This is a genomic window from Coleofasciculus sp. A1-SPW-01 (assembly GCF_040217205.1).
GTDB lineage: Bacteria > Cyanobacteriota > Cyanobacteriia > Cyanobacteriales > Coleofasciculaceae > Coleofasciculus > Coleofasciculus chthonoplastes_A.
Genome location: NZ_JAVJNP010000109.1, coordinates 1 through 57,671 on the forward strand (window position 1 = coordinate 1; position 57,671 = coordinate 57,671).

The window sequence follows — 57,671 nt, forward strand, 5'->3', positions numbered from 1 at the left end:
TTGAGCGAGAGGTGGGGACAGGGCGGGTTTTGTAGAAAAGTTATGGGTGGGTCGGTTGAGTTTGTCCCTAAACCCGCCCCTACGTTAGATTTTTTCTCAATATCTAATTGATAGATTAAGCGGAAATCAGACCAGAAAACATATTTGAGTTCAAAGCGCGATCGCTACCGGAAGATATCCGGGTAAAATGGGAATGATAGAGAGCGTTTGAGCGAGAGGTGGGGACAGGGCGGGTTTTGTATAAAAGTTATGGGTGGGTCGGTTGAGTTTGTCCCTAAACCCGCCCCTACGTTAGATTTTTTCTCAATATCTAATTGATAGATTAACCGGAAATTCGACCAGAAAAACTATCTGATTTCAAAGCGCGATCGCACCCACAAGCTGTAGGGGCGGGTTTAGGAATTAAATGAACTAACCCACCTCAAACTCAACAACGAAACCCGCCCTAATCACAACCTAAATTTTTCGGTTAACCTCAAATTCAATAACAAAACCCACCTGATTTTAAACCGCGATCGCCACCGGAGGATATCCGGGTAAAATGGGAATGATAGAGAGCGTTTGAGCGAGAGGTGGGGACAGGGCGGGTTTTGTATAAAAGTTATGGGTGGGTCGGTTGAGTTTGTCCCTAAACCCGCCCCTACGTTAGATTTTTTACCCCGATATCCAATTGATAGATTAAGCGGAAATCAGACCAGAAAACCTATTTGATTGAAAAGCGCGATCGCACCCAAAAGCTGTAGGGGCGGGTTTAGGAATTAAATGAACTAACCCACCTCAAACTCAACAACGAAACCCGCCCTTTATTCAATGGCGCTTTTGAACTCAATTTGTTCAAGGGGTTGTAATTTAAGCAAAGATAGGCTCGCATCCCTTACGACAAACTACAAACTTTAAAAAATTCCTCACCTGAACATCGGTGGGTTAGGTTGGATACTTCATTGAATGGTTATTCGCCTCTATTAAATCCCGCCTAACCCACCCTACGACACTAATGTAAAAAATATCAATCTCTTGTAGGGGCGGGTTTAGGGACTCAATTGGGTGGCTTAACCATAAATGAACAACAAAACCCGCCCTTTATTCAATGGCGCTTTTGAACTATAGTCACGCCATCTCTGCGTAGCCCCAGAGGACGCTACAATACCCACTATCCCCACCAGCCTCGCCCGATTACTCGGCGTGAACAGTACATCATTGACCTTTATTGTTACTGTGAATTAGGGATGACACCCAGGGACTTTTATGCCAAATGGGATGTCACATATGAACAAATTTCTCATATTTGCGATCGCTCCCTGGGAACCGTACAATGTTGGTTTAACCGAGGTCAAGGACATCGCCCTCCTAAACCCGTTGATTTGCGCCATTTGGCAATTATGGATTTTTTGTTAGAGCATTTTGAAGAGATTCCGGAAAAACTTAGAACTATCCTTTGTTCTCCATAATCGGTGGGTATTTGTAGGGGCGCATAGACGTGCGCCCTTTATTGAATGACGCTTTTGAACCTAACCCACCCAACGCGACCAAGAAATTATGACTTTTTGCAATTCAGTATCAGACTATACTGTTTTTTTGAAGCATTTTCCGACAAAACTCAACCCTTAACTAAATTAAAGCCAAATCCCCCAAATCTTATCGTTTTGTTAAAGCGTGGCTTGTACTTCTGGTGGAGTTGGTTTATCGTAATCCAACAAGCTGATGGTGTCACAGCGGAGATACCCGCCGTTAAGGTAAAAGGCAGAAGGCTCCGAGACTCCAAGGCAGAAGGTAGAATAAAAAACGCTTGTATAGTAAGCTGTTGCACCTTTTTCCACTGGATACTGATTTCCGCTACGTTACACCAGATAGCTTTCCAACCTCTACACTGAAAAACGGGCGCAAGGATGGTGCCCCTACAACCCTCGTCGTTTTTGGGTCATTTTGAGATGAAAAGCAACCAACTGCCGAAAAAACAAGGTTTATACGATCCACAGTTTGAACACGATGCTTGCGGTGTCGGATTCGTCGTGCAGATGAAGGGGAATAAGTCCCACGATATCGTGGAACAAGGGCTAACGATTCTGGCAAACCTGGAACATCGCGGCGCGTGTGGTTGTGAACCGAACACTGGAGACGGTGCGGGGATTTTAATCCAAATCCCAGATCAGTTTATGCGGAAAGTCGCCGCCGCCGATAACATTACCCTACCGGAAGCGGGTGAATATGGAGTGGGGGCGATTTTTACCTCCCCTGATTCAATGATTCGCCAGCAGAGTCGCCAGATTTTTGAGAAAATTGCCACCGAAGAAGGGCAAAGAGTTCTGGGGTGGCGGGATGTTCCCGTGGATGACTCCCCCCTGGGAAGTATCGCTAAACTGGGTGAACCCTTTATGCAACAGGTGTTCCTCCAGCGTTCCCCCAACCTGGCTGATGATTTAGCCTTTGAACGGAAACTCTATGTGATCCTGAAACGGGCGGAAAAAGAAATTAGCCAGTCAGAGGTTGACCCCTGTTGGTATACAGCCAGCCTCTCCTGTCGGACGATTGTGTACAAAGGGATGCTGACGCCGATACAGGTGGGACAATATTATCCCGAACTCCATGATCCGGATCTCAAAAGCGCCCTAGCCTTAGTGCATTCCCGGTTTAGTACCAACACCTTCCCCAGTTGGGAACGCGCCCACCCCTATCGCTACATTGCTCATAACGGGGAAATTAATACGCTACGGGGTAATATTAACTGGATGCACGCCCGACAGTCACTGTTTAAGTCTGAGTTGTTTGGGGATGACTTAGAGAAAATTCAGCCCGTTATTGATTTAGAGGGGAGTGACTCGGCGATATTCGATAACTCCCTAGAAATGTTAGTCCTGTCTGGGCGTTCTTTACCCCATGCGGTAATGATGATGATTCCAGAACCCTGGACAAATCATGAGTCGATGAGTGCGGAGACAAAGGCATTCTATGAGTATCACTCTTGTCTGATGGAACCCTGGGATGGTCCTGCGTCTATCGCCTTTACCGATGGTACGACGATTGGGGCAGTTTTGGATCGGAATGGGTTGCGTCCATCGCGGTATTATGTGACCAAGGATGATCGGGTAATTATGGCATCGGAAGCCGGAGTGTTACCCGTGGAACCCGAAGACGTGGCATTTAAAGGGCGCTTGCAACCCGGGCGGATGTTCTTGGTGAATATGGAACAAGGGCGGATTATTGCTGATGAGGAATTGAAACAGGCAATTATTACCGAACATCCCTACCAAGAGTGGATTGACGAATACATGGTCGAACTGGCACAGTTAAAAGATGCGCCAGAAGTCCCCCAATCGGAACCCGACACCCTAATTCAACGACAAATCGCATTCGGCTATACCTTCGAGGAATTGCGGATGCTAATGGCACCGATGGCACAGAATGGGGTAGAAGCGGTGGGTTCCATGGGTTCAGATACACCATTGGCGGTGTTATCCGATCGCCCGAAGTTACTGTACAATTATTTCCAGCAACTGTTTGCCCAAGTCACCAATCCCCCGATTGATTCGATTCGGGAAGAAATTATCACCTCAGCGGAAACCACAATTGGTTCAGAACGCAACTTACTCGAACCCGAACCCCAGAGTTGTCATTTAATTGAACTGAAAACGCCGATTCTGACGAACGAGGAGTTGGCAAAGCTGAAATATGTGTCCGAAGGGGAGTTTAAATCGGTTACCCTTCCAATTCTATTTGACCCCAAGGCTGGGGTGAAGGGATTGGAAACAGCGCTGGATGAGATTTGTGGGAAAGCGGATAGTGCGATCGCAGAGGGGACGACTATAATTATTCTCAGCGATCGCGGCATTGATAAAGACCATGCACCGATTCCCGCTTTACTGGCGGTGGCGGGATTACATCACCACCTAATCCGCAAAAAGACACGTACCAAGGTGGGAATCGTCTTAGAATCCGGAGAACCTCGCGAAGTTCATCATCATGCGCTGCTTATCGGGTATGGTTGCGGTGGGATTAATCCCTATCTGATCTATGAAACCATTGACGATATGATCAGTCAGGGTTTGCTGGAAAATATTGATCGCAAAACAGCCCAGAAAAACTATATCAAAGCCGCCACCAAAGGGGTAATTAAAGTCGCCTCCAAGATTGGCATTTCCACCATCCAAAGCTATCGCGGTGCCCAAATCTTTGAAACCATTGGACTCAAACAAGCACTTGTTGATAAATACTTTACTTGGACAGCTACTCGGATTGAAGGGGCGGATTTAGACGTAATTGCCCAAGAAGCCATTATGCGTCATAGTTACGCTTTCCCTGACCGAGAAGTGAATGGACATACCCTAGATGCAGGCGGCGAATATCAGTGGCGCAAAGACGGGGAAGCCCACCTATTGAGTCCGCAAACCATCCACGCCCTGCAAAATGCTGTGCGTCAGGGTAGCTATGACCTGTATAAAGAATACGCTACCCTAATTAATGAGCAGACCAAGCAACATTTTACCCTACGCGGACTCCTACAATTCAAGAAACGCGACCCCATTCCCTTAGAGGAAGTGGAACCCGTGGAGGCGATTACCCGACGCTTCAAAACCGGGGCGATGAGTTATGGTTCTATCTCCAAAGAAGCGCACGAATCCCTAGCCATCGCCATGAACCGAATTGGCGGGAAATCCAATACTGGGGAAGGCGGAGAAGATCCCGAACGCTATACCTGGACAAATGAAAATGGCGATTCTAAGAACAGCGGGATAAAACAAGTCGCATCCGGGCGGTTTGGCGTCAACAGTTTGTATTTGTCTCAAGCCAAGGAACTCCAAATCAAGATGGCACAGGGGGCGAAACCGGGAGAAGGGGGACAGTTACCGGGGCGCAAGGTGTATCCTTGGATTGCTAAGGTCCGCAACTCGACGCCGGGAGTCGGCTTAATCTCACCCCCACCGCACCACGATATCTACTCAATTGAAGACTTAGCCGAGTTAATTCATGACTTGAAAAACGCCAACCGCAACGCCCGGATTAATGTGAAACTGGTGTCTGAGGTGGGTGTGGGAACTATCGCGGCGGGGGTGGCAAAAGCCCATGCGGATGTGGTGTTGATTTCTGGTTTTGATGGCGGAACCGGTGCATCGCCGCAAACCTCAATTAAACACGCCGGATTACCCTGGGAATTAGGGGTGGCGGAGACGCATCAAACTCTGGTATTGAATGATCTGCGATCGCGGATTGTGGTGGAAACCGATGGTCAAATGAAAACTGGGCGCGATGTGGTCATGGCGGCACTATTAGGGGCAGAGGAATTTGGCTTCTCTACGGCACCTCTCGTGACCCTGGGCTGCATTATGATGCGAGTTTGTCAAAAAAACACCTGTCCGGCGGGAATTGCCACTCAGAACCCGGTGCTGCGTCAGAGTTTCATCGGCAATCCGGATCATACGGTGAACTTCATGACCTTTGTCGCCCAAGAAGTGCGGGAAATCATGGCACAGTTGGGATTCCGTACCCTGAATGAAATGGTAGGGCGTGTGGATGTCTTGGAAGCGAAGCAGGCGGTGGATCATTGGAAGGCGAAGGGATTGGATTTATCCCAGATTCTCTATCAGCCGGATGTGGGACCTGAAATTGGGCGCTATTGTCAAATTCCTCAGGATCATGGGTTGGATAAGTCCCTGGATATGAGGGTTCTACTCGATTTATGCAAAGGTGCGATCGCCAAGGGTGAAAAAGTAACCGCTACCCTACCGATTCAGAATACCAATCGGGCGGTTGGCACAATTTTAGGCAATGAAATCACCAAGCGTCATTGGCAGGGGTTACCGGAGGATACCATCCATCTGCATTTCCAAGGAAGTGCGGGTCAAAGCTTTGGCGCATTTGTCCCCAAGGGTGTCACCTTAGAACTCGAAGGAGATGCCAATGACTACTTTGGCAAAGGATTATCTGGAGGTAAATTAATCCTCTATCCCCCCGCCCGTTCCACCTTTGTCCCCCGTGAAAATATCATCGTCGGGAATGTCGCCCTCTATGGCGCAACGGCGGGTGAAGTCTATATTCGGGGAATGGCTGGTGAACGGTTCTGTGTTCGCAACTCAGGGGTTAACGCGGTAGTGGAAGCCGTGGGTGATCATGGGTGCGAATATATGACGGGCGGTAAAGTAGTGGTTTTGGGTCCAACTGGGCGCAACTTTGCGGCGGGAATGAGTGGCGGTGTCGCCTATGTGTTGGATGAGAAAGGTGATTTTGCTACTCGTTGCAATACCCAGATGTCCGACTTAGAGAAACTGGAAGATGAGGAGGAAATTGAAATCATCCACCAAATGATTGCTAAACACGTCGAGTACACCAAGAGTCAATTAGGGTTAACCATCTTGGCGAATTGGACAGAAATGGTGCCGAAGTTTGTCAAGGTGATACCGAAGGATTACAAGCGGGTATTGGCTTGTCTGCATAAAGCTGAGGAAGCGGGGTTAAGTGGCGATGATGCGCTGACGGCGGCGTTTGAAGAAAACGCCCGCGATTTAGCCCGGATTAGCGGTAGCTAGTGCTTACCGTAGTGGACTGACCCAGCTTAGGACTTTGTTTGTAGTGAGAACTTTAGTTCTCTAACGCCTAGCTGGAGAGGGCTAAAGCCCTCACTACGTACCCAATCTATTGCACCATTTTAGCTGAGTCACGCCAGTAGGGTGCGTTAGCGTAGCGTAACGCACCATTTCCCAAGGATTTGATCACAGGGCGACCCGAGTCAATTAAATGGACACCATTTTTCATTGATGCAGGCGGGTCGCCCCTACAGCCATAAACGGTTCTTTTCCATGCAATGAAATTCGAGATTAACTTTACTCCTATAGCTGCCAATCATATACGCGCCTATAGAAAATTTGCCCAAAAAACTATTCTTGATTCTATCGAAGCACAGCTATCCAATGAACCCACACTAGAAACTAGAAACAGAAAACGACTGGGAGAAAATGAACTATCCGATTGGGAACTGCGAGTGGATAACTATCGGGTTTTCTATGATGTAGTTATAGAAGACGATTCCTGTATCGTTCAGATCAAGGCTGTGGGACACAAAGAACACAATACACTTTACATTGGTGGTAAAGAGGTTCAGATATGAAAATTATCAACGTAGAAAGTGGACAACTTACGCTAGATGAGGTCATGACGCTGGCACAAGGAGAAGCTATCGTTTTACGCAAGCCCGACGGCGCACTGTTTGCCCTCGCCCCCGTCGATGAGTTTGCGGTGGAAGTGGAACTACTGAAACATAATACTGAATTTATGGCATTTTTAAGAGAACTATCTCAGGAAAAAGCAACCATTTCACTGCAATCATTGCGAGAAGAATTGGGGTTATAACGATTGCTATTTGAACGGCGACTAGAGCCATGAATAGAGGATACCATGGATTACGAACTTTATTCAGACGTTATCTTGCTTGGCGATAGTCCTGAAGCTGGACTTTATGCAGGTGATATCGGTACAGTTGTCGAAAAACATAACGTTGCTGAATTAGAAACGGGTTATAGTGTTGAATTCTTTGATAGGTTAGGCAATACCGTAGCCGTTATGACTCTACCTGCAAGTTCCCTCCGTTCACCAACTCATGCAGACCGACCAACGGTTAGAGACTGTATCTCTGATTTATGACCGATGAATTCCCAATCTTACTGGTTACGCAAGAAGCGTATGAAGCCTCCTCAAATGAAACGTTAGGGAGTAAATATAAGTTTTGGTTCTACCACAAAGAACTTGGTCGTTGTCTTTATAAGCAAAGCCGACCCAACCTAGGGGAAGATTGGGCAGAAAAAGTCGCCTCAGAATTATGTAAACTCTTGGGACTTCCCCATGCGGTTTACGAATTGGCTTTCACTTGGAAAGGCGATCGCGGTGTCGTTTCACCTAACTTTTTACCGAAATCGGGGACGCTGGTTCATGGTAACGAACTGCTTTCCTCAATTGTGCCGAACTATCCGGCGTTTGGGACGTATGGTATATCACAACATACAATAGATAGAGTATTGAGGGTGATTGCCGGGGAATCTGTCCATTTACCGATTGATTGGACACCGCCCTCTGGTATCCAAACAGCAGTAGATGTGTTTGTTGGTTATCTGCTGCTAGATGCGTGGATTGGCAATGGCGATCGTCACCATGAAAACTGGGGAATTGCTCGCATGAAAACAGCATCAGCGTCCGCTGAAACTGAACACCTAGCACCAACCTATGACCATGCTTCCAGTTTAGGACGCGATCTCTCTGACGAGCAAAGGCAGAAACGCTCAGTTCAGGCTTATGCCAATAAATGTTTTTCGGCGTTTTATGGCAGTGTTGATGATAGAAAAACGCTTAAAACCTTTGATGTGTTCTCACTGGTGGCTCATCGCTATCCCCAAGCGGCTTCTGTGTGGTTAGCGCGGCTAGAAACGATCCAAAAGGCTAATACTTTAGCCATCTTTAATCGCATTAACCGATCGCGCATTTCTCCCGAAGCCATCAACTTTGCTCAGGAGATTCTGGACATCAATAAACATCGGCTACTTACCTTGAGGAAAACACGACCTTGAAAACACCAAAAACACTATTTTTAGCTTGGCAAGATCCGATTAGTCGCTATTGGTTCTCGATTGGTCGGTTAACCTTTGATGGAAGAGTTTATCAATTTGTTTATACTCAAGGGGTAAAAGAGGCGGAAGCCAAATGTGCTTTTCAGCCATTATCTTCGTTTCCGTACTTAGATGAAGTTTATACATCAACTCAATTATTCCCCGTTTTTGCGAATCGGTTAATGTCGCGATCGCGTCCAGATTATTCTAGTTTTATGGAATGGTTAAATATTCCCAAGGATGAACATGACCCCATGACAATTTTAGCCCGCAGTGGTGGGGAACGAGAAACCGATACACTCGCCGTTTTTCCTTGTCCAGAAATTGACGCACAAGGACAGTATCATTTATATTTTTTCTCCCATGGGCTGCGGCATTTGCCAAGCTGTGCCATTGAGCGGATTAATCAGTTTGAATCGGGTGAAAAATTATGGTTAGCTCACGAATTTCAAAATCCTTACGATGCTCAAGCTTTAATTTTAAACACAGAAGACCACTACATTGTCGGCTATTGTCCGCGATATTTGCTGGCAGAAATGTTTGAGTTAATTCGACACAAGTTAAACCTAGAGGTACAGGTAGAACGTGTGAATAAACCTCCAAAACCACTTCAGTTTCGGTTATTGTGTAAAATAACTGTTCAGGCGAGCCATGATTATCATCCTTTCTCTAATCCTCACTATCAACCCCTGATAGCAGGATTTGCGCGATCGCGTCCTCATTCTCAGCTAAACTGTTAGATAGGTTAACCATTTTCATAGGTAATAACAAGGGTTGATATGTCGTTATTTCAAGATTTAAAGAGAGCCTTGAAATAAATTTCAGGCTCAAAGCTAAAGTAAACTAAAGCTTACTGAATTATTGTATCAGGTTATTAACCCGTTTTAACGGGTTTTAGCTCTTAGCCCGTAGACGCGGAGCGGCTTCTCTTCGAGTATTTTAATTCAGGGCTGACTATCAACCCCTGATGGCAGAATTTGCGCGATCGCGTCCTCATTCTCAGCTAAACTGTTAGATGGGTTAATCATTTTGCCTGATACCCAATCAAGATTAATCTATCGTGATTTGGGCAAGACTGATCCAATAATTTTATTATTGTAACCTATTGGATATTTCCCGAAATGGTACAAACACCATCCCCAACGCTTACCCTAGCCGAATTTCTCCAACAACCCGAAACCCAACCCGCCAGGGAATATATTGATGGCAAAATTGTACAGAAGCCAATGCCCAAAACTCGCCACTCTCGACTTCAGAGTAAGTTAATTCAATCGATTAATAATATTAGCGAAGCCGAACAACTTGCTTATGCTTTTCCTGAACTGCGTTGCACCTTTGGCGGACGGTCAATTGTTGCCGATATAGCGGTTCTGCGGTGGGAACATATTCAGTTTGATCAACAGGGCGAACCCCTTGATGATGTGGTCATCCCGCCAGATTGGATGATTGAAATTCTCTCACCCAACCAAAGTTCTAATCAGGTTACAGGTAATATTCTGCACGCGCTCAAGTATGGGTGTCAATTGGGATGGCTACTTGACCCAGAGGATCGTTCAATTTTAGTGTTTATGCCTCAACAACAACCAGAGTTAAAGAATAATCGTGATGCGTTAATTGGGTTAGAAGGCATTCCATTAACGTTAACCGTTGAGCAAGTCTTTGGTTGGTTAAAAATGAAAAGATAGCATTTTTATGAGTGTTTTATTGGGAAGGTGGGGCGGTGTCAGGTATGGTCAACGTAGAACCTGCAAGACTTCGTGGATTTTGCCTCTGTTGTAAATTGTTACATTCTGCTGAAACCTTTATATGTTAAATTTTACAAGTCTCGATGCGAGAAAAGAGACCTCTACTGAGCCGCTCTGATAACTGTGGGAGATGTCCCTGGGGGGCAGTTAGACTAAAGGTAAGGTCTGAATGCATTAACCAACCATCTTTTTCACGCCAACCCACGGTATCACCAAACTTTTTATAGATGTCATAATCATATACGCCTGGTTGACCCCCTACACTTTGCCAGATTTGCTTTTGAACAGAAAAACCAAAGCGTCCATTACTATATTTTACCCAGAGACGGTCAATCGTTCGTAGGTCAGTACAAGGAAATTGGTCTATATCTTCTCTTTCAACATCCAACCAGCTTTCTTTGCCAATCACAGCCAGCATTTTATCTGCCGTTTCTATATCCGCTTCTTTCCACTCTCCAGCAGCTAATAAATCTCGCAGTCGGCGGTAATCGATACCACATTCTGAACTCAAATCATCATCCAAATTCTCAGGAATCAATAACCGCAACCATTCCGACACCGATTGAGGGCGATTTTCCGGTTGAAGTTCCATTCCCGTCAAAATACCTTGATTCACCCTATCACTCACATTTGAATTCAGCGCTTGTGGCGGTTGTAACCCATCCCGCACCACTCGCATAAATGCTGGCGGTGGTACTTTTGTCGTCAGCAAACAATACAGCGTCGCCGCTAACCCATACACATCTGTATATTCTCCCCGATGCGCCTGTTCATCATACTGCTCAATCGGCGCAAACCCTGGCGTGACATGAACACTATGGGTTTGAGTAAGATTAGGGATAAACTCCCTAGCAATGCCAAAATCAATGAGTACCGCTTCTGATACGCCAGAACGCACCATAATATTTTGGGGTTTTAAATCTCGATGCAATAATCCTTTGTCATGAACCACCGTCAGCGCTTCCCCAATCTGCTGGATATAGCCTAATGCTTCAGCTTCAGATAAAGGATTGCGATTTCTCACCCGTCGCCATAAGTCTTCCCCCTGGATATATTCCATGGCGATACAGGGAAGGGATTGTTCATGGAAGACATTTTCAATCTGGACAATATGGGGGTGTCTACATACAGCTAATCGGGTAGCTTCCCTCTCAAAATCTCGCTGGTATTTATCGCGAAAATCGATAAAGTCTGGATTCGTCATCACTTCATCTTTCAGGGTTTTGATGACGAGGGGGTTGCCTTTTCTGTCTTTTGCCAGGTAGGTGATACCAAAGCCACCTTGACCGAGTTTTCGTTCAATGACGTAGCGATGACCGTATAATTGCTGTCCCTTGAGCCAGACCATTGATGATTTTTGCGATAATCCTGTCTTGATTGTGCCACAATCGCTGGATGGAATCAGGATGTTTGTTGATTAGGGGTGTCATTGTTAAGCTATAAACCCCTCACCCCCAGCCCCTCTCCCAACCCCCCTCGTTCCCCCCTACAAGAGGGGGGATGACAAAGGATGCTATCGCTTTTTTGGCACGGGAGAGGGGAGCAAGATAAGATATAGCCGACTACATTTTTGATCATTAATACTTCCGGTTCCCCTTCTCCCTTGATGGGAGAAGGGGTTAGGGGAAGAGGGTGAAAATTGCTTCCCTATAGATATATTTTAATTGTACAATTAACCAACAGCAAAATCAGTAAACTGCCGCATATAAGGACTATGAAATCCTAATACTATATCCTCCCGATTTACGCCCAATTCCATCAACTCATCGGCTAAATGTGCCTCAGTATTATTAAGCTGTATCCATACCTTGCCATCCGGCTTAATATCGATATGCATTGAGCAACTGTGGATTCGTCTCTCGTTGTGCCAACCCACACTCACCACTTGATAATGGTCGCGTTCAGTATCAAAAATTGTTTGTACGTCCGCCTGTACGTTTATCGGTTTATAGCTGCCATATTTAGTTAAGACTTGCTGGACGGCTTGACGATATAGTTCTAATTTATCCATTGCACAATCATTTAGCCTACAGAATTTTAGCTTAAGTCAGTACCATTCAAATCTGCTGGGATGCAGCAGGGCTTTTTTTATGATTTCAGTAATTAGGGTCTTCATGACAGACTGGGTGATGATGGATTGACGCAATGACATCCAGCCTTTTTATCTTTGGGGAAGACATTAGATGAATGTGCGGCAAAGTATCGCGGATTCTGCAAAAAATATCGCCCTCAACCAAAACCTGAAAAGCGTTTCCATTCAGGTTAATTTCATCTGCGACAATAGTCATATTCTCCTGAACCGTCAGGAGCAATGGGTATCACGGTGACTCGACCACTGCCTTCGCCTACAAAGCTGACTAAAACGGTGCCGTTAACTGGGTCTTCCACCACTTCATCTAAATCAGCATCAGCGGTGCGACCAATTAGACTATTCTGGGGTGTAATTGTATGGTTGCCATCAATGGTTTCCCCCGTAGTGCCATCCCCCCAGGTGACGGCGCCAGCATCACTTACCCCGCCGTTGTCCCAGTAGGGGCTGCGGACGACATAATTGCCGTTCGTTAGGGCGACGGCGCCATCTTTAAAAAAATCGTTAAACGAGGCAGATATGCCCACAAAGTCATCTGCTGTAGAGCCAACCAAACTATTGCTCTGGATGACAGCTCCGCTAATCCCCCGGCTGCCATCCCCCCAGGTGACGGCACCAGCATTACTTTCCCCGCCGTTGTCCCAGAAGGAGCTGCTGACCACATAATTGCCGTTAGTCAGGGCGACGACGCCATTGCTGCCCACTTCGTCATCTGTTTGAGAGCCAACCAAACTATTGCTCTGGGTGACAACTCCGCTAATCCCCCGGCTGCCATCCCCCCAGGTGACGGCGCCAGCATCTCTTACCCCGCCGTTGTCCCACAAGTTGCTGCGGACGACATAATTGCCGTTAGTCAGACCACATAATTGCCGTTGGTCAGGGCGACGACGCCATCTTTAAAAAAATCGTTAAACGAGGCAGATATGCCCACTTCGTCATCTGTTTGAGAGCCAACCAAACTATTGCTCGGGTTGACCTCTCCGCTAATGCCCCGGCTGCCATTCCCCCAGGTGACGGCGCCAGCATCACTTACCCCGCCGTTGTCCCAGTCAGGGCTGCTGACCACATAATTGCCGTTGGTCAGGGCGACGACGCCATAGCTGCCCACTTTGTCACCTGTTTGAGAGCCAACCAAACTATTGCTCGGGTTGACCTCTCCGCTAATGCCCCGGCTGCCATCCCCCCAGGTGACGGCGCCAGCATTTCTTACCCCGCTGTTGTCCCACAAGCTGCTGCGGACGACATAATTGCCGTTAGTCAGGGCGACGACGCCATCGCTGTACAAACAGCCATCCCAGCCCACTTCGTCATCTGTTTGAGAGCCAACCAAACTATTGCTCGGGTTGACCTCTCCGCTAATGCCCCGGCTGCCATTCCCCCAGGTGGCGGCGCCAGCATCACTTACCCCGCCGTTGTCCCACCAGCTGCTGAGGACGACATAATTGCCGTTGGTCAGGGCGACGACGCCATTGCTACCCACTTTATCATCTGCTGTAGAGCCAACCAAACTATTGCTTGGGTTGACCTCTCCGCTAATCCCCGTGTTGCCATCCCCCCAGGTAAGGGCGCCAGCATCACTTATCCCGCCGTTGTCCCAGTCAGGGCTGAGGACGACATAATTGCCGTTGGTCAGAGGGACGACGCCATGGCTGCCCACCCTGTCATCTGCTTGAGCGCCCGTCAATGTACTAATCAGCTCCCCTGTCTTTCCGTTATACAAATAAACCGCCCCAGCATTATCAGCGGCAAAGTTATCCCCTGGCTTAGTTACCACTACATTCCCCGTACTCAAGGGGACAATCTGCGTACCAAACCCTGTCCCGTTTCCTTGATTCGGGTCAATCAGGTCAAACTGGGGCAATTCCCCAGTTAATACCGTATCTTCACCCCCATAACAGCCAATCACTCCCCCCTCACCCGAACTAAAATTTCCCCCAATACCGCCGTTAGGCATATCACCTGCATTCAACCCAAACTGGGTAAAACTGTGAAATAAATTGTCACCATTTCCTGACAAAGACCCGCCAGAGATATCCCACTGATTCCCTGTTTGAGTGACCTGAATCCCCGTTCCATCATTCGCGGCAGTAATCGATTTAGCTTGGACTTTCGATGTAACGAGGGTGAAAGCCAAAACTCCGGCACAAGAAATAGAACAGTAACACTTATATCCAAACCCTTGAGTTTTCTTCATGTTCACATACAGGACTAGATAGTTTCTCAGACAGTGTATCAACTAAAATCTAACTTCCCAAATGCTCTAGTAGAAACTTGAGTCCTTTGTAGTTTAGCCGCTGTCCGGTGGGACGAGGTCATACTGTGGTATTTAACCTCATAATTATTGACAAAAAAATGGGCTGAAGTTGATGAAACAGCGAAAGAAATTGCCCTGAAATTTATAGATTTAGGCATCCATAAAGAAGATATTGTTTTAGGTTAATTCGCCCTCAACACCGCCATTTTACAAATTTTTCGGTCGCTTAAATTCAATAATTTTCCACTGGACGCTGGTGTGTGTATCTCCAATCCTTATAACAATAAGATAAGGAGCTTGACGCATCAGTTTAGTTCGGTACAACGAGGCAATATGCTCATCTAACAAATATTGAATCATTATCAACTGTTCACCGATTCAGAATATTTTTGCTGAACTTCTGACTCTGCTTTCAATTTACGGAATCTCTGTCGTGCCGGAGAAGGATTCTGTTTCTGCTCGTCTCGCTGTTGACGGCAAAATGCTAACCAATCTGCCAAGTAAGCCCTCACTTCTTCGGTGTTGTGTAGATAGTAAAGAATCGTCGCATAAACCTGTTCTAGGGTAATACTTTCAAATTGTTTGGCGATTTCTTCAGGGGTTTTAGCTCGGTAAATATACTCGTAAAGAACGCTTTCAATCCCGATGCGACTGTCCTGAATGCGGATATCATCAGGAGCAAGAAAATTGAAGTAGTCTCGAATTTGCATAATAAGTAGCCTGTCCCATTAGGGGGAATTATTTGGATTAATTCTGAATAACTGAGACGTTACAGTGGTAATGGTGCGTTACGCTACGCTAACACACCCTACATATAGAGCCTTTGCGTAAGTCCTAAGTGTGGTTGATTTTAGGATTTGCCGTCTGCTAGTTTAGCATAGTTAGTCCGGAAGAAGCCGTCCTATCTTGGTTCAATTTTCCCGAATAAAAACTTCTCCCCATCTCCCCCTCAACCCATCACTGTAATGATGGGTATTCAACCGGACATGATATTAGTTGTACTATTGTGTTTCTGGTTGAACCTGTTGTGATGTTGGCGTTATTTCAGGTGTAGTTTCTGGTGGTGGTGCTGAGGGCGGCTTGAGCGCTAAAAACCCAGCAATCATACTCAAAATCCCAGCAATTGTGCCAATAATGGTTAACCACATCGTCAAATCCCAACGACGCCAGGGTTGGGGAATTTGAGGCACAACCCCCAATAAATCCAACCATTCCTGCATCGTTTGGGGACGTTCTTCGGGGGCTAACGCCATCCCTCGCAGAATCGCCTGATTCGTGCGATCGCTCATTTGGGGATTCACGTCTTGCGGTGGCTTTAATTTAGCTTTTGCCAAACTGCGATCGCGGACACTGGGCGGTTTTTCTCCGGTTAATAATTGATACAATGTGGCGGCTAAGGAATACACATCCGTATAAGCGCCGCGTTCGGCATCCACATGATATAACTCCAGGGGTGTAAACCCATCGGCGGTTGTCGGATTAATCGTCGTCAACGGGTGATCAAATCCCACCGCTAACCCAAAATCAATTAACACCGCCTCCCGTTTCCCCTGATGCATCATAATATTCGCGGGTCGAACATCCCGATGCACTAAGTTATTCTCATGCACCACCATCAACGCTGAACCAATCTGGCGAATATAGCGTAAGGCTTCTTTTTCAGTCAGTCGATTAGCATGGGTTAAATCTTGCCCCTGAATATACTCCATGACAAGACAAACCTGCTGACCTTCTTTAAACGAATCCTTAACCCGGACAATATGAGGGTGTTTGCACTGCGCCAACTTCACCGCCTCTTGCCACAACTTATCCTGAAGTCGATTAAGTTCCGGTGGAGTAAGCTGATTGAGTAACGTATCACTCAGGGTTTTAATCACACAGCGTTGGGACATGCGATCGCGTGCTAAATAGGTTATCCCAAACCGTCCTGATCCTAACTCCTTCTCAATCGTATATTTGCCACGTTGCAACTGCTGTCCCGCCGACCAAGCCATTGCCGATTATCTCAAATACTGCCTTGATTGTGGCATAAGTCATTTGTCTTATGTCATTCGTCATTCGTCTTATGTCATAAGTAGGTGGACACAATTAAAGTTATTAACCCGTTAAAACGGGACGCGAGCTCTTAGCCCGTAGACGCGGAGCGGCTTCTCTTCGAGTATTTTAATTCAGGGCTGACTTCCGACCAACGAAACGGGGGTTGCTTTATAAAAAAATGTGAAAATATGAAAACCTAGAAGCAATTATTTTGTATTCTATCTCTAGCCGTCTTCAATGAAAACCTAAACCTTAATGAATCCTAGCCACTGAACCGCAGCAAATCTAACCTTTTATTAAACTCAGCCTCGCATTTAAACGCCAAAATGATTGACAAACTGTAACAAAGACTACAAAATATCTCTGATTTTGACTTTTGACTTGGTACAGATGTTGCTTTTAACGTCTCTAGACAGTCTTCCATCCGCTTAGTTGGTCACCGATCACCGTCAACGACCGATTGGTGAGGATTTGCCGCCAAAATAGCCTAGGGACTTCATCACCATCGCCAATTTACCGAATGACACCTTAGCAACAACTATACCCTACTCTAAACTTGAGACATCACTATGGGAAAACCAACTGGCTTTATCGAATATCTCCGCGAATTGCCCTCGGAACTGCAACCCGACAGTCGCATTGGCAACTGGGATGAGTTCCATCTGCCCATGCCAGAGGAAAAACTCCAAACTCAGGCGGCGCGGTGTATGGACTGCGGCACGCCATTTTGCCATACCGGAACCATGATCAAGGGTATGGCAAGCGGTTGCCCAATCAACAACCTGATTCCAGAGTGGAACGACCTGATTTATCGGGGTCGATGGCGCGAGGCACTCGATCGCCTGCACAAAACCAACAACTTCCCCGAATTCACCGGTCGTGTCTGTCCAGCGCCCTGTGAGGGTTCCTGTGTCCTGGGTATCCATAACCCCCCCGTGACCATCAAAAACATCGAATGTTCGATTATTGACAAAGGCTGGGAGGAAGGCTGGGTCGAACCCGAACCCCCAACCAAGCGCACCGGGAAAAAAGTCGCGATTGTGGGGTCCGGACCGGCTGGACTCTGTGCGGCTGCCCAACTCAATAAAGCCGGTCATTGGATCACCGTATTTGAACGGGCAGATCGTCCCGGCGGCTTACTCATGTATGGCATCCCTAACATGAAACTGGACAAAAAGCAAGTCGTTCAGCGTCGCCTTGACCAGCTTGAACAAGAAGGGGTTAAGTTTATCTGCAACACCGAGGTGGGCAAAGACTTCCCCACCGAGAATCTAGTCAAAGAATTTGACGCCGTAGTCCTTTGCACCGGCGCAACCAAGCCACGGGACTTACCCATCGAAGGACGGGAGTTAAAGGGTATCCACTTCGCCATGGATTTCCTGACTGCCAATACCAAAGCCATTTTAGATAACAGCAAAAACGGCAACTTTATCTCCGCCGAAGGCAAAGATGTGGTGATTATCGGCGGCGGTGATACAGGAACCGACTGCGTTGGTACGTCCCTGCGCCACGGGTGCAAGAGTCTGGCGCAACTAGAAATCATGCCCCAACCGCCCCTAGAACGCGCCCCCGACAACCCCTGGCCCGAGTGGCCCAAGATTTATCGCCTGGATTATGGGCAGGAAGAAGCGGCGGCGAAGTTTGGCGCTGATCCCCGTTCCTATCTCACCACCGCGACTAAGTTTGAGGGGGATGACGCGGGAAATGTGAAAGCGGTGCATACGGTGCAAATTGAGTGGCAGAAAAACGACCAAGGTCGATTTATTCCCAGTCCGGTTCCGGGTACAGAAAAAGTGATTCCCGCCCAGCTTGTCCTCTTAGCTATGGGTTTCCTGGGACCCGAACAACCCCTGCTGGATGCCTTGGGCTTAGAACGCAATGCTCGGAGTAATATCAAAGCCGATTATGGGAAGTATGCCACCAGCATTCCCGGTGTCTTTGCCGCCGGTGACTGTCGCCGGGGTCAGAGTTTGGTGGTTTGGGCATTCAACGAAGGACGAGGTGCTGCCCGTGAGTGCGATCGCTACCTGATGGGGAGTACAGATTTGCCAGGTTAATGCTAGAAGGTTTCAGACGTGTAATAGCGCGTCTTTTATGATGGTTCGGGTTCCCCTTCTCCCTCGATGGATGAGGGTGAAGTGGTTCCCAGAGTTATCGGTGGGGAGGGCGGGTTTTGTTGTTCATTGAGTAGTGACAAGTCGTTTGAGTGGCTAAACCCGCCCCTACAATTTTGGCTAAACCTGTCCCGACAATTAACCTATTACTTCAGGGTAATGGAACAGCAAGAGTTCACCAACGCATTTACCAAACTTACACCGCGACAAAAGGAAGTCTTACAGCAATTTGTCGCCGGGAAAAATGATAGTGAAATTGCGGCGGAACTCTGTATTTCTCAAGGTACGGTGCGAAAACATATCCAGAATATCTGTCATATATTTGCCCTAAACAATGACGAAGATAAAGGATCATCTCACCGTTCTAAGTTAATTACTGCCATTGCCCATAATTTACCCAATTTAATCCCAGGGGATACTCTGGCGGCGACTAATCAGCCTCAGGTTATCCTGAGTTATCATTGTGGAAATGACCCCGATAAAAGCCTTGCTATACAATTAGAAACGGCGTTAACTGCCCAAGGGTGTCAGGTGTTCATTGCCAATAGTAGTCTCCGCATGGCAACTCAGGGATTGCAGCAAATTTATGCCGAATTAAACCGTTGCGATCGCGTGGTGTTATTATTATCGCCTCTGGCGGCGTCGAGTGAGATGGTAACCGAAGAGGTGCAATGGGCAAAACGGCGGCGGGATCAACACCCGGAGGGGAAACCCGATATTTTAGCCATTCGGATTAATTGCCCTTGGACATTACTCAACCATGACTTACGCGGTTATCTTCAAGGTGTGTCCCAGCAAGAATGGCGATCGCCAGAAGATACACCGATTGTGTTAAACTCAGTTCGGGATTGGCTCTCTAGTGATCAACCAACCGTTACCCCAGAAGGCAATCCCAAATCCGCAACGTTTCCCAGTCCCTATTCCCTCACCCCCAATCATCCGCCTCAACCTGTCGCTGAACCGGAATTACCACGAGGACAAGTTGAGTTAGCCTCGGCGTTTTATGTGGAACGTCCAGGTGTTGAACAGCGTTGCTATGAAGCCGTGGCTAAACCCGGTTCCTTAATCCGAATTAAAGCGCCGCGACAAATGGGTAAAACGTCGTTAATGGCACGGATTTTACATCGGGGAACTCAGCTTAATTATGCCACTGTTCCGTTAAGTTTTCAATTAGCGGATAGTAACGTTTTTACGAATTTAGATCGCTTCTTGCAGTGGTTTTGTGCGGTGATTACTTTAGAACTGGAATTACCCGATCGCTTGGAGAAGTATTGGAGTAAAACTTTTGGCAGTAAAGTGAGTTGTAAGTCCTATTTTGAGCGGTATTTATTGGCAACGATTGCCACACCATTGGTGTTAGGGTTAGATGAAGTGGATCGGGTATTTCATTATCCTGAACTCACGGCTGATTTTTTTGGCTTGTTGCGATCATGGCATGAAGAGGCGAAAAATCGGGAAATATGGCGTAAATTGCGATTAGTTGTGGTGCATTCGACGGAAGCCTATATTCCCATGGATATTAATCAGTCTCCATTTAATGTAGGATTACCGATTGATTTACCGGAATTTGCAGCCGAACAAGTTCAAGATTTAGCCCAGCGTCACGGATTAGCCTGGGAATATAATCAGGTGGAACAATTAATGGCAATGGTTGGGGGTCATCCTTATTTAATCAGACTAGCGCTGTACGCGATCGCACGTCAAGAGATTACGTTAGCGCAACTGTTAGCGACAGCGCCAACCGATGCTGGATTGTATGGCGATCATTTGCGGCGACTTATGTGGAATTTATCTCAACATCCTGAGTTGGCTACTGCTTTAAAAAAGGTAGTGACGGCGGATTCTCCCATACAATTGGAACCGATGCAAGGATTTAAGTTACACAGTATGGGATTGGTGAATCTGCAAGGGAATGAAGTGACGCCTCGGTGCGATTTGTATTGTCAATATTTTCGGCTGCGTTTGAATCGTGTTCATGATTCTTGAGGGAGTTGATGGGAAAATTTAGTAGTTGATTTAACGCTCCAGGTAGCAGAGGGAAGCGCTCCATGTCCCCCTATTTGATCCCCCTCCCGTCCCCCTTTTTAAGGGGGAAGCCAGCGGATGCTTCGCTTTTTTTGCTTATGGGATTTAGGGGGATCGACAATGTACCGCATAGCAGAGCAAACTGCTGTAATTTCTCTCCACAATAATTTTTTGCTCTGAATTTTCGGTGAAAAACCAATAGCGAGCGAGACGCTCGCACTACTGTTCCCTCCTACCCACACTTTTTGTGTCTCCCTCATCTTCCCCATCTCCCCCATCTCCCCCTCACCTCACCACTTATTCAACAAACCCTAATTAGACCGAATCGCTTTACCTGTTCTTTCATCAAAGAAATGAACTTTATCCGCATTAATCGATAACCAAATTTGATCGCCAACTTTGACGACATGATCAGCAGGTATTCGGGCTTGTAATCGAATCTTCCGATCCAGTTTCACTAATAAATAGGTATCATTGCCCAAGGCTTCGACTTGTTCAACAGTAACCGATAAGTTTTTCGGGGCGGGAACACTGACACTCAAATGTTCGGGACGAATTCCTAAAATTAAAGATCGTCCATCATAGTCTTGCAGAAAGGGTTGCCAAATCTCTGGAAGCGTGAGCCGAAATTGGCGATGCTGAATCAGCAGGGGGGCTTTAATTTGAACCGGAATAAAGTTCATCGGCGGAGAACCGATAAATTCGGCGACAAAGCGATTAGCAGGGTGGTTATAGAGTTCTAGGGGAGGGGCGATTTGCTGAATTTCCCCCTGATTCATCACCGCAATGCGATCGCCCATCGTCATGGCTTCAGTTTGATCGTGGGTGACATAGAGGGTGGTGGTTCCTAACTGGCGTTGTAAGCGCACGATTTGACTGCGGGTTTCCGCCCGGAGTTTGGCGTCTAGATTGGAGAGGGGTTCATCCATGAGAAAGACTTGGGGATTGCGGGCGATCGCACGCCCTAGGGCGACTCGTTGCTTTTGTCCCCCGGATAGCTGTTTGGGGCGTCGATTCAGCAGGGGTTCAATTTGCAGGAGTTGGGCGACATAGCGCACCTGATCATCAATCGCCCGTTCGCGATCGGAGAAATAGCGCCATTGTTTGGGAAGCGATCGCGTCATCCTAATTAAAGCATTTTCCACCCAAAGCGGCTTCTCGGTGCTAGCCTTTTCGTAGTCTAATCCCACCCTTGTCCGCCGTAAGCCAAAGGCAATATTATCATAGACGCTCAGGTGTGGATAAAGGGCATAATTTTGAAACACCATGGCGATATTACGGGCTTTTGGCGGTAAATCATTCACCATGCGATCGCCTACCCAAATTTTTCCCCCGGTTAATTCCTCTAATCCCGCAATCACTCGCAACAGGGTACTTTTGCCACAACCCGAAGGACCCACCAGTACCATAAACTCGCCATCGTAGACTCTCAGATTAATCCGCCGCAAAACATTGACGTTTCCCGATGACGCTGAGGATTGATCAACGGCTACCAGTGGCGCTTCATCCGTAGGAGTGAGCAAGGGTTCTGTCGTCACAGGCGCGACAGTTGACCCCTCCTGGCGACTAGGAAAGCTTTTGTAGACGTTTTCGAGAACAACCTGGGACACGATGGTGACTGGGGATGAGCGACAGTGATAGAGCTAACTATACTATTATGTTCCTTGGCGTCATCAACTGAAGCCCTGAACCCAAGTCCTCGGTGAGAAGCAGGTTATCAAACTGGGTTCGTAGTTGGTACTTTAGTACCATCAGCGCTAAAGCGCTGACTACAAACTCTAAACTTGGAGTTAATTTTTTCATCTGCGATCGCTAAGGCTTTTCTCAGTTTACTTGTTCAGGAGTTCCCTTGATTGAGAATAATAAATTGACTCATATAAAACTCCTTTAATTGGTTGACCTGTTCTTTGAACTCTTGCAGAGACATAGAGATACTCCGACCCATCCTGGTGTCTATGTACAACTCGATCTAGTTTATCCAAATACGCGATCGCTCTGTTCATTCTCGCTGGTTATTGCTGAAGTTGGTAGCTTTTATCCTGTAGGGTGGGCAAACATTATCAACTTGAAAATGCTGATGTTATCGTTTGTTACGTTTGCCCACCTCACGGTAACGGGGGATTTATTATTGGTGTGGCAAGATTTCAGCAGAGGGACAGTATCAGATAGATGAGTAAGGGCGAGTTTTGTTGAGAGGTTATCGGTAAATACTCGAATTAAACGGCTAAACCTGCCCCGACAATTGAGCCTTAAACCATGTTCATGATAGGCTTTATATTTATACATCTCAGTCATCAACCTTCTGTCCTCTGCCTTCTGTTCTCAATTCGAGATTATCCTAACATTTTTAGCACAAGCTCCTTTGGCGGTTTGCTTGACTTCGACTTCAACAGGAGTACCTTTTGCCAACTTGGATAAACAGTGGGGATTGATATACCCTTCGCGAAAATAAATATTCCCACTGCCATCATCGGGGATAATATATCCCCAGTGATAACCTTGCTCGTGGTATTTGATAAATTTGACTGAACCTTGTTTAAATACAGGTTTAGCGGTTGGTTTGGATGGTGATGAGAGTCGCTCAGACAGATGCAGGAGTCGTTGGTTTTCTGGTGCAACAGCTAGCGCTCTTTGACAATAACGGATGGCTTCCTCACGTCGGTTTAGCTTAGTGAGAGCATAAGTCAATCGGCGAATTACAATCTGGAGTCCGCGAGGATTTTGCAAATGCTCATCAATGGTGAAACCTTTGTCAAATTCGACAATTGCCTGTTCTGTATCACCTTTGGCAAGAAAGGCTTGACCCATAGCTGTGTGAACTTTGGCGAGATGGGATGAGTCGTCTAGTTGTTCACCCAGTTTCACACTTGCTCGGAAATACATGAAAGCTAACTCGATTTTCTCTTCGATTCCCTGCTTGTAGAGTACCTGACCTAAACTATTCAGAATAATGGCTTGTCCGCGTTGGTCTTCCAGTTTCTGGGCTAAATCGTAGCTGTGGCGAAGAATTTTCTCAGCATCATGCCATTTCTGCTGGCGCTCTAGCACTCCACCTAAACTGTTTAATACCTTGGCTAAAGATTGAGGGTCATTTAATTCTTCTGAAATAGCTTGGCTGCGTCGGAGAATGTCCTCCGCTTCGTCTAAGCGCCCTTGTCGCTTTAGCACTTGACCTAAACTATGCAATACCATCACCAGATTATGTTGGTTGTCCAACTCCTCGCAGATAGCCTGACTACGCCGGAGAAATTGTTCCGCTTCGTCTAAGCGCCTGTGCTGCTGTAACCAGAAACACCCCTGCTCATGTAATACTACCGCCTGACTGGTGCGTGCGATCGCCCAATGTTGTTTATCATCAAGTTGTTTGTTAATCTCAGCACTACGTTGGAGAATTTCTACGGCTTCATCAAAGCGACCTTGATCAAGCAGCACCATGCTTAAGCTGTTAAGTGTTCTTGCTAAACTACTTTGGTTACCTAGCTGTTCCTCGATTGTGATAATGCGCTCAAGAGCATCGAGAGTCTCTGCAATCCGACCTTGCTCTCGTAGTAAGCCACTCAAACTACTCAGAGTCATTGCTAAACCACGTTGATTGCCTAAGTTATCCTCAATAGCAACAATACGATAGAGAGTATCGATAGCCTCTACAATCTGACCTTGTTCTTGTAGTAATCTACTGATACTACTAAGTCCCATGGTTAGACTCCGTGGGTCATCGATAGCTTGGCTTATTGCAACTACCTGTTGGAAAGCTTCGATAGCTTCATCAAGGCGTCCAAGCTGTTGGAATACTCCACCTAAGCAGTTAAGTCCAATTGCCATTTGGCGTTGGTCATCGATAGCTTGGCTGATTTCAATCCGACGTTGGAAAACTTGGATAGCTTCATCAAGGCGTCCAAGCTGTTGGAATACTCCACCTAAGCAGTTAAGTCCAATTGCCATTTGGCGTTGGTCATCGAGAGTTTGGCTAATCTCAACCCCCTGTTGGAAAGCTTGGATAGCTTCATTAAGCCGTTCTTGCTGTTGGAATACTCCACCTAAGCGGTTGAGTCCAATTGCCAATGAGATCTGGTCATTGAGAGTTTGGTTGATCTCAACTTCCCGTAGAAAAACTTCGATAGCTTCGTCAAGCTGTCCTTGCTGCTGTAACACTCCACCTAAGCAGTTAAGTCCAATTGCCAATGAGCGTTGGTCATCGATAGCTTGGCTGATCTCAATCTGACGTTGGAAAGCTTGGATAGCTTCATCAAACCGTCCTTGTTTTTGGAATACTAAGCCTAGACTATTGACTATTTTGCTGAGACTATGTTGATCGCCCAATTCCTCTTCAAGAAGATAGCAACGCTGGAGGATAGCTTCAGCTTGATCAAGAGATCCTTGCTGTCGTAAAACCCGACCTAAACTATCCAGGACATTCCGCAAGCTTTCTGAATCATCCAATGCTTCAGCAATGTCAACACAACGTTGCAGAGTATCCACAGCTTCATTAAACCGTCCTTGGCGCTGTAGTACATTACCCAACCGAGTCAGCCATTTTACCTGATAATGCTGACGAGTCTTTGGTTCCTCAATTCGGCTAAGGAATTCTGGAATCGGCTTTAGCACCTCCTCCGCTTTTAACAATTCACCTTGTAAAGATAAATATTTTGCCTGTCGCGTACAAAAAATGACAACAGTTTCCCAGTCTTGACAACGTTCTGCCAATACTTGAAATCCTGACATCAGCTCAATAGCCTGTTGCCAATAGCCATATTCTTCAAAAAATAAGTTAAGGAAATCGGCAAATGAATAATCGGCTGTTTCCTGTCGCTGTAACCACTGGGCTGCCAGAATAATGTCGTCTAAGTCCTCTGCTATTTCAGCCGCGATCGCTCGATTAGTGACTTCACTGGATTTCACCAATTCGATAAAAAACTGCCCGTGTCGTTCCGCCGCCACCTCTTGTAACTGGCGCGTTTCTGCCAATTCCTGAGCAAATAAGCGAATCAGGGGGTGAAAAACAAACCGATTTTCTCCTACCTCCGCATAATTAAGCAGGGAAAGTTGGTGAAGATAATCCAGATACTCTTGCGCTGTCCACTCGTCCTGACAATTCCCCACAACCATCGCCGTGCGTCGGGAAAACCCCTCCTTAGCACAAACACTCAGACAGGCAAAAAAGTCAATCTCATCTGGCTCAAGTAACTCTACACTTAAGGTTAACGAGGCAATTACATTTAACTCCTCGTCTCCTCGCACTTTCAGTCGAGTTAATCGCGTCTTTTCTTCCCGTAATGATGCGGCATAATCTGCCAAACTCCGCCGTTTTTGCCGCAATGCTGCACCGACAATTTGTAACGCTAGGGGTAAGTTCCCGACTAACTGAATAATTTCCCTCGCTGCTTCCTCCTCCGCCACCACCCGTTCTTCACCCAAAATCCGCTGCAGCAAAAGCCAGGAATCGGGTTCCGGAAGGGGAGGAAGGTCAATCGTACCTTCATCGGGGATATCTAAGGATAAAGGGAGATTGCGATCGCGGGTTGTAATAATTACGGCACATCGATTCCCACCTGGACGTAATACCTTAATCTTTGGCTGATCCGCATTATCAAAAATCAGCAACATCCGCCGATGAACAAACATTTCCTGCATAATTGTGGCAGCATCTCGCTCATCCTCCGGATCAAGTTCCGCCCCAATCCGGCGAACAAACTCCCGCGCAATAGTATCCACATCCTTCCCATTCACCTGTATCCCAATCACCCCATCGGGGAACTCCCCGCGATACTGGGTAGCAAAGTGACAAGCGAGGGCTGATTTACCAATTCCCCCCGCACCCGCTAACCCAACAATGCTGCACAGTTTTGACCCTTGGCGCTGGAGGAGTAAATCTTCGAGTTGTTGCAATTCTTGCTCTCGCCCGGTAAATGTGGAGACATCAAGCTGGGGTAAGATGAAAGGAATGGAGGATGATTTTTGGCGATTAGATTCACCTCGGAACTCGTACTCCCATCCCTGATCATTCAAAGCGTTAATATCGGCAATTAAACACCTGAGTTTTTGTTGATCCTCTAGACCAATCCACTCAATTTCCACCAGATTATTCAGAAATGAAAGCAACTCACTCTTTCCTTCCGAAATCAGCAGTTCGACGAGTTCCGTAAAAAAGACAAAATTATTGCTATTGTCCCACTTAATTTTGCTGCTTAGGCGTTCAAACCCCAGGTAAGCCAAGAGTGCTTTACGTTCTCTCACGATTTGAGTGGTTGGCATTCTCACCAAAAACCGTAATAGTTGGGGCTTGAGTTTCATCACTAACAGCTATTCCAGACAGTCTTTGGGCTTCAGGATTAAGCTGTTGCCCCTGAACGAATCCGTTCTGCCAGTTCCGGAGGCAAATCAGCGAGAATCCTACTTACCAGTATGCCTTCATTCCGAAAATAACGGTGTTGTGTAGTCGGTTCGAGAATATTTCCCCCCGCATGATGCAGGGCGACGACATCCCATCGATCATTAAATACAGGTGAACCCGAAGAACCATTTAACGTAGACGTGACATACTGAACCACATCTCCCCCTAAATACTCAACAAAATTATTTTGAAGGGAAATCTGTTTCGGTTGACCCAATGGATGCTGAATAATATTAACCCGTTCCCGCCGCCGAATTGTTGTCTCCACCAAGGATAACCATCCCCATTGAGTCCCCGGTTCTCCAACCAATTGCACCAAAGTATAATCTAAAGCCGAGTTTGTCTGAAAAATCCCATCAACCTGAGCGCGATATTCATCGGTTTGTTGTGCCTCTCCCTGAAAATTTTCCTCATAATTAAACCGAAAAATCGTATGGGGTAACAAATCAGCACGGGGGAGAACATGATGATTCGTCAACAGCAAATCCGCCCCGATTAAAAACCCCGATCCCGACCAATTTCCTTGAGGACTGCGAACCCCAATATACGCCACAGAACGCGCCACATTTATTCCCTGTTGAAGAAACGCGATCGGACGCAGCGTACTTTCCCCAATAATCTTCTCAAAAATATCTGTAGGCGTTTCTCGACCTTGCCACTGATCAATCGGCGGTAATGTGGCAATCGGCGTCATCATTTCATAGTCAGTTAAAAGTCGATCAACAAACTGCTGTTGCTGCACACCAACAATATTAAAAGTCTTGAGAGCATTCAAGAACACACCCAACGCCTCACGGTCATAACTCAAGCGCCCATAATTCAACAAATTAGTGATAATTTCACTAATCGCAACAAACGGAGAACCCGAAAGATCCAGCCTTGGCAGCAATGGCGTCAAGCCCGCCTCTGCCAAGAATTGCCGACGCGATCGCTCATTACTCAGTTCGGGAATGTCTTTGAGCAGTGCAATTAATTGTTGACGGTCTTCATTTTTTAGGTTCATCATTTATATTGGGGTTATAGTAAAAATTTAATTATTTAAATTATCCTAACTTAATTGTTGCACTTTTGTCAGTAAGTTACGCCTTTTTTGCTATGGTGATTAAATTGGCTGCTACACAAAGTTGCATCCGCTTGACAAGGACTGAATTATAACGAGAGAGGCTTCACAATCTATTCTTTAATCTCTGGCAAAGACATGGAGGTAGTCTAAGTAATGTTGGTGTTTATAGGAATTACATATAAAAGCTGTAACTTATCTGCGGATTATCATCAGGACTTAAATATTTCATCACTTGTCCCACTTTTCTAGCACATGCTAATGTAATTGGATACTTGCCATCAAATTGAGTATTATTCCAATTCATTTTTGTCAAACCCAAAATTTCTTGGCAAATTACACCAGGAGATTCATCTGACCTAACAATGCGAATTTCAAGGGGTTGTGGAATATATTTTCCTGGATACGTTCTGTAGTATTCCACTGCACCACGAGTATAGAGGAGATGATTAGCTTCATCAAATTCCAGATGCATACCTCGGTAAGGCGGATATTCCTTCCCACGCAACAGGCGCAGTTCGCTATCAAGAATCGTTACAAAATCAATCTTACGAATCCGCATTTCCTCAGCCGTGGACTCAAACCCAGCCAATTCTTCATCACTATAGTTTGAGGATTTATGCAGGACAATCCGTGCTGGAGACGTATCCATTGCCATTTCATATTCAGTCAAAGCACGTTTTAAAAGTTGATCGGCTTGATCGGCTTGCAAATGAGGTCTTCGATCACGTTTATCGATATCAACTGGCGTACCTCTAAGAATAACATTATTGCCTAACTCATCAAATATTTGAGCCAAACTCGTATTGAGTATCTGGCGATCGCGACTTCGATAAAAGCTAATCCCAATAAAACATACTGATGGTCGATTGATGTTGGTTGAAAGTTTCCAAGGAACCGTCTGATTCGTTTTGTAATACAAAGCCGTACAAAAATTCCAAGCTTTTGTTGCCTCATCTTGTTGACCTTTGAGATTCGACTCTAAGGAAACCTCTCTGACAAGTTGCAAGGGTTTACCAAGATGCATGGCTCTGGCTTTTAGGGCGCGTCTAAAGTTTGCCTCTAAAATATCATCATGTTGCTCTTGATCATTCTCTAAGCTTTCCTCTCTAGAAACCACTTTGGGTTTATAAATTTCATCATAGAGTTTAGTCGGTACAATGCAGACGATTACATCAACGACGCGGTTTTGAGCTAAAAATTTAGCTTGGCGATAGTACAGAGCAACGGCTGCATCAATTCGTTCATTCCAATCCTGAATCCGAATGACTTCATTGATATCCGAATAATTTAATGTTCGAGTAATCTGCTCGTCAATAACAAGGCTAGATTTAAATCCAAAGTCGGGTTTAAAGCCACAAAACGGAGCAAACAAATTAGGTTGGCGACTATCCGGTTTAGAAGGAATAGGTTGTGAACATTTTTCTAGCCAAGAATACAACTTGGATAGCGTATCGCTAGTCCCGACAGCACCAACTAAGACTCGCTCACGTCTAATTTTAAGTTTGGTATCATAAACATCATAATTAGCAATGCCTGCTCTCGGACAAACGTGAGAGTCTCGACCAAATTCTAGCAATGGTTCTCTAATATAGTGCAATTTCATATCTCTAACCGCAACTCCATTTGCTGCCAATTCTCGGTATTAACGCTGTCATTCTTCGATGTTTTAGGATTCCACGCATCATCATCAAGTGAGGGAGCATTGTCAAAAGTAATCAGTTCGCCAAACTTCAAGAAAGGATAAGATGCTCTTTTAATAAATAAATCTGACGGTTTCTCATTTTTTAAGAATGCTGTAATAAAACGCAGATGGTTGTAAATATTTTTGTCATGTTCATGCCGCTTCAGCCAATCGAGTTTATCCTTAGCATAAAAAGATCGTCGATAGCCGTCAAAACTAAAAAACCAATCTGGAATAATAACAAGATACCACTTTTTGCCAAACCGTCGATATCTTGTACGAAAAGCAAAGTGCTTGCAATACAAGATTTCATTAGGCTTATTATCTTTCATGAATCGCTTATAAACCATGCGGGTTTCTTTCTTATTACTATACCACTCCTCTTTGCGAATCGCCGCACCATCGACATCGACAAAAATGAATAGTTTTTCTCGATGTTGCCAGAGGACTTGCTGATGGTATAATTTTTGCTGCAAACATCGACGCAACAAGGATTTAAAAACTTTATCATTATTATCATCCATTTCGTAAAAATCTTGAGAATTAAGGACGGTTGTTGTGCTGCGATTAATAATTGCTGTTAGTGGCAGATCACCCTTTGTTAAATCATAAAAGGTCACAAGTTTTCCTTCATGACAAACCCAATCAACGCCAAATGCCAATCCTGCCTGTTCTAAAGCTGAACGAACAACATCTCGTGCCGATGCATTTTTTTGAAGTTTTAGTTTATAATTTGTGGAGTTTTGAATGATTTTATCTCGATCAACCCTTAAGTCTGAGATGTATATTTTTTTAGGCAATAATAATTGCAATAGATTCAAATAAAGTTTTTCATTATTTTGACTATCTGGTAAACTGTAATTTTCATTGTTAACCGGATTTTCTTGTCCTTGCCATCTATCAACTGCAGGTAATTCAGCGATTGGTGTCATCATTTCATAGTCAGTTAAGAGTCGATCAATAAACTGCTGTTGCTGCACACCAACAATATCAAAAGTCTTGAGAGCATTCAAGAACACACCCAACGCTTCACGGTCATCATTCAAACGCCCGTAATTCGACAACTTAGAGAGAATTTCACTAATAGCCATAAACGGAGAACCCGAAAGATCCAGCCTTGGCAGCAATGGAGTCAAACCCGCCTCTACCAAGAATTGCTGACGCGATCGCTCGTTACTGAGTTCGGGAATATCTTTGAGCAGTGCAATTAATTGTTGGCGGTCTTCATTTTTTAGGTTGATCATTTATATCTGGGCTATAGTAGAGATTATTCGGCGATTATTTCAATCATTTTAACGGAGATATTGTATCTTTGTTAGTAAGCCACACCACCCGATAATGAGTTCAATGTCCTGTCACAAAGCTATGTACTCTAATCAATGCTAGTGTCTATATACAAGTTGATCTAGTTTAGACAATTGCGCGATCGCTCCGGCTTGTAGTAGGGAACCTTAGCCTAGATTCTGTTGAGTTGAGCGAAGTCGAAACCAAACCTACAACATATTCCACAATTTTAGCTGTGTCACGCCACTACAATTGACTTTATGATGGGGTTGAGTAAAGGGCGACCCGATCACATTGAGTGGAGGGGCGTTGTTAATTGATGCAAGCGGGTCGCCCCTACCGTTTAGACTAAAGGTGATAGGCTCCTAGATAATCAAAATTCAAATTATAAATTATATCTTTTAACCCGTTTTAACGGGTTTTAGCTTTTAGCCCGTAGACGCGGAGCGGCTTCTCAAAGAGTACTTTAGTTCCGGGCTTCTTCTAACCCCCGGTAAAATAGAGGTTTCATTTTTTCGCCTCGGCTGCGATTAACATGGTTGCAGCATATTCATTATTGGGTTGAATTTCCAGCGCCTTTTTTAGAGACGCGATCGCGTCATCATACCGTTCCAATTCCATATAGGCTTCGGCTTTGTTAATCCAGGCGTTGGCGGAATTGGGTTTAAGCTGAATGGCGCGATCAAGAATAGGAATCGCTTTCTCCGGTTGACCTAATAAAATTAAAGCAACACCTTGATTAATCCAGGCTTCGGCAAAATCTGGCTTCAGGGTTGTGGCTTTTTCGTAGAGGTTTAGCGCTTCTTGGTGTCTTCCTAACTGATCTAATGCTGCGCCTTTACTCCACAAGGCTTCAGGATAATCAGGATTAATGGCTAAAGCGCGATCGCACGCCTGAATCGCTTCTTGGGGACGCTGCTGGGTGTTTAAATCATAGCAGCGTTGCCAATGGGTTTTGGCGTTGGCGGTATTAGGGGAAGGAGAAGCCGATGGAACGGGTGATGGTGTTGGCTGAACCTTGGTTGGCTTTGGCGCTAGGGGAGTTGGTGTTGGCGTTGCGGGTTTGGGGGGTGCAGGATTTTGAGTGACTGGGGGTGACTTTTTCACAGAAGGGGAAGGAGTTGATTCCGGTGAAGGAACAGGAGACGGTTGTTCACCTGTTTTTGGTGTATCAGGAGTAGGCTGTTCAGAGGTAGGTGATTTTGAGTCTGAACTGGGATTCGTTGTTGTCTCTTCGGTGGGGGAAGAGTCAAGGGATGATGTGGGCGATGGTTGAGTTGCAGAGTTCGCAGAATTAACAGTTAACTCCTGACTCTGATTCGTCGTTTTGCTGGTAAACTGCGGAATCAGCCGTGTTGTCGCGACTCCAGCCGTTCCGCCGACAATGCCTAAAATTGCTACAACCCACCAAAGATTAAGCCCTCGTTTTGGGTTTGAACCCGGTGTAACGATTGTGGGAACCGAACTCCCTGATGCGGGTTGGGAATTCCGCCAGGTTTCGGGTAACTGAGTACTACTGGTGGTTGATGGGGATGGAGTTGGAGGATGAGTGGGTGTCCAAATCTGAGTTGAGGTTGATCCCGGAATCGATGCTGTGGTGTCTGAGGAATCGGGTAATCGTTGCGTTGTATCGGAGGCTGGAATATCGCTGGATAGACGTTGCAGGGCGTTTAAGGCTTCGGTAGCAGTTTGATAGCGATCGCGGAAATCATACCGGATCATCTGATCCAGAATTTCAGCCAAGTTGAGACTAACATGAGGGGCTAAATCACGCCACTGAATTTCCCCCGTCTCTGGATTTTCCCGCAGCAATCGAGGATGTGTCCCGGTTAAGGCTTGAATCCCTAATAGACCCACCGCATACACATCACTACTAAACCGGGGTTGTCCACCCAACTGTTCTTTAGGAACATAGCCTTGAGTACCAATGGAAATGGTTAAATTAGTTTGTCCCGATTGAGGATGACTAAATTGGGTGGTGACTTGCTTTACCGCACCAAAGTCAATCAAGACAATTTTGCCATCCGGCTGGCGGCGAATCAGATTAGAGGGTTTGATATCGCGATGAATGACATTTTGCTCATGGACATACGCCAAAACCTGGAGAATATCCTGTAGTAGGGCAATGGTTTTAGATTCTAACCATTGTTGACCTTTTTTCAATTCCTGGGTGAGGGGATTGCCAAGAATTAATTCTTGTGCTAAATAAAATTCCTGATTCTCTTCAAAATGTGCCAGCAGCCGGGGAATTTGGTCATGATTACCCAGTTGATAGAGAACTTGAGCTTCGGTGTCAAATAGGCGTCTAGCGGTTTCTAGGCTGGCGGGGTCAGTGGTTTTCGGTTTAAGTTGCTTAATCACACATTGAGGGTGTCCAGGTAAGTGGAGATCTTGCGCCAGAAAGGTTTGACCAAATCCACCTATTCCTAGTTGACGCTCGATTTTATAGCGTCCACCGAGGGGTTGATCCGTATTCGTGGATTGAAAGCGACGGAAAAGATTGAAACTCATACCCTACCCCTCGTTACAGGAAAACTGCATCCTTAACCTATTATCGTAATTATTTTTAACGATATGATTTTGATAGGAATCAAATCATCATCACCGTTATCAAAAATCCTTTACCCGATTGTTGAATCGACGACCCAAAAAACTTGACGTGACAACAGGCATTGCAGTTTCGGTGAATGCCTGCACGATCACTCAAAAAACGGGAACCATTACTATAGCAGGTGTTCGAGGTCTACCACGTCTATGTATATTCAATTAACCTGGGAAGATCCAGAAATGGGGGAAGTCAAGCGATCGCTCTTAGCTGCACCGATCGCGATCGGTCGAGAATTGGATCAAATGCCAGAGTATTGGGGAGGAGAGTCGGTATCTCGGTTAGAACTGGCTAACCCAGAGATCTCCCGGTTTCATGTCCTGATTACGGTGGCAAATAACCAAATTTATATTACCGATCAACGCAGTGCTAACGGTACCTTTCTGAATGGGCGACCCCTGCGTCAAGCCAATCAACCGATTTCGTTTAAAGATACCCTACGGATGGGTCCCTATAAAATGACCGCCACCTTAGTCCACAGTAATGACCTGAACGCCACCGCCCAGAGTCCCAATGTAGCCAGTTTTAAACCGTCGGTGAAGTCTATCCCCCAAAAGAAAGTAGTGATCTGGGCGATTGGGATCGGCGTTCTCTTGTTAACCACATTTGGCGCCTGGGCAGTAGCCAGCACTATTTTAGAGCGATCGCGCCCTCAACAGTCGCCTACAGCGCCGTCTAGCAGTAGTCTGGTGAAATGAAGCGGGGGGAGCGGGGGAAGCGGAGGGAGTTGGGAAGGAGTAACTTAGAGTTGATTTTGAGTAGTATAGCAACCGCCATAGCGGTTAGGACACATCATTTATGTAGAGACGCGCCATGGCGCGTCTCTACAATGGTGCCGAAAGTCCTAATCGATGTGTCTACTGCTATAAGTATTGGGTTGAGTCGAGAAAGATGAGTAGAAACCTATTGAAAAGTCATAGAGATTTAGAAATTTATAAGATGGCGTTTGATTCAGCAATGATAATTTTTGAGTTATCCAAAAAATTTCCTGTAGAGGAGCGATATTCTTTAACTGACCAGATTCGTCGTTCTTCTCGCTCAGTTTGTGCCAATCTAGCAGAAGCATGGCGTAAAAGACGATATGAAGCTGCTTTCATCGCTAAACTAAATGACTGCGAAGCAGAAGCGGCTGAAACTCAAACTTGGATAGAGTTTGCTGTTAAATGTAGCTATATGGATATTCAAGTCGGTCGAGAAGTTTATGGAACGTACAACCAAGTTTTAACAGGTTTCGTCAACATGATCAACAATCCTTCACCCTGGCTTATGAAGCATCAAATTTATCCAATTAATTTACCCAATTAGTGATTTCTTAAATCCGGCGCTAGTAGTCATTTGTGAAAATAACCCATCCCTAAAAATGCTCCCTCAGCTCCCCCAGCTCCCCCGGCTCCCCCGGCTCCCCCAGCTCCCGCTCCCTCTAAAACGTTGGCTCCCTCTAAAACGTTGGCGGTTTATCCTGTTGGCATTGCTGACGCTACTGCTGACGCTGAACCCATTTCCCAGCTTTGCCCAAACCTCCCCAACCAATCATAATGACAAAGCACCCATCGTGCTAGATGGTCGCGTTTTACTACAGGTAAGAAGTTTAAATAATAACTATACAGCCGAAAATCGGGCAAAGCGGATTAACGATATTTTGGCGCAAGCGGTGCAATCCTCTCAACCTGTCAGCGTTGAAGTGAATCAGACAGAGGATCAAACCACCCTAACTATTCCTTCCTTGCTTGAGTCAGACCATTTACTCACTGTAACCGATAAGGATGTCCTACCAGAACTAACGGCTCTTCAGCAAGCCCGAATTTGGCAGAGAATTCTGGAAAAGGCATTTGTGCAAGCCCAATTTGAGCGATCGCCCGCCTATATTCGTCAGGCGTTAGGCTTTGTCCTTGGGGCGATACTGGTTGCGATCGCCATTCATCTGGGTTTACTGTTTCTAGGAAAATGGGTATCTCATCGCTTGAGAGTGTGGCTAGGACAACCCACCTCCTCATTTCACGCCTGGGAAGATCCCGCCCAATTCATGGTACGCCTTGCCCGACTAGGGTTACAGGGCGGATTATGGATCGCGATCGCCTATTATGTGACCGATTTGTTTCCCGCCAGTCGGATTTGGCGCTATGAGTTATTTGATTTTATCGCTAAGGTTTTTGATATTCTCAATGCGCCAGTGATTAGCTTAGGTAGTAGTAAATATTCTGCCCTAGAATTACTATTGCTTTTGGGCTTAACTGTTGGCTTGTGGTTTGCGGTTAGTTCTCTGACTAAGCTGTTTAAATCCTATGTCTTAGCCCACACCGGGGCTGAACCCAGATTGCAAGAGGTGATTACTGTCCTCACTCAGTATGTTCTCACCTTTCTCGGATGGATTGTCCTGTTACAAATTTGGGGTTTAGATGTTGGATCTTTAACCATTCTTGCCAGTGTCCTCGGTGTGGGGATTGGGTTTGGGGTTCAGAATATTGCCAATAACTTTATTAGCGGGATTATTATTACCTTTGAACGCCCTATCCAAATCGGTGATTTTGTCAAAGTGGGTGATTTACTGGGAACCGTAGAACGCATCGGCGCACGCAGTACGGAGATTTGTACGTTAGATCAAGTCACCATTATCGTACCCAACTCCCGCTTTTTAGAGACTGAGGTAATTAACTGGAGTCATGGGAACCCGATTTCTCGGCTGCGGATTCCTGTGGGTGTGGCGTATGGTTCAGATATCGAGAAAGTGCAAACCGCCTTACTTGAAGCTATCAAAAATCATCCCGAAGTGCTGCTGCAACCGCCGCCTCAGGTATGGTTTCAGGGGTTTGGGGAGAGTTCCCTCGACTTTGATTTATTGGTGTGGACTGGAGAACCGAAGAAACAGTTTAAAGTTAAAAGTGATCTCAACTATCGGATTGAAGCCTGTCTGCGCCATCATAGGATTGAGATTCCCTTTCCGCAACGGGATTTACATCTGCGATCGCCTAAACTTGACGAAATTTTCAACCTGTTATTATATCGGGATGCATCAACATCGTCTCCTCGATCAATTGAGCCTGCGAATGAGAATCAATCCAACCATACTCCCCATTCTCAACCGCAAGACTCGCTCACGTCTACGACTGAGATATCCGGATCAGTATCCCGGACAATCACTCCAGCCAAAACCCTAACCGAGACAGAAATTGAAGCATTAGTTGCAGCGATGCGGGGTGTAGATGGTGTGGAAATAAAAGACCGCCGCTATCGAGGAAATCTTTATCCTCAATGCTTCATTGGTGCAGAAGCCGTGGAATGGCTAGCGCAACGGACTCAGAGTTCTCGACAAGAAGCGATTCGCATCGGACAAATTTTGATTGATAGTGGTATTATCCATCATGTTATTGATGATTATCCGTTTCAAGATGATTATTCATTTTATCGGTTTTATCGGGATGATTGCTGATGCCCAAACCGCTTAGACAATCCCCTTTATCCTTTATGACTTGAAGCTAGGGTATCGGATATCGGACTCATGACAGGGTGATGCCTAACCTAATTGCCCATTGCTTATTGCCCATTGCTTATTGCCCATTGCCTATTGCCCATTGCTTATTGCCCATTGCCCATTGCCCATTGCCCATTGCCCATTGCCTAGCGCGTAGCGCTATATGGCAAGACGGAAACTATTGGGCGGTTTTATCGAGTTTTTTACTTTTTGAGTTTACCTTGGCAGATGAACCCGAAAAATTCAGGGCTGTTTAAGGGTTTAACGGCGATTAACGCCAAGTAGAAACGTATAAGCAACTTGATTACCCCGGTAAGACGGTTGAATTTGGAAAATTTTAGGAGGTAATGCTGTGAAGCTGAAGATTATCGCTTTTTCACTGATGTTGGGTTTGACATCATTGCTGGGAGCTTGTCAGACTGATACAACTACACCTGATGAGACGGGTGTAGAAGAGCCAACTCCAGCAGAAGAAACTGAGGTTATGCCTGGAGAGGAAGAGGCTATGCCTGGAGAGGAAGAAGAAGACGGTGAGGCTACGCCCTAAACCTAGCTTGATCAGAAAGTGAACAGCTTACCTTGGGAGCGATAGGTCATATTAAGTAACAGGCGTCAGCGATGAGACTTTTACTCGTGGAAGATGATGAGCGCATTACCGATGCCCTAGAAGAAGATCTCACCGATCAACATTATGCGATCGATGTGGCGCATGATGGAGAGGAGGGGTTAAATCTCGCTGATTCTGTCACCTATGACTTAATTTTGCTCGACATTATGTTACCCAAAATCGACGGGATTGCACTTTGTCGGCGACTACGCTCCCAAGGCTGTAGCACTCCGATTCTGATGCTAACGGCTAAGGATACAATTACGGATAAGGTTGTGGGATTGGATGCCGGAGCTGATGACTATTTGGTTAAACCCTTTGACCTAGAAGAGTTATCAGCTCGCATTCGAGCCTTACTGCGTCGGGGTGTTTCAACCGCCCCCCCGGTGTTGGAGTGGGGCAAACTACGGTTAGATCCAAGTACCTGTGAAGTGTTTTATGAGGATAACCTCCTATCACTTTCACCCAAAGAATATTCGCTGTTAGAATTTTTCTTACGCCATGGTCGTCGTGTGTTTAGCCGCGCTCAAATCTTAGAACACCTGTGGCCCTTTGAGCGACTCCCGGAAGAAGCTACGGTGAAAGCGCATATCCGCAGTTTACGACAGAAACTTGAAGCTGGCGGCGCTCCCAGTGATTTGATTGAAACGGTTTATGGTTTGGGTTATCGTTTAAAACAATGATTGGTGATTGGGGAAGATTTATAATTTAAACCTTATAACTTAGTCAGGGCGGGTTTAGTGCAGTTAGAGATTTTATCCTCAACCTTATCGGTAAAACCAGCCCCTACAATCGGTCAGGGTGGGTTTTTAATAAATGTTATCATACATAGTGAAACGAAAGCACATAAACCAACCCCTACACAGTCAAAACTCAGACGTAGGATGCTACGTTTCTACCGTTATTAGAATGTTTCAAGGTTTACGCTGGCGTCTATTGTTGTCTTACCTAACTGTAATGGCAGCAATTTTGAGTTTCTTTGGCACGGGAGTTTATGTCTTTGTTAGCCGCAATCTTTATTACCAACTGGATAAAAAACTATTGACTCTAGCTCAAGCCGCTGCCGCCTCGTTTACGCCTGTGAAAATGAAGGGACCTCGATATCTGAATCAAGTGGATGCGGTTCCCTGGCGCGATATTTTTAATCGGGATCAGCAAAGCTTAGAATGGTTTGATGCCAAGGGTCAACTTTTGGCAAGTCGAGGCGCTCTAGAGTTGGACTCTCGACTCCGAGTCGGTTCTCAAACTCAAGAGGAAAAGCAAAAGCCCAGACAGGTTCGCACGTATACAATTTCTGTGTTTAAAGATGGCTCAACTCCTAATCAGCCCTCTCTAGAAGGGTATATTCGCGCCTCGCAATCGATGGAGGATATCCAAATTGTCCAACGTCAAATGCTGTGGGGATTGGGAATGGGCGGTGTTATGGGGTTAGGTTTAGTAGGTTTGGGCGGATTGTGGTTGACACAGAAAGCGGTGGAGCCAATTGAGCAAAGTTTTCAGCAACTTAAGCAGTTTACGGCGGATGCGTCTCATGAGTTACGCAGCCCTTTGATGGCGATTAAAGCATCGGTTGATGTGATGCGAAATCATCCGGAACGAATTCATCCCAAGGATGCGAAAAAGTTAGCGGCGATCGCGAGTGCTACGGATCAGATGAGTCACTTATCAGAAGACTTACTTTTTTTAGCGCGAAACGATAGTAAAGTGTCAACGCCTAGCCGTGACAAAAGTATAATATCTCTGAATCAGATTTTACAGAATTTGCTGGAGTTATTAGAACCGTTCGCCCAAGATAAAGAGGTGACACTCCAGTCTCAGTGGTTAGCAACAGTTTCTGTGGTAGGGGATGAATCACAACTGATTCGTTTATTTTGTAACTTGCTGGAAAATGCGATTCAATACACGCCGACTCAAGGGAAAGTAGATCTGATTTTAGCGAAAACTAATCGTTTTGCTATTGTGAGTGTTAAAGATACCGGAATTGGCATTGAGCGAGAACAATTACCCTTTGTCTTTGATCGCTTCTGGCGGGCGGACAAAGCCCGTTCTCGGCGCGAGGGGGGGACAGGTTTGGGTTTAGCTATTGCTGCTGCGATCGCCCAGCGTCATGGCGGGAAAATTACGGTGACGAGTGAAATTGGAGTAGGAAGCTGCTTTCAGGTGCGTTTACCTGCCGTGTAATACTAAATCCGCCTTTGTTACCTCCTTTTTGCCACGGCGATTAAAATCGCTGCTATACAAACAAAGTCCGCCTACGCGGACTAAATTATAACGGGGGTGGAAACCCGGATTTATTGGATTGTAGAGACGCGCCATGGCGCGTCTCTACAATCCATTCTGTTATCTGCCTTATTGTACTAGGGCGATAATTTAGCTTTTTTGGCACGGTTTTCTTTATACCATTGGGCGACAGCCGGAGCCCATTGTTCAAAATGTACATAGAGAAGCTCACAGAACTTCTGCGCCTCTAGTTGAGCATCTTTTTTCCATCGTAAGTCTAAAAGATGCATCAGCGATCGCATATTACAACTAAGGACAAAATTCTGTCTGGCGTCAAAGGGAATCAAGCCTCTAGCATGTTCTTCAGATAACCCTTCCTCGATTCGTTGCTGATACCGTTTACACGCCTCTAAACACCATTTTAGATCTTCATTCCGTTGGACTTCAGAATAGAAATAGCGCTTTCCCTGGCGGTTTGTATAGTTTCCCACAGGGCGCAGGTAAAATACCTCTTCGATGTCTTGCTTTCCTTGGGCAACATTAATAATTCTCTGTCCAGTATAGCGAAAGGAATTATGAACTACCATTCCATTAGCGACAAAATTATGCCATTGACCCTCTACCTCTAAATCATAGGTCTTATGCTCACCCAAATATTCAACCTTAGTAACCTTGACAGGGTGCGCCTTAATGTTAGTACCTGCAGACTGTCGCTGAGATTGCCATTGTGATGATTCTGTGTTACTAGCCACTGCTATACCATTACACATCACTGAGCAAGGCTTTGTGAGTTTAACAACACAGCCATCAGTAGATGTTATTAAACCAACTGCATCACCCATCGTCTGCCAACCTGCTGAGGTAAACAATCGATGATTTACCGTGCAATCGAGGGTTTTTCCATCAGCTAAAGTAACTCTGTAAACAGGCTGAATTCCACTGAATATGACATCTTTTATATGTCCCGTTTCAAATAAATTATTTTCTTCATTAAGAACCCGTAAATGCATTTTGCAGATGCTGTTTTTTCCTTCACATTGATAGTCTATAGACGGTTTTTCATTGATTCCCAGGATAGATTTTTGAGGAATGTTTTTTTCACCGTTCGTCCACCGTTCGTACAACTCTCCAATCGTTGTTCTGAGTTCTTTGGAAGTTTCGCCGTTATCGTTAACAAACGTTACCTGAGTATTAGCCACCAAACATTGAACGTCAAAGCTCACGCCAACTCTATGCGTGCGAACTTGCTGCATCATTGAGTGAGGAAAATAGCCAACATTAAATGTAATTTGGGGATGTTCTAAGCATCCATAATGTCCGCGATCGCCCGCCAACAAATGCTTAACAATTAGTTCACCTGACCGTTGTTCGGGGGGCCAGCGATCGCGGCTATTCCAAACATAATCTTCTGAGTAATCTTGGTGCATTGCTGCCCAAACCAATTGTTGCGGATTTGGTGTCGCTGCAATTACATCGATACAAAACCGTTCCACTTCGTTATTACCTCAATATAAATCCAAGCTTTATCTTATTGACAATAAATTTATCGGGTACACTCAAGCTTACCCCTAATAAGCTATTTGTTATTTAAATTTTAATGTCAATAATAGCGAAATCCTTGTATGTAGTGCGATCATTGTACTCGCTAAAATAATGGAATAGATTTTACCGTTGAATTGGGCGCAGGTCCTTGCGCCCCTACAGTTTTTGGACACAATTATCATCCATATTGATTTGGCGTGTCACGCCAATATAGACGAGATTATATCGTAATTATACCGGCTAAAACTTGCCCAAGTAATTATCATATCAAACTTTAGAAAAAACCACTTTTTCCGGCTGATCTTGATATTTACCCTTACGTTGCTCATAAGTCACCGAACATAGCTCTGATTCAAAAAAGAGCAATTGGACAATGCCCTCATTCGCATAAATCCGACAATCGGCGGGAGAACTATTGCTAACCTCCAAGGTTAAATGCCCCCGCCACCCTGCTTCAGCAGGAGTTAAATTGGCGATTATACCGGCTCTGGCATACGTACTTTTGCCAATACATAAGACGCTGACATTTTCTGGCACTTCAATACGTTCCAAGGCTACGCCAAGACCATAACTATGTCCAGGAAGAATAAAATAGTCTCCCTGTTGATCATGATGTAATTGAGTCGGTTCTAAGTTTTCTGGATTAAAGTTTTTTGGATCAACTACCGTACCCGGGATATGCCTAAAAATACGGAACTCCACGGGTGAAAGCCGGATATCGTAGCCAAAGCTGCTCAAACCATAGGAGATAACATTTAGCGTATCAACGCGACGCACTAACTTTGGCTCAAAAGGTATAATCATACCCTTGTCAGCCATTTGAGTTATCCAGGTATCGTTTTTAATCATCGCAGGTAATTATAGCCAGTTTAATAGGATAACCTAAATAGCCGCCAATTAACTGACTTTATTAGGAAGATTCAAAAAATTCACATAACAAAGGTACAACATTATCAAACCATCGCAGTTGCGCTCCACTCCAGGCATTCGTTTTAGAGGTGGCTAGCATGGCTCGCCCGTATGCTTTGCCTTTTTCGGTGAGTCGTCGCTCTCTGGAACCGGGTTTTGTCCATTCCTGAATGCCTAGTTCGTGGAGTGCGGCGTTGACTTGAGCGGCTTTAACGTTTCGTCCTAATTGCGCTGACACCTTCTCAGCCACTTGAGAGGCGATCATCCCCGATGGTTCCTCCTGGGAATGAGTGACTAAAAGCTGCTGCGCTTGATTAGCAGCACTGGCTAACGCCGGAAAACGCTGGCTGAGTACATTCAATTTCCAAGACGCGATCGCACGTTGATCTAATCCCGCTTCTTCTAACCATTTGGCGATTAACCGTAACCCCTGATCCAGTTGCTGGAGTTCATTATCCAGAGGGAATTCATCGGTTTGGGGTAATTGTGCGATCGCACCGTCGATGTCTTTGGGATAGGATGTCTCAACTGACTCTATCTCACTGGCGGGTTCAATCTGAAGAGTTTCTGGTGATGTAGAACGCGCTGCTTCCACCAAAGTCGTTGCTGTCTCATTTCCCGCATTGGCTTGATGTTGCCAAAATGCTACGGCTGCATCCCAAGATGATAACGCGATCGGTCTGGGTTTGTCCGGAACCACAGTCCTAACCGTTTCTGGCAACTCGTTTTCGTTGGATTTACAAAATTTTTGCGCTGTTCCCTTGCTTTTACCCACGACTTCGGCGATTTGCCTGTGGGTGAACAACAAACGCTGATCCTGAGCAGAGGTTAGCTGGTAACCAGAAACCTCAATGTTTCCAATCTGGAAACGAACCGCTCTCGCTTCCGCTGCCATGTCACTTTACCTTGAATGAGCGACAAAACACTTTCTTGTACAACATTGTACAGTCTTCCGGCATGGGCTTGGTTACCAAGCCCCTACTAAGGCTGGTGACTGCGACGAATTTCTGTAATTTGGTCAGCCACCTCCAAAAGTTCTGGGGGCATATCGGGTCCTGTGAGAATAATATCCACCGAACTGGGGCGACTTTCCAGAAATCTCAATACTTCACTGAGGGGGATTAAGCCGTAGTTGATGGCTAAACTCAATTCGTCAAGGACAACGACAGAGTATTTCCCCTCATACACCACCTGCTGAGTATGATGCCACAACTGCTTCAGGGATTTATGTTCTGCCTCATCTAACTCTGGGGTATCAATATATCGTGGCAAGTCACAGCGAATCCATTCTAAATACTGTCCTAACCGAATCGGATGCTGGTGTCCTTGACCAATACCCCCTTTGAGAAACTGAACCACCAGCACAGGTGTCCCCTGTCCAGCTATTCTCAAGCCTTGAGCTATCACATTGGTAAAAAAGCTGCGCTGGGAACTGGTAAAGACTTGCACCAGCCCTTCTAGGCTGTAGGTCAGGTGATGCGCTGAATTAAGGGTAGGAGTTTCTAACTGGGAAACCATAGTCAACAATTAAAGAGCAATGAATCTGATGGACACTGCTCAAGCCTTCCTTGATCAGTGTCTCATTTTGTCTAGCTTTTTGGCAGAACCCGCTTTTAACTATGTCGGAGCGATCGCCTTAGCTGATTTTATTCCACCGAATCCTTTTGGGCTGGGGATTCTAGCCGTTTACAACTTAACTCAAGTCCAACAAGTCCTCCCTTCTCTGTGCTCCCTGCCTACATTGTCACTGTATCACAAAATCTACAAGTACCTCAAGGAACCGAACCAGAAATTCAATCGATGCAGCGAACAAGATATAGCGTATTTTTTTCAGTGGCATCCCTCATCAAACACCATATCTACAAGTCCGTCAAGAGTGAGTCCTGGAGAATGTTCATCCACGGGGATTCATGGCAAAATGACGGTCAGTAGTTAGTAGCGTCAAAACCTGCCCAGATGCAAAGGATTTGTGCAACATTTATGACAGACTTGTCCAGGCTAGGAACAGAGGAGCTATTATCGTGAGACTAGTGATTCTGGGAGGTCCAGGTTCAGGGAAAAGCACACAGGCGCGACAGTTGTGTCGCCATTTAGGGATCGTGGAGATTTCCAGTGGTAACATTTTGCGTCGTGCGATCGCAGCTCAAACTGACTTAGGTCGAAAAGCGCAGCCCTACGTCGAGAAGGGAGAATTAGTCCCGGATGAAATCCTGATCGAATTCATGCGCCAGCGCCTGCTGGAACCTGACACGGTGAAAGGGTGGGTCTTAGAGGGATATCCCCGTACCGCGTTCCAAGCTGAGGAATTAGATTTTCTGCTTGAGGACTTAAATCAGCAGCTAGATTGGGCAATTTACTTAACTGTACCCGAATCGGTGATGATGACTCGTTCCGTGGCGCGATACGTTCCTTCGGAACAGACTCCGCCAACCCAAAACCAAGCTCAAGATAGCACCCCATCAACCAAGTCTCGTCTGGATGACCATCCCGAAATTGTCCCGCGCCGCATCCAGTTATTCTACGAGCGCACGGTTCCTATCCTGGAATACTATGACTATCGTCAAAAACTGTTAACCATAAACGGCGACCAACCGCCAGAGCAAGTTCAGCAGAATATCTGGCACAAACTTGAACTGGACGATTAACATTTTTTGACCCAACCACGTTCTGACAAAAAAGTACTACCATGTCTTGGCAACGTCCTGATCATCGCCAACCCAACCAACTCCGTCCCATCAGTTTTGTACGCGGATTCACTAAATTTGCACCAGCTTCTGTATTGACTAAGTGTGGTGATACCCAGGTGTTGTGTAATGTCACAATTCAACCAGGAATCCCGCGATTTCTGGAAGGAACGGGTAGTGGTTGGTTAACCGCCGAGTATCGGATGCTTCCCGGCGCCACACCCCAACGCCAAACCCGGGAATTACTCAAACTATCGGGTCGAACTCAAGAGATTCAACGATTGATTGGACGCAGTTTAAGAGCGGCTGTAGATTTAACCGCCTTAGGAGAACGCACGGTGTTTGTGGATGCGGATGTGTTGCAAGCTGATGCAGGAACTCGTACCACTTCGATTACTGGGGGATACGTCGCCCTGGCTGAGGCGTTAGATAAATTAGTCCAAGCTGGAGAATTAGAGCGATCGCCAATCCGTCACCAAATCGCGGCGGTTTCGGTGGGATTGTTGGCGGGTGAGCCGTTTTTGGATTTAAAGTACGAAGAAGATGTCGCCGCGCAAACGGATTTCAATATTGTCATGAACGACGAATTGAATATTATTGAAATTCAGGGAACGGCGGAAGAAGAAAGCTTTAGTCGGACTCAGCTTAATCAGTTAATTGATTTGGCAGAAACAGGAATTCAGGAGTTATTAGACGCTCAACGTCACGCCCTGAGCTAATGCGAATTAAAACTTCTCGTAGGTTGGGTAGAGCAATAGCGAAACCCAACAGGTTCTCTGCTTTAAGTTGGGTTACTCTTCAAAAAGGCTCCGCCTACGTTACTCAGCCAAACCTACTAGAGTGACCCAGCTAAAATGGTGGAATAACTATTACCATTAAATTGGGCGCAAAGCTTTGCGCCCCTACAATTGACTTATAACGTATTAGCTTGTTCGATCCACTGGATATGCTGCGTCAATAATTGAGATAAATCATAACGCTCCAGAATCGTTTTTCGCGCTTGAACTCGCAGCGCCGCCATACCGTTAGGATGATTCAGCACTTCTTCCACCCGTTCAGCAATGGCTTGGGGCGAAAAAAAGTCGGTTAATAAACCATTAACCCCATCCTGAATAACTTCAGTTACAGGTGCAGTGTTCGACGCCACCACTAAACAGGCTGTTGATAAGGCTTCTAACATTGACCAGGATAAAACAAACGGACGGGTTAAATAAATATGAACGGAAGAGGCTTGTAATACTTGCAGATAGTCTGGATAGGGAAGTAACCCTGTAAAATGTACGCGGTTGAGATCCAGGGAAAATTTTTCCAGCATGACATCCTTATAGGTTTTGCCATCGGGAAGGGATTTCCCATAGGCGACACGATTTTCCCCAACGATAACCGCATGACAATGGGGGCGTTTTTCTTGCAGTAAGGCAATGGTTTCCATCAACTGAGGAAAGCCACGATAGGGTTCCATCCCCCTGGCAACATAGGTGACAAGTTCCTCGACGTGAGATAGGTCTAAATTTAACCGAGGGAGGACTAATTTGTGTCCTGGTTTTGGTTGAAAAAACTTGGTGTCAATCCCATCATGGTGTACCGTAATTTTATCCCGATACTCTGGGGGGAATTGTTGCTGCTGCCAATGAGTGGGAGAGAATCCGCGATCGCAACTGTATAAATCAATCAGAATCGGCGCGTTTTTGATCCGAATCCGGGCTTCATCATCGGCGTTGAGGGGTTCTGCTGGATCGAAGTCGGCGTCTGAACCATGAGCGTGATAAAACCACTCGAAATAGCATAATAGTTTCGCCTGGGGAAAACTGTCTTTGATAAAGAACGTCGGACCCCAACCGGAATGACCATACACCACATCGGGGATAAACCCTTGGGCTTTGAGTTGCTCACACAGGCGATAAACCGCTTGCCCTTGCAGCACTGCGTTTTCCAAGGGACGGACATAGTGATGGGTTTCTGGACGGGCTTGGCGGGATGGCGCATAGATGGCTTTGGCAACACCGGGTAATTGACCCTCTTTGCGGGTTGTGCCAAAGACGACTTGGTGACGCGGGTTTTGTGCCAAGGTAACAGCGAGGTGGCGGAATTGGGCTGGAAAGTTGGAATGCAAAAATAAGATTCGCATCAGATGATGTTTCGTAGTCTGGGATACAGTTTTTCTCTTGTGGACTTTTTCCTCGATAACTGGGGGATCTCGTAATCCATTATCACAGATCGGGGATTCGTTCAGAGTCTAATCTGTCGGTGATAATTAAAACTTTTCTTAGGAGTGGATTTAGATGAGAGATTTGTTGCTTTACAGAACGTTACGGGCAAAAAAATGTGAGAATAATTCTCATTTTTAAACGAGTTTGCGTTGGTTCAGCGATTTGGTAAAATCAAAAATTGGGGACTAGTGTGTCTAGTTTTAGGCAATTCCAGCTCAAGAGTCGCTGTCATGCCTGATTTAGCGAGAGTGATGCGCTAATTTGGCACATACAGGCGCAAAAAACTGTAGAGCTTGGATGTATGTATTTTTAATAAAAAATAGAAATTTTTTTTCCTTGTGTGGTGAGCGTTATGAACTCTGGAAACTGATAGTTTCGCACACTAAGTCCGGAATAACCCAATAATTACAGTTAATCCCCCGACTTAATAATTTAAGATGAAGACAAATAAAGCCTTCTATAAGCTGATAGCCAATAACTGTGCTTCCTGGGAGATTTAGTAGTTCTGCAATAGCACCAATCATTATTCTACTTCCTGTCATATCATGTCCTGACGATTGCCCATAATTGCAATGCTGTAAAAGCCATTGACTCCTAAATTGCTAGGTTTTCGCACCACTCGACAAGCCGTTGCGCCACTAGAACGCTAAAATCATGAATATAATAGATCCAAGTGTAATTAGTTTAAAATTGACTAAGTTGATGGCGATGATTCCTATTAATAAAGCCAAACAGCAATTGCAAGATTTGATCGATGCCGTGAGTCAATCCCATGAGCCGATTGTTATTACTTCAGGAAGTAGCAATGCGATTTTACTGTCTGAAGCCGATTGGTTGGCAATTCAGGAAACGCTGTATCTACTTTCGATACCGGGAATGCGGGAATCAATTCGTGCGGGTTTGGCAACTCCAATTGAAGAATGCGATCGGGAGTTGGAGTGGTGACTTGGCAACTTGTCTACACAAAACAGGCTCAGAAGGATGCTAAGAAGCTATCTCAAAGTAATTTACGAGACAAAGCTCAAGCACTACTCGATATCTCGATATCATTGAAATTAACCCATTTCAGAATCCTCCACCTTACGAAAAGCTAGTGGGTGACTTATCTGGTGCTTACTCGCGGCGTATCAATATCCAGCATCGTCTCGTGTATGAAGTGATTGAGTCAGAGAATACTGTAAAAATTTTGCGGATGTGGACTCATTATGAGTAATTTTTTGTCACACGAGCGCAACGAGAAGCTAAGGAGACAATACTAGCCCCAAGATAAATAAGAGCAAACTGCCTATCCAAACGAGAAGAGGTTTGGTTTGTCGTGTCCGTTTCCTTCTCGCATAGTAGACAATATATCCAGGAATAACGAGGCAAAGCAATCCGTCAACAGCCGAATAACGAAAGGCTTGCACGAGGATGTAGACTTGGGCAGCCAAAGCAGTGATCAACCCTGCCAAAATCATGAACTGTGCTAGTTTTGCCATTTCTTTACTCGCTACTAACGTGTCACGTTGCCCAAATTTTTGATGGTGATTATTCAGGAGAGTTTATCTGATGATTGTCTCCTTGTCGATGGGAAACGTTGAGGAATTTCGCGAAAGTTTAAGAATGATTGCAATAAACAACAGTGAAGTTGTTTTGCCTGGAGGCTGAATCCCAGTCATTAAGCGGGTTTGGGCGATTTCCCAGCCATGACTATCCGCGTTAATACCTACTCACGAAACGCTAAAAGTCTGAGACAATCAGAAACGACTTGAAACTATAGACTCATCGATAACACTGCCCATTCGTCCTCAATCGGGCTTTGTGCAACTAATACAAGGGAGAAACTCGTATGAAATTAGCTTACTGGATGTATGCAGGTCCGGCTCACATTGGCACTCTCCGCGTTGCCAGTTCGTTTAAGAATGTCCACGCGATCATGCATGCACCACTGGGCGATGATTATTTTAACGTGATGCGATCGATGCTGGAACGGGAACGAGACTACACCCCAGTTACCGCCAGTATCGTAGATCGACACGTTTTGGCACGGGGTTCTCAGGAAAAAGTGGTGGACAATATTGTCCGCAAGGATAAGGAAGTCACCCCGGATTTGATTGTATTGACCCCCACCTGCACCTCCAGCATTCTCCAAGAAGATTTGGCTAACTTCGTGGAACGCGCCGAACTTGAAGCCAACAGTGATGTGATGCTGGCAGATGTGAACCACTATCGGGTGAATGAACTACAAGCTGCCGATCGCACTTTAGAACAAATTGTCCAGTTTTACCTGAAGAAAGCGAACAAGAAAGGGGAATTACCAGAAGGGAAGACTCAAAAGCCTTCGGTGAACATCATTGGCATTTCCACCCTCGGCTTCCACAACCAGCACGACTGCACCGAATTGAAGCGGTTAATGGCTGATTTGGGGATTGAAGTAAACGAGGTAATCCCAGAAGGCGCATCGGTTCACAATCTCAAGAATTTGCCTCGTGCTTGGTTTAATTTAGTTCCTTATCGGGAAATCGGCATGATGGCGGCGCGTTACCTAGAAGCCGAATTTGACATGCCTTATGTGGATATCACGCCGATGGGAGTCGTGGAAACAGCGCGGTGTATCCGTAAGATGCAGCAGGTACTCAACCAGCAAGGTGCTGATGTCAATTACGAGGAGTTTATTGATAATCAGACGCTCTATGTGTCCCAAGCGGCTTGGTTCTCCCGTTCCATTGACTGTCAGAATTTGACTGGGAAGAAAGCCGTTGTCTTTGGTGACAATACCCACGCGGCGGCGATGACCAAGATTTTGGCACGGGAGATGGGGATTCATGTGGTGCTAGCGGGAACCTACTGCAAGTACGACGCGGACTGGTTCAAGGAACAGGTAAGCGAATACTGTGACGAGATCCTAATTAGTGAGGATAACGGCGAAATTGGCGATGCGATCGCGCGGATTGAACCCTCGGCTATTTTTGGCACTCAGATGGAACGCCATGTGGGTAAGCGGTTGGATATCCCCTGTGGTGTGATTGCGGCACCAATTCACATCCAAGACTTCCCCATTGGTTATAAACCATTCATGGGTTACGAGGGGACAAATCAAATGGCTGATTTAGTGTACAATTCCTTTACCTTGGGAATGGAAGATCACCTGTTGGAAATCTTCGGTGGTCATGATACAAAGGAAGTAATTACTAAAGGGATTTCCGCTGGTTCTGACTTGAATTGGAATAAAGAAGCGCAAGCGGAATTGAATAAAGTGCCAGGGTTTGTGCGCGGTAAAGTGAAGCGGAATACAGAGAAATTTGCCCGGGAGCGAGGGTTTAGTGAAATTAGCCTTGAGGTGATGTACGCTGCTAAGGAATCTGTAGGCGCTTAGAAGGAGTTCGCGATCGCACACCTTGTAGTAGCATGAGAGTGTTTCCTGACTAGGGACACTCTCATTGGTATAGAAGTAGGGGTTGGCTGAAATGACACAGGGGAATTCTGATCAAGGTAAACTGTATACCAGATTTATTTCCAATCTGAAAAGAATTCAGTATTTTGGCTATTTCCTTGTCGTTATACGAGGTCTAGATAGGAGTAAGAAACCGACTTAAAATGTTCAAAATCTATAAGTCATATTGCTTAAATTCCAGACCCAATGACACAGGGAAAAAACATACTATGGATCGGGCGTTCAGTGAATGGAGTTCCCATCCGTTTAACTCGTGAGCGGTGGGATCATATTATCAGACCGGACGGACATCCTGAAATGCAACCTTATTATAGCTTTATTTTAGAAACCCTGGAAGATCCTGATTTGATTCAACAAGGGAATGATACAAAGGCTTTGGTCGCGGTTCGCCTCTATCCGGAAATTCCGGGCAACCAAAAGTATCTGATGGTGGTTTATCGAGAACGTAGCGGTTACGATGGATATATCATAACAGCCTATCTTAGAAAGCGTCCCTCAACCAATAGGCGAATTATATGGACACTATAATCAGAATTTTAGAAGATTCTCCCACGATCACAGGACACTACGACCAAGACGCCGATGTTCTCTATCTGTCTTTGGGACAGTCACTACCAACCTTAACGGTAGAACTTGGAGAGGGAGTCATTGCTCGATATGATGAGAAGAGTCAAGCCATCGTGGGTATTACGGTGATTGGACTGCGGGAACGAGTACAAAAGGAACTCAATTCTAAGTTACATGTAGCACCTCATGCAGCAGGATGGGCAGTCATTCAAGACGCTATCCAGGAAAATGTTAAAGTTTTTCCTACTCAAGAAGCCGCGATTAAATGGGCGATGGAAATAGCACGAAACCAATGGCTTGAGGTCGTAATTCACAGGGAAAATGGCGAGATTCAAGACTTAATTAATCCGGCGATGGATGCTTTATTGCTGCGTCGAAAAGAAAGATAGGCATAGTCTTAAATTATCTGAATAGAATAACTTATAGTCATGCATATTAAGATAAACAGCCTTGGGTTCAAACCCAAGGAACCCAAAGCGAAAGTCAGAAGAGAGCTGACTGAACAAAAGTTTTAGTCCGTTGGGTCAAAGATAATGGTCAATCGCGCAGTCGGAATGAGTTGTCGCAGAATTCGCACATGACCATCCGCATCAGACCAACGGCGATATCGACCCATAACGACTCGTTGGAAATTTGGCAGCAGATTAACCACAATCCAAGGCTTGAGACGGTCTTGATATAGCATAATAAAGTTATCTCCTATGTAAGTGGGAGCCAGAGCCAGTCCGATGCTTGTCTAGGGCGCGGGACTGGCTTCTGACTTTGAACGTTTCGCGTTCATTTTAAGAATATCACAAAAATAAATAACCTTAAATTATAGCGTACTTTGGGCTTTTTTTGTAGCTAATTTGTAGCTAACGCCCTATTTACGAGTGCAGACCTGTAAGATTAAAAGCGATAATGAACGTCAACTGTTGGTCGTGAGCAAACGTATTCACGTTACAATTCCCGACTATATTTATGAAACTTTAGGGCAATGGGCAGACAACGAAGGCAGACCCAGAGCGAGTTTGGCTGCCTTTCTGATTGAGGTGGCTGTACTAGAAGCTCAAAAAACCGGACAGATACCACCCAAGCCCGAAAAACCAGATAAAGGTAGATAAGGATGATTTATGTCAATTCGGCGCCAATGGATAACTAACAGTCGCATCCCCTGGTTTTTGGGTCGAGTGTTGTGCTGTGTGAGTTTGGGATTGACTATTGCTTGTCAAGCAGAACCTTCCTCTGGGGTGAATTCTCCGGGAACGTCTAGACGCGATCGCATTCCAATCTACAGGATTGTACGAGTTTGAGAATATTGTGCTTCCCAGTGGCGATGGTCAAGATATTATTGTGATTAGTTTGGCGAAAGGAAGTGGCAATGAGGCGGCGTATCGACAGGCGTTTGAGCGAATTCAGGGAACGTTGCAACTCTTGCAGTAGTAGGATTGTGTGCTGTGGGTTCGAGTTGTGCGATCGCACTTAGCGTTATTGGTCAAGATATCTGTAGGGGCGACCCGCCGTACAAAATCAACATAACCCATCCATCAATTTTATCGGGTCGCCCTGCATCGAGTATCAGTAATTATCTGACACGGCGTACATTGAGACCAGGGCGAGTCGAGACAAGTTAATCTTCACACCGCTATATTTGAACAGCGACTCGCCCCTACAACCTTTGCAATCCCTATCATCTCTATGACGAATTCAAAACCTGTAAAATCTATTTCACCATTGTAGGGGCGCACAGACGTGCGCCCGGAAAACCTGTCAAATTTATTTTCAGCTATGGTTAATCTGGGCGGGTTTTGTTGTTCATTTATCGGTGAGGAGGGCGGGTTTCGTTGTTCATTTATCGGTGACTATCTAATTGAATCCCTAAACCCGCCCCTACAAATTATCCCTAAACCCGCCCCTACAAATTATCCCTAAACCCGCCCCTACAAATTATCCCTAAACCCGCCCCTACAAATTGTCCCTAAACCCGCCCCTACAAATTATCCCTAAACCCGCCCCTACAAATTGTCCCTAAACCCGCCCCTACAAATTGTCCCTAAACCCGCCCCTACAAATTGTCTCTAAACCCACCCCTGCAAATTGTCCCTAAACTCCAACGAATGCGTGATTATTATTTCCTCGCATTTTCTACTGAATCAAAATTACCGCCTCTTGCGCCTTTGCATTGAGCGCTTTTTTTAACTCTCGTCCCACCTTATTAATCAGTTCATCAAAGGTTTCTTGATTCTCAATTAGTTGTTCTCGAAACACCTTCTCTAACTCCGGCTTCATTTGCTCGCACGTTGAGTTAATCTTATTATCATTCAATAGAAATTGACGACTCCAACCGGGAATATCTAATTTTGTCTTAATCGCTTCCTGGGTTTTGCTACGGGTGATTTCTACACCAGCCGCCAGTACCGAAATCCCATAAATGACTAATAGGGGCCAAGCCAAATGCCCGGTTAAAATCAGGGCAATAATTCCCCCAACTGTTCCCCCACCAATCACGAGATTAACAATTAATAACACCGTATCCGCCAAGATAGCATCGCCCACGGAGATTTCGGGGTTAACCACATCCGGATCAATCCCTTCCTCAAATCGTAAACTACTTCGGGGTATCTGATATCTTTGACAAATTGGGTCAGTTTCTACTGATAATTCGGGTTGAATTTTGCTGTTAAACCAGGTAATCGATTGATTTTTGACAATCTGTCGGGCGGATTCATTACCCTTATTCCCCATCGCATCCTGTTTAATCCACGCCTCCGCCTTCTGCTTCATCCGAGTTTCCAAGTCACCTAATGTCCGGATTTTATTCATGCGCCAGTCTTGTAAACTGGGTTTAACCGCGTTGTCAATTAACCCCTGAGATAGCGGTTTAATCAGCAGTTCAATTAACTCAGGAATATGGCGTTCAATAATCGATTTTAGTTTCTCAGAATCAAACCGTTGATCCACTTCTTTTTTAAACGCTTCCGCCCGTAAATCCCACCGTCCAACTCGGGCTAATCCTAGGGCAATACACCGTTCGGGTTCAGGATCAGGGCGCACCTGGGTGGCGGGTTCGGGGAAGATTTCTTCGCAAATCTGACGGGTAAATTGCATCCGTGATGCTCCCCCTGTCATTAATATCACTTTTGGGATTATCTTTTGTTTGGCGAGGGTTTCTTTTGCCTCAATGACTGACTCTCGAAAGGATTCAATCCAACTTTTCCCCTCTAATTCCGTTAACGGTTGGTTTAATATCTCTGTCATGACGGCTTTGTTGACTTGGGGGATAAAATAAATCTGTTCGTTAATCGATTCAAAGCCACGGGCAAAGGATTGGGGATGGTTGTAGAGTTGTTCGTTAGAAAAATAATCTTCCTTGGCTTTACGGCTAGCCAACAGACAACGGGATTTATGATGGGGATATTCTTCAAACACCCAGTTTAATAAGGCGGTATCTTCATAGTTCGCCACGGTGCGCTCAAAAATTGCTCGGTCAATTAGGAAAGCACCTAGGGTATTACTACCAAAATCCAGGGGAATTTCATGTAAACTCTTGACTAATGTAAAATCAGTTGTGGACGAGCCAATATCAATAATCAGTACCGCCGATTTGAGCTTATCATAGTCCAGCTTACCCCCTTCCTTCGCCTGCATAAACGCCGCCCGTGATTCGGGAACTACGCTGAGGCGGGGAATTCCGGCGGCTTTACAGATGGTTTGGTACTCTTGGCGATCGCGCTTTGACCAGCCAGAGGGACAACCGACGAAAAAATGACTCTTTTCTTCCCCCTCCAGTTGTTTGCTTTTTTGCAAAAGTCTGTAATAGGTTTCTAGAAAATGGCGAATGGTTTTGCGGTAATCTAGATCCGGATTCGGTTTTTGTTTGAAGGCAATATCCAGTTGAGTTACACCCACTTGAATTAAAGCCTGTTCCCCCACCAAATAACCTAAATCCGGATGCCAGCCCAAGGCGGTAATTTGCACCTTCTTATTATTCACCTCCAGCATTTCTGGGGGGTCAATGCTCTCCACTAGCGCTTTAGCCACGGCTGTTTCACCGTGTCCTAAATCAAATCCAATGGTCTCTAAAACGTGCATATTCTCGGAAAGAATAGAAGATAATGGAGAGGCATCCCGGTTGACAGGACTCTCAGTTTTTTCAACGTTTTTTCGGAAAACTACATCAGTCATAATTAATTATTTATTAAGTTCTCGGTTCAATCACCCGCCCCCGCCGCAATAAGCGATCGCCTTTCACTAAAGCGGGCGCGATTGTAATATACTCTTTAGCCTTGGGGTTGATACTTGGCTCAAAGTCAAAATACTCCCGATGACTCTTGACATCATCCGGTTGATAGAGTTTTGCTTCAATCCCCTGCTCAACCAAAATTTGGGGTATAAGTTTAGTCAGTTCTAGCGCCATCTGAGGCTTTTCTAGAAATGATGCGCCTATCAACCGTTGTAGCAGATTTAATAATTCAGGTTGTTCCTCAATTGCATTCGCATCGACGGTTTTCTTCCCATCTTGGGCTTGAGCAACGGCTAAATCAATGGTGTTGAGAGCTTCTGCTATGTTGTCTAACAAGACTTGACTATCGATTCGCAGGGTAAGCTGAGAGGGCGTTGATTCAGGTGTGTCTGTAGGGTTTTCTAGAGAACCTTTATCCAGTTGGGAGACAACCTCAAGCCCAACCAACAACGCCATCAGCAAAATATCTAACCACACTCCGGGCGCATCGGAACTTAAGTTGAACAGCGAATCCAAGATACCGATACAGAGAAGTCCCTGAAGAACTTTGAGAATGAGGCGTTTGGGAGATAATTGTCGCCCTGTTTGGTCCTCTGACTCCGATTCTGGGGGGGTAACCCGCATCGGGTTGATTGGATTCGCCGCCGCTAGCGTCGCCACAGACTGGCGTAGTGCATCCAGGAAAAAAGCCGCCAGACGCACTTGAGAGACACTCAGTCCCCCGATGTAACTGCTTTCCAGAGTATTGAGTTGGTTTTGCACCAGCATCACCACCTGTTCTGGATTCGTGGTTTTATCGATCGCGCCTTGCAGTTCCTGCCGTTGTTTGCTAAAAAGCGTTAGTAATGTGGTCATCGCCTATTGTGAGACTATGGCACTGCTTCTAAGTGATAGCCTAAAGCAGTTCTTGGTTGTGTGGAATATATTCCTAAGCTTATCGCTGATGGTTCATCGTGCGTAAACCTCTGGCTGTGAAGCCATCCCAACAACATTGTAGAGACGCGCCATGGCGCGTCTCTACACAGAAGCAAAGGTTATGAATTGACTACTGTCGCCGTGACTGTTGTTTTTTGAACAAAGCGCCAAATCCCAAAGCCAGCCCTGAGCCCAGAATCGTCAGGGGTTCCGGTACCGCATCATAAGCGTGGTTGTCACTTTCAAAGGCGAGGGTTTCATCCTCACCCTGTTGAGTCAGCACTACTCTATCAAACCATTGCTGTGATCCCTGAGCCGAGAAATTGATATAAGGATTGTTAGACTCCTCTGTTTGATTATCCCCCCCAACGCCAGGACCCACTCCCAAACTGACAAAATCATCAGGCGTAAACCGGGCTAAACGGGTATCACCTCGGAAAAATTCAATTTGATTACTTGAATCCATAGACCCCCAATGCATCCCCCAATAGCTGGAGGGTTTAGGTAACTGAATCGAGACTTGCTCAATGTCTCCATCATCCTGAGAATTGGTCGGTAGTGACAAGTAAGCTGACGTGTTATTTTGGGTGGGACTGGAAAAGGGGACTGCTCCTTTTGTGGGTACGAGTGCGCCACCGTTGTTAATCACTAATGCGTCTTCTGGAGAGTAGGTTGTTCCTTTTTGATTAACCGTACCAACCTTGGTTAAGTCAAGGTCAGGCGCATCATTGAAATCAATCACTACAGCACCGGGTCTACTGGTAGTCAGTCCCTCACTTCCGGCTGGGCTACCTTTGAGTTCACCGCCCGTGGTAATCGTAAAACCACTGATAGAAATAACCCCGATCATAGCCGTTGCTGTAGCAGCTACGGTAGTGATGATTGATGCATCCTTATTCATTGTCATAGCTTTATCAAGCTCATCTAGTCTTTATAAAGAGAACTTTATTTGTTCCTCTAGGTAGATATTAATTTAATGAAGCTTGCTTTTAGGTGAAGCTGCCGTGAAGATAGCAGAAT

The 57,671-nt window shown here is 45.7% G+C and carries 50 protein-coding genes and 2 pseudogenes; 30 read left to right on the top strand and 22 right to left on the bottom strand.

Going from position 1 to position 57,671, the window contains the following annotated elements:
- Positions 1-1,226: 1,226 nt before the first annotated feature.
- From RH949_RS16305 to RH949_RS16340, 8 genes are all read left to right on the top strand, one after another.
- Positions 1,227-1,448: a helix-turn-helix domain-containing protein gene (locus RH949_RS16305; RefSeq protein WP_446354539.1), complete on the top strand. Its 222-nt coding sequence runs from the start codon at positions 1,227-1,229 to the stop codon at positions 1,446-1,448.
- Positions 1,449-1,928: 480 nt separating this feature from the next.
- On the top strand, positions 1,929-6,518 hold the full coding sequence (gene gltB, locus RH949_RS16310) for a glutamate synthase large subunit (protein ID WP_446354541.1): 4,590 nt from the start codon (positions 1,929-1,931) through the stop codon (positions 6,516-6,518).
- A gap of 275 nt (positions 6,519-6,793) precedes the next feature.
- Positions 6,794-7,096 carry a type II toxin-antitoxin system RelE family toxin gene (locus tag RH949_RS16315; RefSeq protein WP_044204696.1) on the top strand — a complete coding sequence of 101 codons (303 nt, stop codon included), beginning with the start codon at positions 6,794-6,796 and terminating at the stop codon, positions 7,094-7,096.
- Positions 7,093-7,338 carry a hypothetical protein gene (locus RH949_RS16320; RefSeq protein ID WP_006098702.1) on the top strand — a complete coding sequence of 82 codons (246 nt, stop codon included), beginning with the start codon at positions 7,093-7,095 and terminating at the stop codon, positions 7,336-7,338. Before RH949_RS16315 ends, RH949_RS16320 begins: the two co-directional genes overlap by 4 nt.
- A 45-nt stretch (positions 7,339-7,383) precedes the next feature.
- On the top strand, positions 7,384-7,629 hold the full coding sequence (locus RH949_RS16325; RefSeq protein WP_044204694.1) for a DUF4926 domain-containing protein: 246 nt from the start codon (positions 7,384-7,386) through the stop codon (positions 7,627-7,629).
- On the top strand, positions 7,626-8,546 hold the full coding sequence (locus RH949_RS16330; protein ID WP_198016371.1) for a hypothetical protein: 921 nt from the start codon (positions 7,626-7,628) through the stop codon (positions 8,544-8,546). The genes RH949_RS16325 and RH949_RS16330 overlap by 4 nt, the downstream gene beginning before the upstream one ends.
- Positions 8,543-9,325 (top strand): HIRAN domain-containing protein, encoded by a 783-nt coding sequence (locus RH949_RS16335; protein ID WP_006098673.1) that lies wholly within the window; start codon positions 8,543-8,545, stop codon positions 9,323-9,325. Before RH949_RS16330 ends, RH949_RS16335 begins: the two co-directional genes overlap by 4 nt.
- A 381-nt stretch (positions 9,326-9,706) precedes the next feature.
- The gene (locus RH949_RS16340) at positions 9,707-10,270 is read left to right on the top strand and encodes a Uma2 family endonuclease (protein ID WP_446354545.1); all 564 of its coding nucleotides are present in this window, start codon (positions 9,707-9,709) and stop codon (positions 10,268-10,270) included.
- A gap of 124 nt (positions 10,271-10,394) precedes the next feature.
- Here the strand turns inward: RH949_RS16340 and RH949_RS16345 are convergent, their stop codons facing one another.
- Both RH949_RS16345 and RH949_RS16350 read right to left on the bottom strand, forming a co-directional pair.
- Positions 10,395-11,678 (bottom strand): GUN4 domain-containing protein, encoded by a 1,284-nt coding sequence (locus RH949_RS16345; RefSeq protein ID WP_446354547.1) that lies wholly within the window; start codon positions 11,676-11,678, stop codon positions 10,395-10,397.
- A 324-nt stretch (positions 11,679-12,002) separates the two neighbouring features.
- Positions 12,003-12,341: an element excision factor XisI family protein gene (locus RH949_RS16350; protein ID WP_446354549.1), complete on the bottom strand. Its 339-nt coding sequence runs from the start codon at positions 12,339-12,341 to the stop codon at positions 12,003-12,005.
- Between the two features lie 48 nt (positions 12,342-12,389).
- Here RH949_RS16350 and RH949_RS16355 point away from each other — a divergent pair.
- A pseudogene (locus RH949_RS16355) lies at positions 12,390-12,593 on the top strand (transposase); the annotation flags it as partial.
- Between the two features lie 5 nt (positions 12,594-12,598).
- Here the strand turns inward: RH949_RS16355 and RH949_RS16360 are convergent.
- The 4 genes from RH949_RS16360 to RH949_RS16375 all read right to left on the bottom strand — a co-directional run bounded on the left by RH949_RS16360 (position 12,599) and on the right by RH949_RS16375 (position 16,667).
- A complete protein-coding gene (locus RH949_RS16360; RefSeq protein WP_446354551.1) occupies positions 12,599-13,243 on the bottom strand; it encodes a hypothetical protein in 645 nt (214 codons plus the stop codon).
- Positions 13,244-13,272: 29 nt separating this feature from the next.
- Complete coding sequence (locus RH949_RS16365) at positions 13,273-14,613, bottom strand: hypothetical protein (RefSeq protein WP_446354553.1); 1,341 nt, start codon at positions 14,611-14,613, stop codon at positions 13,273-13,275.
- Between the two features lie 422 nt (positions 14,614-15,035).
- The gene (locus RH949_RS16370; RefSeq protein WP_446354555.1) at positions 15,036-15,383 is read right to left on the bottom strand and encodes a DUF433 domain-containing protein; all 348 of its coding nucleotides are present in this window, start codon (positions 15,381-15,383) and stop codon (positions 15,036-15,038) included.
- 291 nt (positions 15,384-15,674) lie between these two features.
- A complete protein-coding gene (locus tag RH949_RS16375) occupies positions 15,675-16,667 on the bottom strand; it encodes a serine/threonine protein kinase (RefSeq protein WP_446354557.1) in 993 nt (330 codons plus the stop codon).
- A 612-nt stretch (positions 16,668-17,279) separates the two neighbouring features.
- Between RH949_RS16375 and gltD the strand changes: the two genes are divergently transcribed.
- Both gltD and RH949_RS16385 read left to right on the top strand, forming a co-directional pair.
- Positions 17,280-18,767 carry a glutamate synthase small subunit gene (gene gltD, locus RH949_RS16380; RefSeq protein WP_446354559.1) on the top strand — a complete coding sequence of 496 codons (1,488 nt, stop codon included), beginning with the start codon at positions 17,280-17,282 and terminating at the stop codon, positions 18,765-18,767.
- A 66-nt stretch (positions 18,768-18,833) separates the two neighbouring features.
- Entirely contained in the window at positions 18,834-20,810 is a 1,977-nt protein-coding gene (locus tag RH949_RS16385) for an AAA-like domain-containing protein (RefSeq protein ID WP_446354561.1), read from the top strand.
- Positions 20,811-21,160: 350 nt separating this feature from the next.
- Here RH949_RS16385 and RH949_RS16390 read toward each other — a convergent pair whose 3' ends face one another.
- Entirely contained in the window at positions 21,161-22,459 is a 1,299-nt protein-coding gene (locus RH949_RS16390; protein ID WP_446354563.1) for an ABC transporter ATP-binding protein, read from the bottom strand.
- 281 nt (positions 22,460-22,740) lie between these two features.
- On the opposite strand from RH949_RS16390, the gene RH949_RS16395 reads away from it, so the two are divergent.
- On the top strand, positions 22,741-23,022 hold the full coding sequence (locus RH949_RS16395) for a hypothetical protein (RefSeq protein WP_446354565.1): 282 nt from the start codon (positions 22,741-22,743) through the stop codon (positions 23,020-23,022).
- A 149-nt stretch (positions 23,023-23,171) separates the two neighbouring features.
- Here RH949_RS16395 and RH949_RS16400 read toward each other — a convergent pair whose 3' ends face one another.
- The 5 genes from RH949_RS16400 to RH949_RS16420 form a co-directional block, all read right to left on the bottom strand.
- A complete protein-coding gene (locus RH949_RS16400; protein ID WP_446354567.1) occupies positions 23,172-27,140 on the bottom strand; it encodes a tetratricopeptide repeat protein in 3,969 nt (1,322 codons plus the stop codon).
- 38 nt (positions 27,141-27,178) lie between these two features.
- Positions 27,179-28,246 carry a trypsin-like peptidase domain-containing protein gene (locus tag RH949_RS16405; protein ID WP_446354569.1) on the bottom strand — a complete coding sequence of 356 codons (1,068 nt, stop codon included), beginning with the start codon at positions 28,244-28,246 and terminating at the stop codon, positions 27,179-27,181.
- Positions 28,247-28,475: 229 nt separating this feature from the next.
- A complete protein-coding gene (locus RH949_RS16410) occupies positions 28,476-29,906 on the bottom strand; it encodes an argonaute/piwi family protein (RefSeq protein WP_446354571.1) in 1,431 nt (476 codons plus the stop codon).
- Positions 29,903-31,228, bottom strand: coding sequence for a hypothetical protein (locus RH949_RS16415; RefSeq protein WP_446354573.1), 1,326 nt, complete (start codon positions 31,226-31,228; stop codon positions 29,903-29,905). The genes RH949_RS16410 and RH949_RS16415 overlap by 4 nt, the downstream gene beginning before the upstream one ends.
- A gap of 547 nt (positions 31,229-31,775) precedes the next feature.
- Complete coding sequence (locus RH949_RS16420) at positions 31,776-33,779, bottom strand: serine/threonine-protein kinase (protein ID WP_006098743.1); 2,004 nt, start codon at positions 33,777-33,779, stop codon at positions 31,776-31,778.
- Between the two features lie 243 nt (positions 33,780-34,022).
- Here RH949_RS16420 and RH949_RS16425 point away from each other — a divergent pair, with 243 nt between their 5' ends.
- The 7 genes from RH949_RS16425 to RH949_RS16455 all read left to right on the top strand — a co-directional run bounded on the left by RH949_RS16425 (position 34,023) and on the right by RH949_RS16455 (position 40,130).
- Positions 34,023-34,571: an FHA domain-containing protein gene (locus RH949_RS16425; protein ID WP_446354575.1), complete on the top strand. Its 549-nt coding sequence runs from the start codon at positions 34,023-34,025 to the stop codon at positions 34,569-34,571.
- 193 nt (positions 34,572-34,764) lie between these two features.
- Positions 34,765-35,178 (top strand): four helix bundle protein, encoded by a 414-nt coding sequence (locus tag RH949_RS16430; RefSeq protein ID WP_446354641.1) that lies wholly within the window; start codon positions 34,765-34,767, stop codon positions 35,176-35,178.
- A gap of 157 nt (positions 35,179-35,335) precedes the next feature.
- Positions 35,336-37,300 carry a mechanosensitive ion channel domain-containing protein gene (locus tag RH949_RS16435; RefSeq protein ID WP_446354577.1) on the top strand — a complete coding sequence of 655 codons (1,965 nt, stop codon included), beginning with the start codon at positions 35,336-35,338 and terminating at the stop codon, positions 37,298-37,300.
- An 80-nt stretch (positions 37,301-37,380) separates the two neighbouring features.
- Positions 37,381-37,599, top strand: a complete 219-nt coding sequence (locus tag RH949_RS16440) for a hypothetical protein (RefSeq protein ID WP_446354579.1) — start codon at positions 37,381-37,383, stop codon at positions 37,597-37,599.
- A gap of 95 nt (positions 37,600-37,694) precedes the next feature.
- Positions 37,695-37,889, top strand: coding sequence for a hypothetical protein (locus tag RH949_RS16445; protein ID WP_446354581.1), 195 nt, complete (start codon positions 37,695-37,697; stop codon positions 37,887-37,889).
- A gap of 71 nt (positions 37,890-37,960) precedes the next feature.
- Complete coding sequence (locus RH949_RS16450) at positions 37,961-38,632, top strand: response regulator transcription factor (protein WP_446354583.1); 672 nt, start codon at positions 37,961-37,963, stop codon at positions 38,630-38,632.
- Positions 38,633-38,858: 226 nt separating this feature from the next.
- The gene (locus RH949_RS16455) at positions 38,859-40,130 is read left to right on the top strand and encodes a sensor histidine kinase (RefSeq protein ID WP_446354585.1); all 1,272 of its coding nucleotides are present in this window, start codon (positions 38,859-38,861) and stop codon (positions 40,128-40,130) included.
- A gap of 176 nt (positions 40,131-40,306) precedes the next feature.
- On the opposite strand, the gene thyX is transcribed toward RH949_RS16455, so the two are convergent.
- From thyX to RH949_RS16475, 4 genes are all read right to left on the bottom strand, one after another.
- Positions 40,307-41,662, bottom strand: a complete 1,356-nt coding sequence (gene thyX, locus RH949_RS16460; protein WP_446354587.1) for an FAD-dependent thymidylate synthase — start codon at positions 41,660-41,662, stop codon at positions 40,307-40,309.
- Between the two features lie 316 nt (positions 41,663-41,978).
- Positions 41,979-42,560, bottom strand: coding sequence for a dCTP deaminase (gene dcd / locus RH949_RS16465; protein WP_446354589.1), 582 nt, complete (start codon positions 42,558-42,560; stop codon positions 41,979-41,981).
- A 61-nt stretch (positions 42,561-42,621) separates the two neighbouring features.
- The gene (locus RH949_RS16470) at positions 42,622-43,515 is read right to left on the bottom strand and encodes a hypothetical protein (RefSeq protein WP_446354591.1); all 894 of its coding nucleotides are present in this window, start codon (positions 43,513-43,515) and stop codon (positions 42,622-42,624) included.
- 86 nt (positions 43,516-43,601) lie between these two features.
- Entirely contained in the window at positions 43,602-44,138 is a 537-nt protein-coding gene (locus RH949_RS16475) for a P-loop NTPase family protein (RefSeq protein WP_006098330.1), read from the bottom strand.
- A gap of 28 nt (positions 44,139-44,166) precedes the next feature.
- Here RH949_RS16475 and RH949_RS16480 point away from each other — a divergent pair, with 28 nt between their 5' ends.
- From RH949_RS16480 to rph, 3 genes are all read left to right on the top strand, one after another.
- On the top strand, positions 44,167-44,556 hold the full coding sequence (locus tag RH949_RS16480; RefSeq protein WP_446354593.1) for a hypothetical protein: 390 nt from the start codon (positions 44,167-44,169) through the stop codon (positions 44,554-44,556).
- Between the two features lie 85 nt (positions 44,557-44,641).
- Positions 44,642-45,265 carry an adenylate kinase family protein gene (locus tag RH949_RS16485; RefSeq protein ID WP_044204676.1) on the top strand — a complete coding sequence of 208 codons (624 nt, stop codon included), beginning with the start codon at positions 44,642-44,644 and terminating at the stop codon, positions 45,263-45,265.
- A gap of 41 nt (positions 45,266-45,306) precedes the next feature.
- Positions 45,307-46,023 (top strand): ribonuclease PH, encoded by a 717-nt coding sequence (gene rph, locus RH949_RS16490; protein WP_446354595.1) that lies wholly within the window; start codon positions 45,307-45,309, stop codon positions 46,021-46,023.
- A gap of 194 nt (positions 46,024-46,217) precedes the next feature.
- Here the strand turns inward: rph and RH949_RS16495 are convergent, their stop codons facing one another.
- On the bottom strand, positions 46,218-47,432 hold the full coding sequence (locus RH949_RS16495; protein ID WP_446354597.1) for a glycosyltransferase family 4 protein: 1,215 nt from the start codon (positions 47,430-47,432) through the stop codon (positions 46,218-46,220).
- A gap of 790 nt (positions 47,433-48,222) precedes the next feature.
- Here RH949_RS16495 and RH949_RS16500 point away from each other — a divergent pair.
- Positions 48,223-48,459 carry a type II toxin-antitoxin system Phd/YefM family antitoxin gene (locus RH949_RS16500; RefSeq protein ID WP_446343025.1) on the top strand — a complete coding sequence of 79 codons (237 nt, stop codon included), beginning with the start codon at positions 48,223-48,225 and terminating at the stop codon, positions 48,457-48,459.
- Positions 48,456-48,727, top strand: a pseudogene (locus RH949_RS16505) (Txe/YoeB family addiction module toxin). The gene RH949_RS16500 and the pseudogene RH949_RS16505 overlap by 4 nt, the downstream one beginning before the upstream one ends.
- A gap of 28 nt (positions 48,728-48,755) precedes the next feature.
- On the opposite strand, the gene RH949_RS16510 reads toward RH949_RS16505, so the two are convergent.
- Positions 48,756-48,992, bottom strand: a complete 237-nt coding sequence (locus RH949_RS16510) for a hypothetical protein (protein ID WP_446354599.1) — start codon at positions 48,990-48,992, stop codon at positions 48,756-48,758.
- A 350-nt stretch (positions 48,993-49,342) separates the two neighbouring features.
- Here RH949_RS16510 and bchB point away from each other — a divergent pair, with 350 nt between their 5' ends.
- From bchB to RH949_RS16525, 3 genes are all read left to right on the top strand, one after another.
- On the top strand, positions 49,343-50,869 hold the full coding sequence (gene bchB / locus RH949_RS16515) for a ferredoxin:protochlorophyllide reductase (ATP-dependent) subunit B (protein ID WP_446354601.1): 1,527 nt from the start codon (positions 49,343-49,345) through the stop codon (positions 50,867-50,869).
- A 303-nt stretch (positions 50,870-51,172) separates the two neighbouring features.
- On the top strand, positions 51,173-51,475 hold the full coding sequence (locus RH949_RS16520) for a PBECR2 nuclease fold domain-containing protein (RefSeq protein WP_446354603.1): 303 nt from the start codon (positions 51,173-51,175) through the stop codon (positions 51,473-51,475).
- Positions 51,463-51,903 carry a DUF2188 domain-containing protein gene (locus RH949_RS16525; protein ID WP_446354605.1) on the top strand — a complete coding sequence of 147 codons (441 nt, stop codon included), beginning with the start codon at positions 51,463-51,465 and terminating at the stop codon, positions 51,901-51,903. The genes RH949_RS16520 and RH949_RS16525 overlap by 13 nt, the downstream gene beginning before the upstream one ends.
- A 122-nt stretch (positions 51,904-52,025) precedes the next feature.
- On the opposite strand, the gene RH949_RS16530 is transcribed toward RH949_RS16525, so the two are convergent.
- Positions 52,026-52,199, bottom strand: coding sequence for a hypothetical protein (locus RH949_RS16530; RefSeq protein WP_006098590.1), 174 nt, complete (start codon positions 52,197-52,199; stop codon positions 52,026-52,028).
- A gap of 187 nt (positions 52,200-52,386) precedes the next feature.
- Between RH949_RS16530 and RH949_RS16535 the strand changes: the two genes are divergently transcribed.
- The 3 genes from RH949_RS16535 to RH949_RS16545 are packed head-to-tail and all read left to right on the top strand — an operon-like array spanning position 52,387 to position 52,936.
- Positions 52,387-52,617: a ribbon-helix-helix domain-containing protein gene (locus tag RH949_RS16535; RefSeq protein ID WP_232231620.1), complete on the top strand. Its 231-nt coding sequence runs from the start codon at positions 52,387-52,389 to the stop codon at positions 52,615-52,617.
- Positions 52,618-52,626: 9 nt separating this feature from the next.
- Entirely contained in the window at positions 52,627-52,806 is a 180-nt protein-coding gene (locus RH949_RS16540; protein WP_006098596.1) for a hypothetical protein, read from the top strand.
- A 7-nt stretch (positions 52,807-52,813) separates the two neighbouring features.
- Positions 52,814-52,936 (top strand): hypothetical protein, encoded by a 123-nt coding sequence (locus RH949_RS16545; protein ID WP_006098634.1) that lies wholly within the window; start codon positions 52,814-52,816, stop codon positions 52,934-52,936.
- A 702-nt stretch (positions 52,937-53,638) separates the two neighbouring features.
- Here RH949_RS16545 and RH949_RS16550 read toward each other — a convergent pair.
- The 3 genes from RH949_RS16550 to RH949_RS16560 all read right to left on the bottom strand — a co-directional run bounded on the left by RH949_RS16550 (position 53,639) and on the right by RH949_RS16560 (position 57,552).
- The gene (locus RH949_RS16550) at positions 53,639-55,585 is read right to left on the bottom strand and encodes an Hsp70 family protein (RefSeq protein WP_446354643.1); all 1,947 of its coding nucleotides are present in this window, start codon (positions 55,583-55,585) and stop codon (positions 53,639-53,641) included.
- Positions 55,586-55,691: 106 nt separating this feature from the next.
- Positions 55,692-56,591, bottom strand: a complete 900-nt coding sequence (locus RH949_RS16555; RefSeq protein WP_446354608.1) for a hypothetical protein — start codon at positions 56,589-56,591, stop codon at positions 55,692-55,694.
- Positions 56,592-56,781: 190 nt separating this feature from the next.
- The gene (locus tag RH949_RS16560; RefSeq protein WP_446354610.1) at positions 56,782-57,552 is read right to left on the bottom strand and encodes a PEP-CTERM sorting domain-containing protein; all 771 of its coding nucleotides are present in this window, start codon (positions 57,550-57,552) and stop codon (positions 56,782-56,784) included.
- Between the last annotated feature and the right edge of the window lie 119 nt (positions 57,553-57,671).

Excerpts from the sequence above, each read along its gene's own strand:
- RH949_RS16480 (WP_446354593.1), top strand. The coding sequence starts at position 44,167 with ATGGACACTGCTCAAGCCTTCCTTGATCAGTGTCTCATTTTGTCTAGC.
- RH949_RS16325 (WP_044204694.1), top strand. The coding sequence starts at position 7,384 with ATGGATTACGAACTTTATTCAGACGTTATCTTGCTTGGCGATAGTCCT.
- RH949_RS16540 (WP_006098596.1), top strand. The coding sequence starts at position 52,627 with ATGTCAATTCGGCGCCAATGGATAACTAACAGTCGCATCCCCTGGTTT.
- RH949_RS16350 (WP_446354549.1), bottom strand. The coding sequence starts at position 12,341 with ATGGATAAATTAGAACTATATCGTCAAGCCGTCCAGCAAGTCTTAACT.
- bchB (WP_446354601.1), top strand. The coding sequence starts at position 49,343 with ATGAAATTAGCTTACTGGATGTATGCAGGTCCGGCTCACATTGGCACT.
- dcd (WP_446354589.1), bottom strand. The coding sequence starts at position 42,560 with ATGATTAAAAACGATACCTGGATAACTCAAATGGCTGACAAGGGTATG.
- RH949_RS16415 (WP_446354573.1), bottom strand. The coding sequence starts at position 31,228 with ATGATCAACCTAAAAAATGAAGACCGCCAACAATTAATTGCACTGCTC.
- RH949_RS16440 (WP_446354579.1), top strand. The coding sequence starts at position 37,381 with ATGCCTAACCTAATTGCCCATTGCTTATTGCCCATTGCTTATTGCCCA.
- RH949_RS16375 (WP_446354557.1), bottom strand. The coding sequence starts at position 16,667 with ATGGCTTGGTCGGCGGGACAGCAGTTGCAACGTGGCAAATATACGATT.
- RH949_RS16530 (WP_006098590.1), bottom strand. The coding sequence starts at position 52,199 with ATGCTATATCAAGACCGTCTCAAGCCTTGGATTGTGGTTAATCTGCTG.
- RH949_RS16420 (WP_006098743.1), bottom strand. The coding sequence starts at position 33,779 with ATGAGTTTCAATCTTTTCCGTCGCTTTCAATCCACGAATACGGATCAA.
- RH949_RS16320 (WP_006098702.1), top strand. The coding sequence starts at position 7,093 with ATGAAAATTATCAACGTAGAAAGTGGACAACTTACGCTAGATGAGGTC.
- RH949_RS16365 (WP_446354553.1), bottom strand. The coding sequence starts at position 14,613 with ATGAAGAAAACTCAAGGGTTTGGATATAAGTGTTACTGTTCTATTTCT.
- RH949_RS16345 (WP_446354547.1), bottom strand. The coding sequence starts at position 11,678 with ATGGTCTGGCTCAAGGGACAGCAATTATACGGTCATCGCTACGTCATT.
- RH949_RS16450 (WP_446354583.1), top strand. The coding sequence starts at position 37,961 with ATGAGACTTTTACTCGTGGAAGATGATGAGCGCATTACCGATGCCCTA.
- RH949_RS16370 (WP_446354555.1), bottom strand. The coding sequence starts at position 15,383 with ATGCAAATTCGAGACTACTTCAATTTTCTTGCTCCTGATGATATCCGC.
- RH949_RS16470 (WP_446354591.1), bottom strand. The coding sequence starts at position 43,515 with ATGGCAGCGGAAGCGAGAGCGGTTCGTTTCCAGATTGGAAACATTGAG.
- RH949_RS16330 (WP_198016371.1), top strand. The coding sequence starts at position 7,626 with ATGACCGATGAATTCCCAATCTTACTGGTTACGCAAGAAGCGTATGAA.
- RH949_RS16340 (WP_446354545.1), top strand. The coding sequence starts at position 9,707 with ATGGTACAAACACCATCCCCAACGCTTACCCTAGCCGAATTTCTCCAA.
- RH949_RS16495 (WP_446354597.1), bottom strand. The coding sequence starts at position 47,432 with ATGCGAATCTTATTTTTGCATTCCAACTTTCCAGCCCAATTCCGCCAC.
- RH949_RS16400 (WP_446354567.1), bottom strand. The coding sequence starts at position 27,140 with ATGAAACTCAAGCCCCAACTATTACGGTTTTTGGTGAGAATGCCAACC.
- RH949_RS16455 (WP_446354585.1), top strand. The coding sequence starts at position 38,859 with ATGTTTCAAGGTTTACGCTGGCGTCTATTGTTGTCTTACCTAACTGTA.
- RH949_RS16475 (WP_006098330.1), bottom strand. The coding sequence starts at position 44,138 with ATGGTTTCCCAGTTAGAAACTCCTACCCTTAATTCAGCGCATCACCTG.
- RH949_RS16430 (WP_446354641.1), top strand. The coding sequence starts at position 34,765 with ATGAGTAGAAACCTATTGAAAAGTCATAGAGATTTAGAAATTTATAAG.
- RH949_RS16550 (WP_446354643.1), bottom strand. The coding sequence starts at position 55,585 with ATGCACGTTTTAGAGACCATTGGATTTGATTTAGGACACGGTGAAACA.
- RH949_RS16385 (WP_446354561.1), top strand. The coding sequence starts at position 18,834 with ATGGATGAGGGTGAAGTGGTTCCCAGAGTTATCGGTGGGGAGGGCGGG.
- RH949_RS16560 (WP_446354610.1), bottom strand. The coding sequence starts at position 57,552 with ATGAATAAGGATGCATCAATCATCACTACCGTAGCTGCTACAGCAACG.
- RH949_RS16425 (WP_446354575.1), top strand. The coding sequence starts at position 34,023 with ATGTATATTCAATTAACCTGGGAAGATCCAGAAATGGGGGAAGTCAAG.
- RH949_RS16555 (WP_446354608.1), bottom strand. The coding sequence starts at position 56,591 with ATGACCACATTACTAACGCTTTTTAGCAAACAACGGCAGGAACTGCAA.
- RH949_RS16315 (WP_044204696.1), top strand. The coding sequence starts at position 6,794 with ATGAAATTCGAGATTAACTTTACTCCTATAGCTGCCAATCATATACGC.
- RH949_RS16410 (WP_446354571.1), bottom strand. The coding sequence starts at position 29,906 with ATGAAATTGCACTATATTAGAGAACCATTGCTAGAATTTGGTCGAGAC.
- gltD (WP_446354559.1), top strand. The coding sequence starts at position 17,280 with ATGGGAAAACCAACTGGCTTTATCGAATATCTCCGCGAATTGCCCTCG.
- rph (WP_446354595.1), top strand. The coding sequence starts at position 45,307 with ATGTCTTGGCAACGTCCTGATCATCGCCAACCCAACCAACTCCGTCCC.
- RH949_RS16525 (WP_446354605.1), top strand. The coding sequence starts at position 51,463 with ATGGACACTATAATCAGAATTTTAGAAGATTCTCCCACGATCACAGGA.
- RH949_RS16510 (WP_446354599.1), bottom strand. The coding sequence starts at position 48,992 with ATGGCAAAACTAGCACAGTTCATGATTTTGGCAGGGTTGATCACTGCT.
- RH949_RS16305 (WP_446354539.1), top strand. The coding sequence starts at position 1,227 with ATGACACCCAGGGACTTTTATGCCAAATGGGATGTCACATATGAACAA.
- RH949_RS16500 (WP_446343025.1), top strand. The coding sequence starts at position 48,223 with ATGATTCCTATTAATAAAGCCAAACAGCAATTGCAAGATTTGATCGAT.
- gltB (WP_446354541.1), top strand. The coding sequence starts at position 1,929 with ATGAAAAGCAACCAACTGCCGAAAAAACAAGGTTTATACGATCCACAG.
- RH949_RS16405 (WP_446354569.1), bottom strand. The coding sequence starts at position 28,246 with ATGATGAACCTAAAAAATGAAGACCGTCAACAATTAATTGCACTGCTC.